Source organism: Desulfotomaculum sp. 1211_IL3151 (assembly GCF_036763075.1).
GTDB lineage: Bacteria > Bacillota > Desulfotomaculia > Desulfotomaculales > Desulfotomaculaceae > Desulfotomaculum.
Window position 1 is genome coordinate 1 of the sequence record NZ_JBAIYV010000012.1, and the last position, 57671, is coordinate 57671.

The 57671-nt window shown below is 45.1% G+C and carries 59 protein-coding genes and 2 rRNA genes (1 of these 61 running past the window's edge); 57 read left to right on the forward strand and 4 right to left on the reverse strand.

Annotated features, from left to right (window positions below):
- From V6C11_RS01995 to V6C11_RS02080, 18 genes are all read left to right on the forward strand, one after another.
- Positions 1-125: ribosomal RNA gene (locus V6C11_RS01995) — 23S ribosomal RNA — on the forward strand; the annotation flags it as partial.
- 73 nt (positions 126-198) lie between these two features.
- A 5S ribosomal RNA gene (gene rrf / locus V6C11_RS02000) occupies positions 199-315 on the forward strand.
- Positions 316-457: 142 nt separating this feature from the next.
- Positions 458-1222, forward strand: a complete 765-nt coding sequence (locus V6C11_RS02005; RefSeq protein WP_333529405.1) for an acyl-[acyl-carrier-protein] thioesterase — start codon at positions 458-460, stop codon at positions 1220-1222.
- 136 nt (positions 1223-1358) lie between these two features.
- Complete coding sequence (locus V6C11_RS02010) at positions 1359-1721, forward strand: hypothetical protein (RefSeq protein ID WP_333529406.1); 363 nt, start codon at positions 1359-1361, stop codon at positions 1719-1721.
- Between the two features lie 152 nt (positions 1722-1873).
- Positions 1874-2608 carry a YczE/YyaS/YitT family protein gene (locus V6C11_RS02015; RefSeq protein WP_333529407.1) on the forward strand — a complete coding sequence of 245 codons (735 nt, stop codon included), beginning with the start codon at positions 1874-1876 and terminating at the stop codon, positions 2606-2608.
- 82 nt (positions 2609-2690) lie between these two features.
- Positions 2691-3461 (forward strand): SDR family NAD(P)-dependent oxidoreductase, encoded by a 771-nt coding sequence (locus V6C11_RS02020; RefSeq protein WP_333529408.1) that lies wholly within the window; start codon positions 2691-2693, stop codon positions 3459-3461.
- A gap of 21 nt (positions 3462-3482) precedes the next feature.
- Positions 3483-4502, forward strand: a complete 1020-nt coding sequence (locus V6C11_RS02025) for a zinc-dependent alcohol dehydrogenase (RefSeq protein WP_333529409.1) — start codon at positions 3483-3485, stop codon at positions 4500-4502.
- 275 nt (positions 4503-4777) lie between these two features.
- A complete protein-coding gene (locus V6C11_RS02030; RefSeq protein ID WP_333529410.1) occupies positions 4778-5818 on the forward strand; it encodes a TRAP transporter substrate-binding protein in 1041 nt (346 codons plus the stop codon).
- A gap of 61 nt (positions 5819-5879) precedes the next feature.
- Positions 5880-6371, forward strand: coding sequence for a TRAP transporter small permease (locus tag V6C11_RS02035; protein ID WP_333529411.1), 492 nt, complete (start codon positions 5880-5882; stop codon positions 6369-6371).
- Complete coding sequence (locus V6C11_RS02040) at positions 6362-7642, forward strand: TRAP transporter large permease (protein WP_333529412.1); 1281 nt, start codon at positions 6362-6364, stop codon at positions 7640-7642. Before V6C11_RS02035 ends, V6C11_RS02040 begins: the two co-directional genes overlap by 10 nt.
- A gap of 14 nt (positions 7643-7656) precedes the next feature.
- On the forward strand, positions 7657-8949 hold the full coding sequence (locus V6C11_RS02045; RefSeq protein ID WP_333529413.1) for a lactate racemase domain-containing protein: 1293 nt from the start codon (positions 7657-7659) through the stop codon (positions 8947-8949).
- 136 nt (positions 8950-9085) lie between these two features.
- Positions 9086-9868: an IclR family transcriptional regulator gene (locus V6C11_RS02050; RefSeq protein ID WP_333529414.1), complete on the forward strand. Its 783-nt coding sequence runs from the start codon at positions 9086-9088 to the stop codon at positions 9866-9868.
- A gap of 84 nt (positions 9869-9952) precedes the next feature.
- Positions 9953-10585, forward strand: coding sequence for a bifunctional 4-hydroxy-2-oxoglutarate aldolase/2-dehydro-3-deoxy-phosphogluconate aldolase (locus V6C11_RS02055; protein ID WP_333529415.1), 633 nt, complete (start codon positions 9953-9955; stop codon positions 10583-10585).
- A gap of 106 nt (positions 10586-10691) precedes the next feature.
- Positions 10692-11642, forward strand: a complete 951-nt coding sequence (locus V6C11_RS02060) for a sugar kinase (protein WP_333529416.1) — start codon at positions 10692-10694, stop codon at positions 11640-11642.
- Entirely contained in the window at positions 11642-12277 is a 636-nt protein-coding gene (locus V6C11_RS02065) for a bifunctional 4-hydroxy-2-oxoglutarate aldolase/2-dehydro-3-deoxy-phosphogluconate aldolase (RefSeq protein ID WP_333529417.1), read from the forward strand. The genes V6C11_RS02060 and V6C11_RS02065 overlap by 1 nt, the downstream gene beginning before the upstream one ends.
- Positions 12278-12298: 21 nt before the next feature.
- Positions 12299-13294 carry a C-terminal binding protein gene (locus V6C11_RS02070; protein ID WP_333529418.1) on the forward strand — a complete coding sequence of 332 codons (996 nt, stop codon included), beginning with the start codon at positions 12299-12301 and terminating at the stop codon, positions 13292-13294.
- Between the two features lie 24 nt (positions 13295-13318).
- Entirely contained in the window at positions 13319-14980 is a 1662-nt protein-coding gene (gene ilvD, locus V6C11_RS02075) for a dihydroxy-acid dehydratase (RefSeq protein ID WP_333529419.1), read from the forward strand.
- A 190-nt stretch (positions 14981-15170) separates the two neighbouring features.
- Positions 15171-16601 (forward strand): TrkH family potassium uptake protein, encoded by a 1431-nt coding sequence (locus V6C11_RS02080; protein WP_333529420.1) that lies wholly within the window; start codon positions 15171-15173, stop codon positions 16599-16601.
- 5 nt (positions 16602-16606) lie between these two features.
- Here the strand turns inward: V6C11_RS02080 and V6C11_RS02085 are convergent, their stop codons facing one another.
- On the reverse strand, positions 16607-17575 hold the full coding sequence (locus tag V6C11_RS02085) for a bile acid:sodium symporter family protein (protein ID WP_333529421.1): 969 nt from the start codon (positions 17573-17575) through the stop codon (positions 16607-16609).
- 334 nt (positions 17576-17909) lie between these two features.
- Positions 17910-18896, reverse strand: a complete 987-nt coding sequence (locus V6C11_RS02090) for a sodium:calcium antiporter (RefSeq protein ID WP_333529422.1) — start codon at positions 18894-18896, stop codon at positions 17910-17912.
- 170 nt (positions 18897-19066) lie between these two features.
- On the opposite strand from V6C11_RS02090, the gene V6C11_RS02095 reads away from it, so the two are divergent.
- The 11 genes from V6C11_RS02095 (at position 19067) to V6C11_RS02145 (ending at position 30297) form a co-directional block, all read left to right on the forward strand.
- Positions 19067-19573 carry an HIT family protein gene (locus V6C11_RS02095; protein WP_333529423.1) on the forward strand — a complete coding sequence of 169 codons (507 nt, stop codon included), beginning with the start codon at positions 19067-19069 and terminating at the stop codon, positions 19571-19573.
- A gap of 141 nt (positions 19574-19714) precedes the next feature.
- On the forward strand, positions 19715-20323 hold the full coding sequence (gene nadD / locus V6C11_RS02100) for a nicotinate-nucleotide adenylyltransferase (protein ID WP_333529424.1): 609 nt from the start codon (positions 19715-19717) through the stop codon (positions 20321-20323).
- Positions 20324-20450: 127 nt separating this feature from the next.
- Positions 20451-20708: an RNA recognition motif domain-containing protein gene (locus tag V6C11_RS02105; RefSeq protein WP_333529425.1), complete on the forward strand. Its 258-nt coding sequence runs from the start codon at positions 20451-20453 to the stop codon at positions 20706-20708.
- A gap of 255 nt (positions 20709-20963) precedes the next feature.
- Complete coding sequence (yqeK, locus tag V6C11_RS02110; RefSeq protein ID WP_333529426.1) at positions 20964-21545, forward strand: bis(5'-nucleosyl)-tetraphosphatase (symmetrical) YqeK; 582 nt, start codon at positions 20964-20966, stop codon at positions 21543-21545.
- Positions 21546-21591: 46 nt separating this feature from the next.
- Complete coding sequence (gene rsfS, locus V6C11_RS02115; RefSeq protein ID WP_333529427.1) at positions 21592-21948, forward strand: ribosome silencing factor; 357 nt, start codon at positions 21592-21594, stop codon at positions 21946-21948.
- A gap of 271 nt (positions 21949-22219) precedes the next feature.
- Positions 22220-24703: a leucine--tRNA ligase gene (gene leuS, locus V6C11_RS02120; RefSeq protein WP_333529428.1), complete on the forward strand. Its 2484-nt coding sequence runs from the start codon at positions 22220-22222 to the stop codon at positions 24701-24703.
- A 189-nt stretch (positions 24704-24892) separates the two neighbouring features.
- Entirely contained in the window at positions 24893-25447 is a 555-nt protein-coding gene (locus tag V6C11_RS02125) for a DUF2179 domain-containing protein (RefSeq protein WP_333529429.1), read from the forward strand.
- 64 nt (positions 25448-25511) lie between these two features.
- Complete coding sequence (locus tag V6C11_RS02130) at positions 25512-26216, forward strand: DUF421 domain-containing protein (RefSeq protein WP_333529430.1); 705 nt, start codon at positions 25512-25514, stop codon at positions 26214-26216.
- Between the two features lie 192 nt (positions 26217-26408).
- Complete coding sequence (locus tag V6C11_RS02135; protein WP_333529431.1) at positions 26409-27059, forward strand: ComEA family DNA-binding protein; 651 nt, start codon at positions 26409-26411, stop codon at positions 27057-27059.
- 192 nt (positions 27060-27251) lie between these two features.
- Positions 27252-27914 (forward strand): lytic transglycosylase domain-containing protein, encoded by a 663-nt coding sequence (locus V6C11_RS02140; RefSeq protein WP_333529432.1) that lies wholly within the window; start codon positions 27252-27254, stop codon positions 27912-27914.
- A gap of 4 nt (positions 27915-27918) precedes the next feature.
- Entirely contained in the window at positions 27919-30297 is a 2379-nt protein-coding gene (locus tag V6C11_RS02145) for a DNA internalization-related competence protein ComEC/Rec2 (protein WP_333529433.1), read from the forward strand.
- Between the two features lie 13 nt (positions 30298-30310).
- Here the strand turns inward: V6C11_RS02145 and V6C11_RS02150 are convergent, their stop codons facing one another.
- Positions 30311-31087 carry a DUF1444 family protein gene (locus V6C11_RS02150; protein ID WP_333529434.1) on the reverse strand — a complete coding sequence of 259 codons (777 nt, stop codon included), beginning with the start codon at positions 31085-31087 and terminating at the stop codon, positions 30311-30313.
- Between the two features lie 118 nt (positions 31088-31205).
- On the opposite strand from V6C11_RS02150, the gene holA reads away from it, so the two are divergent.
- Positions 31206-32276, forward strand: coding sequence for a DNA polymerase III subunit delta (gene holA / locus V6C11_RS02155; protein ID WP_333529435.1), 1071 nt, complete (start codon positions 31206-31208; stop codon positions 32274-32276).
- 178 nt (positions 32277-32454) lie between these two features.
- Here the strand turns inward: holA and rpsT are convergent, their stop codons facing one another.
- On the reverse strand, positions 32455-32721 hold the full coding sequence (gene rpsT / locus V6C11_RS02160) for a 30S ribosomal protein S20 (protein WP_333529436.1): 267 nt from the start codon (positions 32719-32721) through the stop codon (positions 32455-32457).
- A 135-nt stretch (positions 32722-32856) separates the two neighbouring features.
- Between rpsT and V6C11_RS02165 the strand changes: the two genes are divergently transcribed.
- The 27 genes from V6C11_RS02165 to era form a co-directional block, all read left to right on the forward strand.
- Positions 32857-33180 (forward strand): phage holin family protein, encoded by a 324-nt coding sequence (locus V6C11_RS02165; RefSeq protein WP_333529474.1) that lies wholly within the window; start codon positions 32857-32859, stop codon positions 33178-33180.
- A 222-nt stretch (positions 33181-33402) separates the two neighbouring features.
- The gene (spoIIP, locus tag V6C11_RS02170; protein WP_333529438.1) at positions 33403-34410 is read left to right on the forward strand and encodes a stage II sporulation protein P; all 1008 of its coding nucleotides are present in this window, start codon (positions 33403-33405) and stop codon (positions 34408-34410) included.
- A gap of 73 nt (positions 34411-34483) precedes the next feature.
- Positions 34484-34867 carry a hypothetical protein gene (locus V6C11_RS02175; protein WP_333529439.1) on the forward strand — a complete coding sequence of 128 codons (384 nt, stop codon included), beginning with the start codon at positions 34484-34486 and terminating at the stop codon, positions 34865-34867.
- Between the two features lie 181 nt (positions 34868-35048).
- On the forward strand, positions 35049-36854 hold the full coding sequence (gene lepA / locus V6C11_RS02180) for a translation elongation factor 4 (RefSeq protein WP_333529440.1): 1806 nt from the start codon (positions 35049-35051) through the stop codon (positions 36852-36854).
- 16 nt (positions 36855-36870) lie between these two features.
- The gene (locus V6C11_RS02185; protein ID WP_333529441.1) at positions 36871-37098 is read left to right on the forward strand and encodes a hypothetical protein; all 228 of its coding nucleotides are present in this window, start codon (positions 36871-36873) and stop codon (positions 37096-37098) included.
- On the forward strand, positions 37089-38225 hold the full coding sequence (hemW, locus tag V6C11_RS02190; protein WP_333529442.1) for a radical SAM family heme chaperone HemW: 1137 nt from the start codon (positions 37089-37091) through the stop codon (positions 38223-38225). Before V6C11_RS02185 ends, hemW begins: the two co-directional genes overlap by 10 nt.
- 234 nt (positions 38226-38459) lie before the next feature.
- Complete coding sequence (gene hrcA / locus V6C11_RS02195) at positions 38460-39503, forward strand: heat-inducible transcriptional repressor HrcA (RefSeq protein ID WP_333529443.1); 1044 nt, start codon at positions 38460-38462, stop codon at positions 39501-39503.
- A 24-nt stretch (positions 39504-39527) separates the two neighbouring features.
- On the forward strand, positions 39528-41096 hold the full coding sequence (locus V6C11_RS02200) for a TCP-1/cpn60 chaperonin family protein (protein ID WP_333529444.1): 1569 nt from the start codon (positions 39528-39530) through the stop codon (positions 41094-41096).
- A 16-nt stretch (positions 41097-41112) separates the two neighbouring features.
- The gene (grpE, locus tag V6C11_RS02205; protein ID WP_333529445.1) at positions 41113-41688 is read left to right on the forward strand and encodes a nucleotide exchange factor GrpE; all 576 of its coding nucleotides are present in this window, start codon (positions 41113-41115) and stop codon (positions 41686-41688) included.
- A 55-nt stretch (positions 41689-41743) separates the two neighbouring features.
- Positions 41744-43594 carry a molecular chaperone DnaK gene (gene dnaK / locus V6C11_RS02210; protein ID WP_333529446.1) on the forward strand — a complete coding sequence of 617 codons (1851 nt, stop codon included), beginning with the start codon at positions 41744-41746 and terminating at the stop codon, positions 43592-43594.
- Positions 43595-43670: 76 nt separating this feature from the next.
- Complete coding sequence (gene dnaJ, locus V6C11_RS02215) at positions 43671-44786, forward strand: molecular chaperone DnaJ (RefSeq protein WP_333529447.1); 1116 nt, start codon at positions 43671-43673, stop codon at positions 44784-44786.
- A 260-nt stretch (positions 44787-45046) separates the two neighbouring features.
- Entirely contained in the window at positions 45047-45973 is a 927-nt protein-coding gene (gene prmA, locus V6C11_RS02220; RefSeq protein ID WP_333529448.1) for a 50S ribosomal protein L11 methyltransferase, read from the forward strand.
- Between the two features lie 2 nt (positions 45974-45975).
- Positions 45976-46719 (forward strand): 16S rRNA (uracil(1498)-N(3))-methyltransferase, encoded by a 744-nt coding sequence (locus tag V6C11_RS02225; protein WP_333529449.1) that lies wholly within the window; start codon positions 45976-45978, stop codon positions 46717-46719.
- A 13-nt stretch (positions 46720-46732) separates the two neighbouring features.
- Entirely contained in the window at positions 46733-48043 is a 1311-nt protein-coding gene (gene mtaB, locus V6C11_RS02230; protein ID WP_333529450.1) for a tRNA (N(6)-L-threonylcarbamoyladenosine(37)-C(2))-methylthiotransferase MtaB, read from the forward strand.
- A gap of 97 nt (positions 48044-48140) precedes the next feature.
- Positions 48141-48482: a histidine triad nucleotide-binding protein gene (locus V6C11_RS02235; RefSeq protein ID WP_333529451.1), complete on the forward strand. Its 342-nt coding sequence runs from the start codon at positions 48141-48143 to the stop codon at positions 48480-48482.
- Between the two features lie 127 nt (positions 48483-48609).
- Complete coding sequence (rpsU, locus tag V6C11_RS02240) at positions 48610-48789, forward strand: 30S ribosomal protein S21 (RefSeq protein ID WP_333529452.1); 180 nt, start codon at positions 48610-48612, stop codon at positions 48787-48789.
- A gap of 242 nt (positions 48790-49031) precedes the next feature.
- Positions 49032-49535 carry an NfeD family protein gene (locus V6C11_RS02245; RefSeq protein ID WP_333529453.1) on the forward strand — a complete coding sequence of 168 codons (504 nt, stop codon included), beginning with the start codon at positions 49032-49034 and terminating at the stop codon, positions 49533-49535.
- A 344-nt stretch (positions 49536-49879) separates the two neighbouring features.
- Positions 49880-50845 (forward strand): flotillin-like protein FloA, encoded by a 966-nt coding sequence (gene floA, locus V6C11_RS02250; protein ID WP_442886017.1) that lies wholly within the window; start codon positions 49880-49882, stop codon positions 50843-50845.
- A 16-nt stretch (positions 50846-50861) separates the two neighbouring features.
- Positions 50862-51302 (forward strand): hypothetical protein, encoded by a 441-nt coding sequence (locus V6C11_RS02255; RefSeq protein ID WP_333529455.1) that lies wholly within the window; start codon positions 50862-50864, stop codon positions 51300-51302.
- Between the two features lie 57 nt (positions 51303-51359).
- On the forward strand, positions 51360-51659 hold the full coding sequence (gene yqfC, locus V6C11_RS02260; RefSeq protein ID WP_333529456.1) for a sporulation protein YqfC: 300 nt from the start codon (positions 51360-51362) through the stop codon (positions 51657-51659).
- Positions 51659-52945 carry a sporulation protein YqfD gene (gene yqfD / locus V6C11_RS02265; RefSeq protein WP_333529457.1) on the forward strand — a complete coding sequence of 429 codons (1287 nt, stop codon included), beginning with the start codon at positions 51659-51661 and terminating at the stop codon, positions 52943-52945. The genes yqfC and yqfD overlap by 1 nt, the downstream gene beginning before the upstream one ends.
- Positions 52924-53883, forward strand: a complete 960-nt coding sequence (locus V6C11_RS02270; RefSeq protein ID WP_333529458.1) for a PhoH family protein — start codon at positions 52924-52926, stop codon at positions 53881-53883. Before yqfD ends, V6C11_RS02270 begins: the two co-directional genes overlap by 22 nt.
- Before the next feature lie 39 nt (positions 53884-53922).
- Positions 53923-56079: an HD family phosphohydrolase gene (locus V6C11_RS02275; protein ID WP_333529459.1), complete on the forward strand. Its 2157-nt coding sequence runs from the start codon at positions 53923-53925 to the stop codon at positions 56077-56079.
- A complete protein-coding gene (ybeY, locus tag V6C11_RS02280; protein ID WP_333529460.1) occupies positions 56060-56521 on the forward strand; it encodes an rRNA maturation RNase YbeY in 462 nt (153 codons plus the stop codon). The genes V6C11_RS02275 and ybeY overlap by 20 nt, the downstream gene beginning before the upstream one ends.
- 109 nt (positions 56522-56630) lie before the next feature.
- Complete coding sequence (locus V6C11_RS02285) at positions 56631-56984, forward strand: diacylglycerol kinase (RefSeq protein ID WP_333529461.1); 354 nt, start codon at positions 56631-56633, stop codon at positions 56982-56984.
- An 87-nt stretch (positions 56985-57071) separates the two neighbouring features.
- The gene (locus tag V6C11_RS02290; RefSeq protein ID WP_333529462.1) at positions 57072-57473 is read left to right on the forward strand and encodes a cytidine deaminase; all 402 of its coding nucleotides are present in this window, start codon (positions 57072-57074) and stop codon (positions 57471-57473) included.
- Positions 57474-57486: 13 nt separating this feature from the next.
- A protein-coding gene (era, locus tag V6C11_RS02295) for a GTPase Era (protein WP_333529463.1) crosses the window boundary here: on the forward strand, positions 57487-57671 show its start. 724 nt of this gene lie beyond the right edge of the window; 185 of the gene's 909 nt are visible here — the first part of the coding sequence; it begins with the start codon at positions 57487-57489; its stop codon lies beyond the right edge, outside the window.

Genomic DNA, 57671 nt, shown 5'->3' on the forward strand with positions numbered 1-57671 from the left:
AAGATGAGATTTCCCACTACGGAAGTAGATAAGATCCCATGGAGACAACATGGTAGATAGGCCGGGAGTGTAAGAGCAGCAATGTTTTCAGCTGACCGGTACTAATCGATCGAGTTCTTGACCAAAGAAGAAGACGCAATACGAAGTAGCTGTTTAGTTTTGAGAGAACAGATAAAACTAGTCAAAAGTATATAAGTTTCTGGTGGCGATACCGGAGGGGGTACACCTGTTCCCATCCCGAACACAGCAGTTAAGCCCTTCAGGGCCGATGGTACTTGGAGCTCACGCTCCTGGGAGAGTAGGTCGCCGCCAGAGTATTTTTAAAACCCTACAGTTATGATGACTGTAGGGTTTTCTTATATTGAAGGTGCCGGGTGTTGAGTTAATGATTTGTTGAATTGTAACCCATGGCAAATTAGGTATAATTAGGGTACCAGTTTATCTAGGGGGGCGTAAGATGCAGGAAAAACACCATCAAAAAGAGTTTGAAGTTCATTATTATGAGGTTAACCAGTACCAGGAGGCTACTCCGGTATCTGTTCTTAATTACTTAGAGGAAACGGCCATTGCACATTCAGAGGCAGTGGGGTTGGGCTTAAATAGACTGAAGTCCGAGGGGATTGCCTGGGTGTTGAATCGTTGGCGTGTACAGATGGAAAGATACCCCCAGTGGAATGAGAAAATAATTGTGGAAACATGGCCATCTCATTTTGAACGTTTTTACGCCACAAGGCAGTTTTATATTAAGGACATAAAAGGGAAAATTCTAGGACGGGCCACAAGCCTATGGATCTTTCTAAACATTGAAAAGAAAAGGCCTTTAAGAATACCAGCCGAGTATATGCTTACCTATGGGCTGGAGTCACAAGGTGTGTTCGAGGACCCCTTTAGTGAGCTATATAATTTAGAGAATCCTGAGGTGTTCAAAGAGTTCTATGTTAGGCGCAGCGATATTGATACCAATGAGCATGTTAACAATACCAAATATATGGAATGGGTACTGGAAACGGTTCCCGCCGAAATATATAAGAACCATATACTCCAATCCTTTGAGGTCATCTACAAAAAAGAAGTTGGCTTGGGTTCAATAATTTCAGCTGCTAGCCAGCCCATAGAGGAGTTGGGAAAGCCTACCTTTGCCCATACCATTAAAGAGAAGAACCAGGATTATCATTTAGCGCTGGCTGAGACACGTTGGGTAAAAAGAATAAAAGAAAGATAAAGAAATAATTGTCAACATTGGAAAACTTAATATGTATTACATAAAATAGTTCAATTACAAAACGAATATATTCTGCTATAATAAAGGCATGTCCCGCATTATTACTATAATCTTGATTACAGAAAGGGGATCATGCATGAAAAAAAGACTTGTTGGGGTGTTAATGGCTGGGGTTTTTATGTTTTCCTTTAATTCCGCTGCCCTTGCCCATGAGGCACCAGTAGCTCATAAAACCTATTACTTTAATTATGGTGATCATGAATATTTTAAGGACTATGTGCATTATAAAGACTACAAACATTACAAGCATTATAAGCATTACAAACATGTAGATTCTAAAGACTATAAAATGTTCTTAAAGTATATGAAAGATCAAGGTGTTAAAAATTTTGATTACAAGGATTATCTAAAGTGGTTAGAACAATTTAAAGAAAAAAACCATAGTTTTGGAGTCGTTCACTTACAAGGTTATAAAAATGGAGTAGCCCAATATAAATAAGTTGTTACAAACCGAATAAACAACTAGCCAATTTTCACTGTCTAAGTGGAACTTGGCTTTTTCTTTTAATTAAAGGTTTATTCTTAGTGCTATTACTGTTAAAATATGTTGTATCATCATAGGGTAACAATCCTAGTGGGGGAGCTTCTATCATGATCAATAACATTGTAATAAAGAAAGCAGTCCTTTTTCTACTACAGTTGTTCTGGTTTTCCTTAGGATTATTTATTTGCGCCTTTTCAGTTGTACTAATTTTAGAATCAAATCTAGGTTTAGGTCCCTGGGATGTTTTTCATATTAGTATGACGAATTACATACCCTTAACCTTTGGTCAAGTGAATATTGCGACCGGACTGCTTTGTGTTATCATAGCTTACCCAATGGGCATAAAGCCAAATTTTGGTACAATTCTGAATATGCTCATGGGTGGTATATTTATCGATTTCATCATGAAGGCTAACCTTATCCCACCTACTATTACATACTTACAACAGTATTCCTACCTTTTCGTTGGCATCTTTTGTTTTGGTCTAGGAACAGGGACCTATATCTCAGCAAACATGGGAACCGGGCCAAGGGATAGTTTAATGATGGGTCTTCACCGATCAACCGGCCGGAGCATTGGTTTAGTACGAACGATCCTGGAAGTGCTTGTAGTTACGTTAGGCTTTTTGTTAGGTGGGAAAATTGGCCTGGGAACATTAATATTTTCCTTTACCATTGGCTGGTTCACTCAAATGTTTTTAGCGTTGTATTATTGGATTGGCAGACAAAGCTGGTTTACTAAATGGTTGCATTTATTAACTAGTGAAGAGGTCAATGTTAAAGTCAAAAAACAAAATCTTACGAGGGTGTTTTTCAAAAAATGCAGGAGAATGAAAAGATAGATCGAATTATTTTTTTAATAATATTATGAAACTTAGTTTTACATTATGAAACATCAAAGCTTTGGCAGATAGGAGTGATTTTGTGGGTTTAGAAGCTTTTGATTTGACAGGTAAAGTTGCTATTTTCGTAGGGGGTGGTGGTGGTCTCGGTAAAACGATAAGTTTAGGTTTGGCCAAAGCGGGGGCCAATGTCATACCGGTTAGCCGGAGCAAACAACGTAACGAAGAAGTTGTAAAAGAGATCGAAACGCTAGGAGCGCAATCTTTATTAACTACAGTGGATGTGACCAAGGAGGAAGAGGTTCAACACTTAGTAGAAGAAGTAATGACTAAGTTTGGCCGCATTGATATTTTGATTAACGCAGCAGGAATAAACTATAAAAAGCCTGTTACAGAATTAACTGCGGCAGAATGGGATCATGTGATTGCTGTAAACCTAAGGGGAACTTTTCTTTGTTGTAAGCTGGTGGGAGAAAAGATGTTGGCCCAGAATTATGGGAAAATTGTTAATATCGCCTCCCTTGGCTCCCATTTAGGAATTACCCGCTCCGCTGCCTATTGTGCCAGCAAGGGTGCAGTATTACAGCTAACCAAGGTGCTGGCGGCTGAATGGGCCACCCATGGCATCAATGTAAACTGCATCTCACCGGGTTACTTCAAGACAGCACTTAACGAGAAAATGCTATCAGAAAAAGAAACCTACGAAAAGATTATGAATCGTACGCCAATGCAAAGGTTAGGAGTGCCGGAGGATTTGGTAGGTGCAACTGTGTTCCTTTGCTCCGATGCGGCAAAATTTATTACCGGGACGACCATAGAGGTAGATGGCGGTTTTCTATCGATGGCTTTATAACGTGACCGGAGGGATAGAAAAATGAAAACCATGCAAGCTATTGTTTGGCAAGGTAAAGAACAACTGAACTTTCAAGAGGTGCCGAGACCAGTATTAAATTGTGGTGAGGTTCTGATCAAGGTTCATTATGCTGGGATTTGTGGCTCTGACCTGGGAATCTACTTGGGTAAACACCCACGGGCCAAAGCCCCTTTAATCATGGGTCATGAATTTACCGGCGAGGTGGCGGAAACATGTTTACCGCCAGACAGTACGATTCAAGTGGGGGATAAAGTGACCGTAAATCCACTAATATCCTGTGGCCACTGTCAACCCTGTCGAACTGGCAACGCCCATGTTTGTAGAAGCTTGGCCCTGGTAGGGATAGATATTGATGGTGGTTTTGCAGAGTATGTTAAGGTGGATGCTGCTAAGATCGTAAAAATACCAGTTAATCTACCGCTGGATCTGGCCTGTTTGGTCGAACCTGTGGCAGTTACAGCCCATGCTATCAGAAAGTCTGCCCTGAAGGCAGGAGATACTGTGGCAGTGCTGGGTGGTGGACCCATTGGGTTACTAACTGCAATTACTGCCAGATTTGCCGGTGCTTCAGAGGTTATAGTTTGCGAGATTAGCGAAAGCAGACGAGAACTGGCTAAAAACCTGGGTTTTAAAGTGTTGGATTCAGCCAATAACCCAGAAGGGGAAATAATTAAGCTTACTGGTGGAAATGGTGTCGATATCGTCTATGAGGCAGCAGGTGCTCCTGCAACAGCCTTACTTGCTACCCGATTAGTGAAAATTACCGGCCAAATTGTAGTGGTTAGTGTCTTTAAAGAGCCTAGCAAAATTGATTTACGGGCAGTGAATTTTAATGAACTTTCCATCATTGGTGTCAGAGTATATGAGCCAAGGGATTATGAAGTGGCATTACACATGTTGCAGCAACGAAAGGAAATAGAGCAAGTGATATCTCATCGTTTCCCCTTGGAAAAAGCCCAAGATGGCTTCGAATTGATGCTAAGTACGGGAAACTCGATGAAGATATTATTTACTCCCTAAATTAAGACAAAAATAAAACAATGTTTTGAAGAATGAAACAAGTCTGAAGGAATTTTGAAAAGTCTGTCGAATAATTATGATACACAGCGTGCGATTATTTTTTACTAAACAATGCAAAACAAGGTTTCATAATATGAAACAAAGGTCATATCAAAGTAATAATCGCAAATACCCATTGTGAGTCCGGAGTTATCCTATTTCCTGGGGGGTGATCCGTTAATTAAGTAATTGATATGGGTGGTTATAAAAATACGAATGTTTATAGGAGGTCAAACATGAAAAAACTGTCTAAAATTGCCTTAAGTGTTCTGAGTATTATGTTATTCAGTATTTTCTTAACCGGTTGCGGTGGTGGCGGTGAAGAGAAAAAAGATGCTGCTTCCCCTGAACAAGGTAAAACCATCACCCTTAAGGTAGCTCACTACTTTGCCGATGAACACCCACAGAATATTGCCTTAAAAGAAAAATTTAAGCCCATGGTTGAAGCAGAGTCCAACGGACAAATTAAAGTAGAAATTTACCCCAATGCTACCCTTGGCTCTGAGGAACAGTTTATTGATGGAACAAAAAACGGTAGTGTAGAAATGTGTGTCACCGGTGGACTGATTGCTAAAGACCTGCCAATGGTTGGTTTGACAGAAATGCCCTTATTATTCCGTGATTATGCCCATGCAGAAAAGGTACTTAATGGTGAAATTGGTAAAGAAATCGTTAAAGGCATGGAAGAAAAAATGGGTACCCGCACCTTAGCCTGGACTGCCAATGGTTTCCGGGTTGTGTCTTCCGGTAAACCCTTTGAGAAGTTTGAGGATTTTAAAGGTTTTCGATTAAGAATTCCCAACAACCCCATCTATGTGGAAATGGTTAAAGGCCTTGGTGCTAACGCTATGCCCATGCCGATCTCTGAGACATTTACGGCCCTGGAGCAAAAAGTAATTGATGGTCAGGAAAACCCCTATGCAACCTTAAAGGCTTCCGGTATGTATGAGGTGCAAAAATATGTGGTAGATACTCGTCACCTATTCTCCCCTAACCTCTACATGATTAACGAGAAGTTCTGGCAAGGTTTAGATCCTAAACTGCAAGAAGTTCTTCAAAAGGCAGCTAACGAATCAGCAGCTTACGAGTGGAAGCTATTAGAAGAAAGCGAACAAAAGGACATTGAGTTCTTGAAGGAAAAGGGTCTGACTGTTGTCTTCCCGGATGAAACCTTCAAGCAAAAACTGATTGAATCTCAAAAACCTGTACAAGAATGGTTCTACAAAACCTATCCTGGTACCAAAGAAATGGCTGATAAGATCATGGCTGTGCAGTAAAACTGGCTAAATACTGCCTCCCCTATGGGAGGCAGTATTATTCAAAGACGGAGGTGACAAAATGTCTGAATCCATTTCTAAAATAACTCGTGGTGTATACAAGTTACTAGATTATTTGATGTTTTTATCGTTAGCCGGCATGGTATTGTTAGTGTTTGTAAATGCTGTCCTCCGCTATCTTTTCCAAGAAGCAATTGTTTCTAGTGAGGAGTTATCCCGTTATTTATTTGTTTGGACTATCTTTTTAGGAACCATTACTGCCTATAAGGATAATCAACATATTGGTGTGGATCTTATTACCTCCAAATTAAAGGGTGTACCAAGGAAAGCTGTTGACTTTGTAGGTTATTTTTTGATTCTTATTGCAGTAGGAGTTATGCTTTCCGGAGGTCTGGGTTTTACTAAAATTGCTATGTCTACCCTAGGACCAGCTACCGGAATCCCTTTCTCTTTTATCTCCGTTTCCTACGTATTAGCTGCGGTAATGATTGGCTTTATCACGATTGGTAAAATTATCAGCCTTTGTAAAGGGGAGAAGAAAGTATGGCATTAGGTGTATTTTTTGGCAGCCTCTTTCTCTTGTTGACCCTGGGAATTCCCATTGCATTGGTATTGGTGCTGTGTGGAATTATTCTAATGCTCTTTCTGGGTAATTTTGATGCTCAAATTATTGCCCAAAACATGGTTTATGGTGCCAACAGCTTTCCCCTGATGGCCATTCCTTTCTTTATGCTGGCGGGAGAAATCATGGGACATGGCTCCCTTTCAAAGAAGATTGTGGAATTTGCGATGGTTTTAGTTGGACGCATTAAAGGCGGCTTAGGTTATGTGGTGGTTTTGGCCAGCATTTTGTTTGCAGGCCTTTCCGGCAGTGCGGTGGCTGATACAGCTGCCTTAGGCAGTATCTTAATTCCCCTCATGGTACGTGAAGGTTATAGAAGGGATACATCAACGGCCCTGGTGGCAAGTTCAGGCTTGATTGCGCCCATTATTCCGCCGAGTATTCCAATGATTGTTTTTGGCGTTACGGCTGGGGTTTCAATTACAAAATTGTTTATGGCAGGTATCGTTCCAGGTTTGATCCTGGCCACGTCGCTTATGATTACCTGGACAATTATTGCTAGGAAAAATAACTATGCAAAGGGTAAGGCATACACGACGGCTGAGGCTATCCAAGTTTTTAAGGAGTCCATCTGGGCTTTATTAATGCCTATCATCATCGTGGGCGGTATCCGGTTTGGTATCTTTACACCCACCGAGGCGGGAGCTGTAGCGGTAGTTTATGCTTTGCTGGTGTCTATGTTGGTTTACAAAGATGTAAAATTCCAACATTTGCCACCAATCTTTGTGGCCGCTGCCAAAGGGACTGCTGTGGTAATGTTTGTAGCTTCTGCTGCGATGGCTGTGGCCTGGCTTTTGACCGTTGCCCAAATTCCTACTCAGGTGGCAGAACTTTTTGGCTCCCTTGCCGCCAGTCCCATTATGTTATTGATCGCCATTAACATATTCCTGTTCATACTAGGCATGGTAATGGACTTAACCCCTGCCATATTGATTTTTGCTCCTGTATTAATGCCCCTCATTTTGAAGGCAGGTATAGATCCTGTTTATTTCGGAGTAATTATGATTCTGAACTTAGTTATTGGGTTAATTACACCGCCCATCGGCACAGTTCTTTATGTGGGCTGTGGTGTAGGTCATGTTACGCTGGTAGAATTGGTGAAGAAAATCTGGCCCTTCCTGTTGGCAGAGTTAGCAGTATTAGCACTCCTTATTGCTTACCCTGAGATCGTTATGACACCACTTGGCTGGTTTACTAAGTAGGAGGTTGAATGTAGATGCCAATTCCTGGCGATTTTTCAGAAATTGAGAGAATTTTAGATGAAGTCTTAGTTCCCAGGTTTGTTAAAGTACGCCAACTTTTTCATGCCCCTAAAATAGAGAAGGTAGATGCCGCTGTATTTGAGGGGTTAAATAAAGAGAAGATTAAGAGGTTGCTTCATCCGGGTATGAAGGTGGCAGTGGCAGTGGGCAGCCGCGGCATTACTAATATTGCTCAAATTACCAAAACCACACTGGAATTTCTAACAACCCAGGGTGTAGAGCCCTTTATTATCCCGGCTATGGGCAGCCATGGCGGAGCCACTGCCGAAGGACAGAAAGAAGTATTGGAGACCTTGGGTATTACCGAAGAGTCTATGGGAGTGCCCATCCTTTCCTCCATGGGGGTAGAGCAGGTGGGTGAGGCCAATGGCCTGCCGGTCTTTGTGGACAAGCATGTGCTGGCAGCCGATGGGGTTATCATTATCAACCGCATTAAGCCCCACACTGCTTTCCGTGGTGTCATTGAAAGCGGCATTGTAAAGATGAGTGTAATAGGATTGGGCAAACAAAAGGGTGCCGATTCCTGCCACCAGTTAGGAATGAATCACTTTGATCAAAAACTGATTCCTGCCAGTAAAATAACCTTTGAAAAGGCAAATTTACTCTTTGGAATTGCTATTTTAGAAAATGCCTATGATCAAACCTCAGAAATTCATGCTGTTCCAGTGGATGAAATTTTGGAAGTGGAACCCAAGCTCCTGGAAAAGGCCAAGGAACGAATGCCCAGGATTCTATTTAACCCGCTGGATGTTTTGGTTGTAGATGAGATAGGCAAAGATATCAGCGGTGATGGTATGGACCCCAATGTAACTGGTCGATTTTCCACTACCTTTGCCAAAGGTGAACTTATAACAGAGCGCATTGTGGTACTGGGTTTAACTGAAAAAACCGAGGGAAATGGTAACGGCGTGGCACCCGCAGATATTACAACCATGCGGCTCTATAATAGCTTTAATATGGCCAAAACCTATATTAACGCCCTTACAGCAGCTTTTCCTCCCACCGTACGCATTCCTATGGTGATGCGCAGTGATGACTATGCCATCCGGTGTGCTATCAAAACCTCCTATTGTTTACAACCAGAGAAGCTTAGGATCGTACGCATCAAAAATACCCTGCATCTGGAGGAAATCTATATTTCAGAGGGATTGCTTGCCGAGGCAATGGCCAATCCGCAAATCGAGATATTAGGTGAACCGGAACCCTTTCAATATGACGAATTCGGCAATTTACTAACAAACTATTAATTAAGAGGGGCTATTTATAGTGGTGGAGGAGGAATTTTCCTGTCTACTGTAAAATTAAAAGGAGTAACCCCCTTGTTACGGTTTTTAAAGATGTCTCCTTTGAAATTCAGATGACGAATCAATTTGGTGAAAGTGGGTGGTTCCTTTGACCACACGTGTTGGACAGACTGTTCAGTCCCTAGAGCGGGCCTTGAAAATTTTAGAGGTTTTAGGAAATCATCAAAAGGGTTTGGGGGTTACTGAACTGGCCCATGAAGTGGACCTGCATAAAAGCACTGTTCACCGCCTCCTCGGTACCTTAGCCCAGAGGGGATTTGTGGAGCAAGATTCTGAGACAGAAAGATATAAGCTTGGACTAAAAATAATTGAGCTAAGCAATAAGATGTTAACGAATATGGAAGTGCGCCAGGAGGCCAGGCCTTACCTGGAGGAACTCATGCAATTTGCCAATGAGGTCGTACATCTATGTGTGTTAAGACAGGGAGAGATAGTCTACATCGACAAGGTTGAGTGTCCCAGTACCATACGTATGTACTCGCAAATAGGCCGTCGGGGTCCGGTACACAGTTCAGGTGTTGGTAAGGCCATTTTGGCTTTTCTGCCCCAGGAAGAAGTGGTAAGAATTCTCCAGGACAAGGGCATGCCACGCAAAACACCGAATACAATTACAGATATAGATGAGATGCTCAACCATTTGGCAGAAATCAGGCTTCAGGGTTACTCAGTTGATGAAGTAGAAAACGAATTAGGTATTCGTTGCGTTGCTGCACCGATTTGGGACCATGCAGGACAGGTTGTTGCCTCCATCAGTGTTGCAGGACCAGAATCCCGGGTAACAAGGGAAAGAGTTCCTGAATTAGCGTCCAAGATCAAAGAGACGGGCTTAATGATTTCTCACCGTCTGGGGTATTGCCCTTAGGGCTTACTTTTTTCACTATTTGGAACGATGTTTTACATGATGAGATACCCTGGGACGGTAACGGAAGATATGAGGTGAGCTTAGGTGAATTTTGAATGTGTAAAGGAAACCGGAGTTGTTTCCATTGTTCGTGGTGTTAAAAAAGAAGAATTGATTCCTTTGGTAAGTGCCCTACAGGAAGGGGGCATAAAAGCGGTGGAAGTAACCTGTAATACCCCCGGGGCCATTGACATGATTAACCAGCTCAGGACCCACTTTGACAAGGAAATGTTTGTGGGGGCAGGTACCGTTTTGGATAAAGAAACAGCCTCCCTGGTAATTGCCGCGGGTGCTCAGTTTATTCTTAGTCCGCATCTTTCGCAGGAAGTTATAGAGGTGGGAAATCTTTATGGCAAGCCAGTGGTACCGGGAGCAATGACCCCCACGGAAGTTATTCAGGCCATCCGCTGGGGAGCTAAGATGGTAAAAATATTTCCGGCCGGAGTGCTGGGAACCCAATATTTTAAAAATATTTTAGGACCTTACCCCCATGCTCAGATGATGGTGGTAGGCGGGGTAAATATAAACAATGCTGCTGACTTTTTAAGGGCTGGGGCGACTTCCCTAGGAACCACGGATTTGTTCAAAGCCATGGCCGAAGGAGGAACGAAGGAAGTGATAGCTAGGTCTAAGGCATATCTTGAAATCGTTCAAAGGGTTAGACAGGAGAGTGCCTAGTTAGCTATTAGCCATTAGTCGTTAGCCAACTATCTAAAAAAACTTCTAAAGGCTAAAAGCTAGCTATAGTAATGGGCACATTTACGAAACAGGTAGGTGAGATTTTATGCCAGAGGTTGTTACATTAGGAGAAACAATGGTTTTGATGAATCCCGAAAGCTCAGGACCGTTAAAATATATTAGTCAGTTTACTAAACAAATTGGGGGCGCGGAATCCAATTTTGCCATTGGGGTGGTTCGATTGGGTCATAGTGCTGGCTGGATAAGCAGACTCGGTACGGATGAGTTTGGTAAATATGTACTTTCCTTTATTCAGGGTGAGGGGGTGGATACATCCCAGGTAAAATTTGATGCCTCAGCCCCCACTGGCTTGTACTTTAAAGAGCGGCGGGAATACGGAGAAAGTAAGGTTTATTATTACCGCAAAGGTTCAGCAGCCAGTTGGATGTCACCGGAAGATCTTAATGCCGATTATATTGGCTCGGCTAAAATACTGCACATCAGCGGCATTACTCCAGCACTGAGTGAGTCTTGCCACCAGACTATCAAAGAGGCTGTGGCAATGGCTAAAAGACGGGGTGTAACCGTATGTTTAGATCCAAATATTCGCCTGAAGCTATGGGAGAAAGATAGGGCACGTCAAGTGATAATGGAATTAGCTGCCCAGTCAGATATTATTTTGCCTGGAGTCAACGAAGGTGAGATGCTTTTAGGTGAATCTGATCCAGAAAAAATTGCTGCTCAGTTTTTGGCATTAGGGGTGCAAACGGTTGTTGTCAAGCTTGGTAAGAAGGGTGCCTATTATGCAACTGCCACAGAGCATAAATTGGTTCCGGGCTATCCCATTGACAAGGTAGTCGATCCCATTGGTGCAGGTGATGGTTTCGCAGCGGGCTTTGTTGCAGGTCTGTTAAAAGATTACTCCATGGAGGAAGCCGTAAAGCTGGCCAATGCAGTGGGTGCCATGGCTACCACAGTAATTGGTGATGTAGAAGGACTGCCTACGATGGATGAGGTAGCTGTATTTAGGGGCCATAAAGAAGGGATTGATCGATAATGAATGGTTTTGCTGGATTAACAAAAGTTGGTGTTATACCCGTGGTTCGAGGGAGCCAACCGGAGACAATCATTCATTTGGCTAAGGCTTTGCAAGCTGGCGGAATTAACAGCATGGAGATTACCATCGAAACACCGGGGGCATTGGAAGTAATCAAGAAGGTTACCTCAGAAATGGCTGAAAATTTTATTGTCGGGGCAGGTACTGTGCTGGATGGTGAAACTGCTCGCTTAGCTATTTTGTCCGGAGCACAGTTTATTGTTTCGCCCAGCCTGCATCCAGACGTTATTACTGTGGCCAAGCGTTACGGCAAACCAGTTGCCCCAGGGGCAATGACTCCCACAGAAATTGTTCGGGCTTACGAACTAGGGGCTGACCTAGTGAAGGTCTTTCCTGCCAGCACCCTAGGGGCAAAATATATTAAAGATATCCGTGGACCATTGGGTCACATTCCGATCATGGCCACCGGCGGTATTAATGTAAATAACGCAGCCGAGTTCATTAAGGCTGGCTGCCTGGCCTTAGGTGTTGGTGGATCCTTGGTTTCCCAACAGGTCATTGCGGAAGGTAATTGGAGCTATATTACGGAGCAAGCCAGTCAATTAGTGGAAGCAGTTTGCAGTGCCAGATTATAAAAACCGATCGAGGTGACTAAAATGTCAAATCTAAAAGTTGTGGTAACTGATTACGAATATTCAACCCTTAAGTATGAGGAAGAAGTGTTGGCACAAATAGGAGTTAGCCTGGTACCCGCCCAATGCAAAACAGAGGAAGAACTGATAGAAGCTTGCAAAGATGCAGATGGTCTGCTGAATCAATATGCACAACTGACACCAAGGGTTATTCAAGCTTTGGAAAAGTGCAAAGTTATTGGACGTTATGGTGTGGGAATAAATACAGTGGATCTGGCTGCTGCCACAGAGAAGGGTATCTGTGTGGTAAACGTACCTGACTACTGCATGGATGAAGTTTCTGATCATGCCATGGCCCTGCTTTTAGCCTGTGCTCGTAAAATAGTACGAATGAACAATGAAGTGAAAAAGGGCAATTGGGACTATAAGGTATCTGTACCTGTTTACCGTCTCAGGGGCAAAAACCTGGGCTTAATTAGTTTTGGCAGAATTGCCCAAACTCTGGCCCAAAAGGCCCAAGCCTTTGGTTTAAATCTATTGGTTTTTGATCCCTATATTCCAGATGCTGTGGCGGATAAATTTGGTGTAAAAAAAGTAAGTTTGGAGGAATTGTTACAAACCTCGGACTTTATTTCCGTACACGCCCCTTTGAATGCAGAGACGGAACATCTGATTAGTGAAAAAGAGTTAAAAAGGATGAAAAGATCAGCCTTTATTATTAACACCGGGCGGGGACCTGTTATTGATGAGGAGGCACTGGTTAAAGCCTTGCAGGAGGGATGGCTTGCGGGTGCTGGTTTAGATGTCCTAGAGATTGAACCAGTACGTTCAGACAGCCCCCTGTTGGAGATGGATAATGTCATTCTAAATCCTCACGTGGCCTGGTATTCGGAAGAAGCAGGCACTGATTTGCAAACTAAAGCAGCCCAGGGGGTGGCCGAAGTTTTACAAGGTTACTATCCCAGGAATCTCGTAAACAAAGAAGTTAAAGGAAAAGTAAACTTAAAAGAGCGTCTATAAGTTGAAATAAAGGGGGTCGCAGCATTGTTTCATCGTAGTAAAGAAATTCTTCATTTCCCTGACTGGGCCCTAAACCGTTCCCTCTACAAGTCAATGGGTTATACCGATGAGGATTTGGATAAACCACTGGTGGCAGTGGTTAACTCCTGGAATAACGTGGTTCCCGGCCATTATAACTTACGGGAAGTAAGTGAAGCAGTTAAAGCGGGTATTCGGGCGGCAGGCGGCACCCCTGTGGAGTTTGGTACCATCGCTGCCTGTGATGGAATTGCCCAGGGACATGAAGGGATGAGATATATCTTACCGACCAGGGACCTAATTGCTAATGATATTGAAATGATGATTCAGGCCCATCGGTTTGATGGCATGGTTTTATTAGGTTCTTGTGATAAGATTGTCCCGGGTATGCTGATGGCTGCCGCAAGGTTAGATATACCAGCTATCTTTGTTAATGGTGGGCCCATGCTGCCCGGTCACTTTCAGGGCAAAGACACCGACAGTTCCATCGTGCAGGAGAGTTTGGGCACTTTAAAGGCAGGGGAAATGACCATGGCAGAGTACAAGGAGTTAGAAAACTGTGCCTGTCCGGGACCTGGTTCCTGTGCTATGTTAGGTACCGCCAATACAATGTGCTGTCTGGCCGAGGCAATGGGTATGGCCTTACCGGGTAGTTCTACCATCCCTGCCGTGGATGCCAGTAGGTTCAGAGCTGCCCAGCAAAGTGGTCGTGTCATTGTGGATTTAATTAAACGGGGTATTACAACTGGTCAGATCATTACCAAAGAATCTTTGGCCAATGCGGTACGGGTAAGTTCTGCCATCGGTGGGTCAACCAATGTGGCACTACATATACCGGCCATTGCCTATGAGGCGAAGGTGGATTATGACCTGGAATGGTTTCATGAATTAAGTCAGGGAACGCCTCATATAGCGGGAATTATGCCAGCCACCGAATATGATCTTGCAGATTTCCATGTTGCCGGTGGTGTCCCCGCAGTGATGAAGGAACTGGCGTCCGTGTTAAATACAAATTGTTTAACTGTCACAGGGAAAACCGTTTTGGAAAATGTGCAAACTGCCGTTATTAAAGACAGTCGGGTTATCAAGACCATGACAGAGCCCTTCCACCAAAACGGTGGTCTGGCGGTAATTAAGGGCAATTTGGCCCCCAATGGGGCAGTAACCAAACCTGCAGCCATAGCTTCGGAACTTTTGAAATTTTGCGGTTCAGCCAGGGTCTTTGACAGTGAACAACTGGCCATCGAGGCAATTGAAGCAGGAAAGATTCAACCAGGTGATGTTGTTGTCATTCGCTATGAAGGTCCCAAGGGTGGTCCGGGAATGCCGGAAATGTTTAAGCCTATGAAACTGCTGGTTGGTATGGGGTTAGCTAAGAAAGTAGCCTTAATCACCGATGGACGTTTCTCCGGTTCGAACAATGGTTGTTTTGTTGGTCATATTTCACCCGAGGCTATGGAAGGTGGCCCATTGGCACTGGTTCAGGAAGGGGATTCAATTGATATTGATATCCCCAATCGCCTGCTAAATATTAAAGTTTCCCCGGCAGAGCTTGCAGCAAGGCAGGAAAAATGGCAAGCACCTGCTCCCAGGGTAACCCGAGGCTACCTTGCCCTATATGCACGCATTACGGAATCGGCTGATAAAGGAGCTATTATTAAGGTTTGACAGGTTAGGTCATAATAAGGAGTGTCGCAAGACTACTTTTATTTAGTAGGCAAGCGACACTCCTTTTTATTCAAAGGTCTCAGGTTATGTTATATACAATATTTTTAGTAGAATCATCTTGTAGAAATCGCTAAAGAGTGTATAGTATGGAGAGGAACATTTACATAGACTAGCACCGGGGGATATAGTCATGAATATTAAGCTCATATCACGGGCTTTAGGTGTCGTGTTATGTTGTGAGGCAGTGGCTATGCTACCCTCCCTTGGGCTATCCTGGGCTGAGCAGGGTAGTGATAAAACGGCTTTCATGGCCAGTATAGCCATAACATCCATGGCGGGATCAGCACTGCTTTTAACCAAACCACGAACCATGCAGGTTGGTTATAAAGAAGGATTTATCGTTGCAACTTTAGCTTGGTTAATATTGTCCGTCTTTGGTGCCCTACCCTTTTATCTAAGCGGCGCAACACCCCATCTGGTGGATGCCTTATTTGAATCAATTTCTGGCTTTACAACCACAGGTGCTTCGGTGATTGTAGATGTGGAAACCCTGCCCCAGGGCATACTCTTTTGGCGCAGCTTTACTCACTGGTTGGGGGGCATGGGGATCATTGTATTGACCCTTGCTCTGATGCCCTCTTTGAATGTTGCTGGCTTTCGCATGTTTAAGGCTGAAGTACCTGGCCCAACAAAAAGCAAGGTATTACCCAAGGTTGCCCAAACTGCCAGAGAACTCTACAAGGTTTATCTAATTTTCACTTTGGCCCAAATAGTATTGCTTAAGCTTGCTGGCATGTCCTGGTTTGACTCTTTCATTCATACATTTGGCACAGTAGGTACAGGCGGTTTTTCCTCAAGGAACGCCAGTATTGCTGCTTATGATAGTGTAGCAGTTGAGCTAATCATCGTTTTTTTCATGATTCTTTGTGGGATTAGCTTTACGATCCACTTTAGTTTGTTAAGGGGAAAATTTCGAACATTTTATAAAGATCCTGAAACCAAAGTGTATTTAAGCATCATTGCAGCTTCAGTCGGTTTTGTAACCATAAATCTAATGAATGATGCTGGTTATGACCTGGCAAAGGCCTTGCGACAGGCCTTGTTTCATGTGTCAGCTGTGATCAGCAGTACAGGTTTTTTGGCAGAGGATATTCACCAGTGGCCGGATTTCAGTCGGTATTTGCTGGTATTACTGATGCTCACAGGGGCATGTTCAGGCTCGACGGCCTGTGGGATAAAGGTTATTCGGATCATTATAATTTTTAAATCCCTGTCAAACCAAATGGCCAGACTGACCCACCCCCAGGCTGTAATACCTGTCAGACTGGGCAATACGGTAATTCCCCAAGAAGTGGTAACAACCGTCCAAAATTTCTTTGTTTTGTTCATTGCGAGCATGGTTTTTGCAATTGGACTCTTAGTTGCCATGGGTGTTGAGGGAAACACGGCTATCGCAGTAGTCGCATCCTCCATAAGCTGCCTCGGGGTGGTGGACTCATCGACAACCCTTGTAAACCTACCCGCAGCAGCCAAGTTGGTCTTGACCTTTTGTATGTTTATTGGCCGTTTAGAGTTATTTACTGTTCTGGTCGTATTAAATATTAAGTTTTGGAGGAAATAAAAAGCTTAACAGCCTTGCTCCTTGGGAGCTGGCTGTTTTTGTTTTAACAAACTAGCGATTAAAGCCGCCAAGGGCTGTTGATAGAGCATGGAAAGGGTTACGGGCATTGCCACGGCGGGGGGGAAATAGGTTAGGGCTAAAATTAACCCAAGGCTGTTATTTCTCATGCCAACGCCATAGATCATGGTGATCATTCTGTCCCTTTGGTGCCCCTTAAGGATAAAGGAACCAAGAAAACCAAGGGTGTACCCACTAACGGAAACAATCAAGATAACCAGCAAAAGTTTGATGATGGCATGATCCCATTTTATTTCCGGGGCAATGGCACTGGCGTTAATGAAGACCACCAGAAAGATAGCAATCTTTGAGAAGAAGCCACCAATGGAGGTGGCATACTTATCAACGGCTCCCTTGGTAAAATCATGGACCACCATACCAAGTAGACTGGGTATGGTAATCATCCAGAAAAGACCCACCAGCAGTTGCATCGTATCGATCTGGATGGACTTTCCGGCTACTAAGGCGATAAAGGCCGGTAATAAAAGTGGACTAATCAGTGTGTCCAGGGTTACGGCAACCATCGATAATGGAACATCTCCCCCCAACATGGATGACCAGATTAGGGAGGTCACGCCGATAGGAATGGAAGCCCCAATCACAAACCCTAGGCGGATGTACTCATTGTCAGGATAAAAGATTAGGCCAATTAAATAAGCAATTAACGGCATTACACCGTGAATCAATAGCAGCATCCAAATATTAATCCAGGGTCTTGAGAGGGTGCGAAAGAAATCCTTCAAACTAGTTTCCAGGGATGAAACAAAGGTCATATAGGTGAAAGAAAGGGTTGCCACGAGACTCCAAAATTTTGTGGTCTCCACAGGCGTTATAAAACCAAAAAACAATGCAGACAACACTACATAAAACATGTGTTTTGCCAGCCAACTGTTCCAGTTGCTAAAGAAAGTTAACATTTAGATTCATCCTTCATCTGGCCATAGGCCATGAGCCATGGGCCTTGTTTTTTTGTGCAAGCTATTCTTACGGGTATTTAGTGATTGCGGCAAATCGTTTCATACATAATAATAGCACTTTGTTGTGTCTTTGAATAAAAAAGTTTGCCTAAGAAATAAAAGGGGGTGTTGCAAACTACGTCCCAGTAGCTTGCAACACCCCCTGTCTTTTAATCGCTATACCCAAAATACCCTTAAGCAATACAGGCACAAAAAGCCCATGGCTCATGGCCCTTTCCCAAGAGACAGAAAGCTGACAACTAGTGGCTACAGGCTGAAAGCGGATGGCCGACGACTAATATATTGCAATGACGGCCCCGATAAAAATTAGATAAAATACACTGTTAAAGGCCAGGGTCAGGGGTTTGATTTCACCCTTCAGCTTAAGCAGTATAAAAATTGTGCCGGCAGCGGCCAGGGCAAGGATGGCACAGATAATACCTAATTGGGACAATTTCCAAGGGGTGAGCAGAATACCGAGGGCCGGAATAATGGAGCTTTGAAAGACCATGGCGCCGGTAATATTCCCCAGGGCCAAGGTATCTTTGCCCTGCCGTACCCAGATAACACTGTTGAATTTTTCCGGTAGTTCGGTGGCAATTGGGGCGATGATTAACGATAAAATAAAGGCAGGAATACCCCAAATGGAAGCTAGGTTTTCAATCTCCTGAACAAACAAATGAGCACCAATGACAATACCGGCTAAAGCCAAAGTTACTTGCAGTACGACAATTGGTGTGGCAGGGTCAGGTTCTTTCTTGGCCAGATATAAAGGATTTAAGTTCTCACACCGGCCACCCTCACAGCCAAGGGTTTTGTACACATAGTAGACATAGGCTAAAACTAGAAAAACTGCCACCAGGGGTTTAAAGCCATTGCCAAAGATGCCAGCCAATACTGCCACACTGTAAACAATTAAAAAGAATTTTAAATCTCGGCTCATGACATCCCGGTCAATAAACATATTTTCCCGGCTCTTACCCTTGACTTTATAGATCATGGCGGCAATGCCAGTGATGGCCAAAGCTAAGGTGGACAGCATAAAGGGTGCACCTAAAATTGCACCAATACCAACTTCTTCAGCCATATCACCGGAGCCAAATAAGATGGCAATGACGGGGATCATGGTTTCTGGTAGGGCTGTGCCCACAGCTGCAAGTACACTGCCCACAGCCCCTTCGGAAAGATTAAATTTTTTCCCCAACCACTCAACACCGTTGGTAAAAACCTCAGCACTAAGTAAAATAATACCGAGGCTTGCCAGTAAAAGGAAGTAGGTCATTTGTTGGATCCTTTCTATTCTTTCAATATTTTTATTAATATTTCCCGCAAAGCAAGGTGGGTAGTACAGTAGATTAAAGGTTAAGCTACGGGAATCATATTGTAGTTAGAAGGGATTTAGTAAAAAACAAAGAAAATATGTCCTAAAGATAACATGGGAGATGATTCAAAATGGAGAATTTATGGGCACCATGGCGATCGGTGTACATCGGTAAACCCCAAACGGATTGTATTTTCTGTGAAAAATTAAATTCCGATCAGGACGAAGAAAACCTGGTTATTTACCGCGGGAATAAAACCTTTGTTATTATGAATTTATACCCCTACAACAATGGGCACCTTCTGATTGCTCCACATCGACATGTCGGTGATATCACAGAGCTTACGGATGGAGAACTGTTAGAACTGAACAAAATGACCCAATTTATGGTCCAAGCCATTAGGCGGGCCTTTGGCAATCCCCATGGTTTTAATATTGGTATCAATCTTGGCAAAGTTGCCGGTGCGGGGATTCCTGGTCACCTACATGTGCATATTGTTCCTCGTTGGGATGGAGATGCCAATTTTATGGCTGTCATCGGTGATACCCGAGTAATTTCAGAGGGATTGCAGAGGACCTATGAAAAAATAACCAATGCCATTACAGCATTAAAAGAGGAAGCGGATAGGGCGGAATAAGGACATTTGTTGCCGACAGCTCTTGCTTTTTGCTGGAATTACCATTAGTATGAGAATAAATTTAGTCAGCCCGATGGCCATTAGCTTTTAGCCATTGGTAGTTATTAAAAGCTAAAGGCTAAAATCGAAAGGAACAGCTTGATGAAAGAAATCTGTCTTATGGGAGGAACCTTTGACCCTGTTCATTTTGGACATTTAGTGGTTGCTGAGGAAGTAAGACAAAGATTCCATTTAGATAAGGTTGTTTTTATACCTGCAGGCAAACCACCGCACAAAACCGATAAGGTAATCTTAGATGCACAGCATCGGGTAAATATGATTCGCTTGGCCATAGCCAGTAACCCCTATTTTGAAATATCCACGATAGAGGTTGAGAGACGAGGTCTATCTTATACGGTGGATACCATCGAGCAACTAAGACGATCCTTTCAGGTTGAAAGCATTTACTTTATTACCGGTGCCGATGCAATTCTGGAAATATTAACATGGAAAGATGTCGAAAGGCTGTTGAGCATGGCTTACTTGATAGCTGCCACCCGACCCGGGTATGATTTAAATAATTTAGAGGAAACCCTTAAATCCTTACCCACCCCTTTTATGAAAAGGATTTTGCCCTTAGAGGTCCCAGCCTTAGCCATTTCCTCCAGTGATATTAGGAAAAGGGTCAGGGAGGGTAAAAGTATTAAATATCTGTTACCTGAGTCTGTTGAAGGATATATTTATCATAATAATATTTATGTAGCGAAATAGTAAAAGTTTTCTTTACCTTAAATGGAAATATCTTTGCATTTCTTTACTGCATTTAGTCCAGGGCTAGTGCAAATAATACTTGTAACGGCAACAAGTATCAACAGAACCATTGAAAGAGGTGACTTATGTGGCAACTTTATATGTTGGAAACTTACCCTGGGCTACTAAGGCAGAGGATCTCACCAGAGCATTTGAAGCACATGGTGAAGTTCTGAGCAGCAGGGTTATTACAGACCGAGAAACTGGTCGTTCCAGGGGTTTTGGTTTCGTTGAGGTAAACGATGCTGATGCTGAAAGAATGGTAGAGGCTCTAAACGGAACAGACCTGGGTGGTCGGGTTATCACTGTAAACGAAGCAAAAAGCCGCGAAGCCGGTCAGGTTTAAACGAATTACAAAACCTCCTTTCCTCCGGAATAGGGGGTTTTTTTAAGCCATCAGCCATCAGCTTAGTGACTGGTTGCCCTAATTTGGGATATGAATCTTAAACCACCTGTGTATCTTTCTTAGCGGAATTTAAAAAGCCCAGGACTATGGTATATTCCTTGGGAAGGAATGTACCATAGGAGACGAAATAATAACTAAAAAGGTTGACGCCGGATGGCTAATTATGGGTTATTATAAAAAATACGGGGGGTTATCATGATTACCGAGGAATACCTGATGCAAAAACTTAGTCGAACTATGTCGGAAAAACTATTGCGGCATGCCCGGGGCGTGGCAGATACTGCAGAAAAATTGGCCAAAAAATACGGGACAGATCCCTTTAAGGCTAGGATTGCTGGATTACTACATGATATAGCCAGGGACTTTGATGACAATGAAATGCTGCAGCGGGCTAAAAAGTATAACTTAACAGTCAGTGAGTATGGCTTCGCTATGCCCCTGTTGCTCCATGGCCCGGTGGCTGCGGTAATGGCCAGGGAGGACTATGGTATTAATGATCAGGAAATTTTAAACGCCATTGCCTTACATACTGTTGGCTCAGAGTATATGAGTCAACTGGATAAAATCATTTTTGTGGCTGATAAAATAGAGCCAAATCGAAAACATGCCGGTGTTGAGGGAATAAGGAGACAGGCTAATGTAAATTTAGAGGCCGCCCTACTTAGTTGTTTTGACGAAAGTATTCGCTATGTTTTAAAAATGGGTTTTTTATTACACCCTACCAGCGTCAAGGCAAGAAATTCATTATTAGTTGACCAAGGTTCCTTTAGAAAATAGTGGAATAGGATATAATAGATATAATTAACTAAGAGGAGGGGTTTTTTTGGCACTTAGCCCAAAGGAAATCGTTGATCTAGCCCATCAAGCAGCCGATGATAAAAAGGCAATGGATATTACAGTCTTAGACATCCGTAATATTTCTATTATTTGCGACTACTTTTTAATATGCACGGGTCGTTCCAGCACCCAGGTACAAGCAGTATCTGACCATATTGTAGAAAAGCTAAAAGATGCAGGCGTTAAACCCTTACGGGTTGAGGGTTTTCGTGAGGGTAGTTGGATCTTACTGGATTATGGCGATGTGGTGGTTCATATATTCCAAGAAATGGAAAGGGGTTTCTACAACCTAGAAAGGCTTTGGGGAGATGCGAGTGTGGTGGAAATGAGTCTTAAGGGATAGCCTTCAGGGTCAGCCATGAGCCATGGGTCATGAGTAAATACCTTTAAAACATTCCATGCAAAAAAAGTTCAAGGCCCAAAGCTCACGGCTGATAGAACCCAAAGAAACAGCTAAAGCTGAAGGCTAAAAGAAACCTCTCCTAATTTAGAGAGGTTTCTTTTAGCTTCTTTTCAGATTGTTGAAATATTGCACTAATCGTGGTAAAATTTGCGAGGAATGCAACTTTTAATAAATATTACGAAAATAGCAAGCATGGCTAGGAGGAAGTACTTTGCAAGAGCATTATGACTTCAAGGAAATAGAGAACAAATGGCAGGAAGAATGGGATAATCAGAATACTTACCAAGTTCAAAATTTTTCCGATCGCCCTAAATACTACTGTTTAGAAATGTTTCCCTACCCATCTGGAAAATTACATATGGGTCATGTGAGAAACTACTCCATCGGTGACGTAGTGGCCAGATTTAAAACCATGCAGGGTTTTGATGTGCTTCATCCAATGGGTTGGGATGCCTTTGGGTTACCAGCAGAAAATGCTGCCATTAAAAATGGTATTGCTCCTGCCACTTGGACCTGGGATAACATTGATCATATGAAAAGCCAATTAAAACAGCTTGGTCTAAGTTATGACTGGGACCGTGAAGTTGCCACCTGCCATCCCGGATATTATAAGTGGGGACAATGGTTGTTCCTGCAGCTTTATAAAAAGGGCCTGTGCTATAAAAAACATGCACGGGTCAACTGGTGCCCTGATTGTGCAACCGTTCTGGCTAATGAGCAAGTAGTAGAAGGTTCCTGTGAAAGATGCAGTGCCGTCGTAGAACAAAAGCAATTAGACCAGTGGTTTTTCCGGATCACAGAATATGCACAGCGTTTACTGGATGATTTAAAACAATTAAAGGGTTGGCCTGATAAAGTTAAAATTATGCAGGAAAACTGGATTGGCCGCAGTCAAGGCTCGGAGCTTATCTTCCAGGTGGACGGCAGCAACGAAAGCATTCCGGTCTTTACCACCCGCCCGGATACCGTATATGGTGTATCCTATATGGTTCTGGCTGCAGAACACCCGCTGGTGGCCAAGCTTTCCGCTGGTACCCCCCAAGAGGCGGCGGTGTCGGAATTTGTCAACCGGGTTAGCAAGCTAACTGAATTGGCTCGAACCAGCAATGAAAAAGAGGGTATTTTCATCGGGGCATATTGTATCAACCCCTTTAATGGTGAAAAGGTCCCCATCTTGGCTGCTAACTATGTTTTATACCACTATGGTACGGGTGCGGTCATGGGTGTACCAGCCCATGATGAGCGGGACTTTGAATTTGCCCGCAAGTATGATTTACCAATAAAGGTTGTAATTTATCCTACGAAGGACCAGGAACTGCGGGCTGAAGAGATGACCGCAGCCTATACAGAAGATGGGTTTATGGCTAACTCAGGCCCCTTTAATGGAATCCCAAACCGTCAGGGTATTAAAAAAGTTATCCAATATGCCGAAGAAACAGGAATTGGTACGGGTGTTGTAAACTTCCGTTTGCGGGATTGGCTAATTTCTAGACAACGTTATTGGGGAACTCCCATCCCTATTGTTTACTGTGAAAAGTGCGGGGCTGTGCCGGTACCAGATGAGCAATTACCGGTGTTGCTTCCTACCGATGTAGCCTTTAAGCCAACCGGTGAGTCCCCCTTAAAGGGCAGACCGGACTTTGTTCATACCACTTGTCCCCAGTGTGGCGGTGCAGCGCAAAGGGAAACGGATACGATGGATACCTTTGTGGACTCTTCCTGGTACTATTTGCGTTATACCAGTGCTAGAGATAACGATCAGGCCTGGGATAAAAACAAAGCGGATCGTTGGATGAATGTGGATCAGTACATTGGCGGTGTCGAGCATGCTATTTTACACCTGCTGTACTCCAGATTTTTCACGAAAGTTTTTTATGACCTGGGTTTAATAAATGCCCAAGAGCCCTTTGAAAACCTATTGACCCAAGGGATGGTTTTAAAAGATGGTGCCAAAATGTCTAAATCTAAAGGCAACGTCGTAAGTCCCGAGGAGATAATTGCACGTTATGGTGCTGATACGGCAAGAATGTTTATCCTTTTTGCTGCTCCCCCTGAAAGGGATCTGGAATGGAGCGACAGAGGTGTGGAAGGAAGTCACCGTTTCCTCAACCGGGTATGGCGGTTGATTTACTCCCTCAAGGATGATGTAGCAGGTGCACCTGCCATTCCGGCAGGGACCAATTATGTGGGTGTACACAAAGAAATGCGCCGCTTAACCCACTATGCCATCAAGAAAGTAACAGAGGATATCAGTGGTCGATTTAACTTCAATACTGCCATTAGCACCATTATGGAACTGGTTAATGGTTTGTACACCTACCGGGATAAAGTGGCTGAAGTAGAAAGGGATGCAGCTGTGCTGGCAGAAGCCATTGACACAACCATAATCCTACTGGCTCCCTTTGCCCCCCATATCACAGAGGAGCTTTGGGCCGCCACGGGCCATCAGGGAAGTGTCCACAAACAGCCCTGGCCTACCTTTGATCCAGCCGCATTGGTGGAAGATGAAGTTGAGATTGCTGTTCAAATTAACGGTAAGGTTCGGGAACGCCTGAATATACCTGCTAATATGAAACCAGCAGATATGCAGCAATATCTATTGGAAATGGAACTTGTCAAAGCCCTAATTGGGAATAAACAAATTGTTAAAGTGATTCCCGTACCGGGAAAACTATTGAATATTGTGGTAAAATAGAGCCGAAAAATTAAAGGCACCCTCACAGGTGTCTTTAGTTTTTGTCATTCACCAGTAAAGAATAGAATTAAAATGTCATCCTGAGCGACAGCGAAGGATCTTAAGGCTAGCCTTTCAATGTTAGAAGATCCTTCGTTATTGCTCGGGATGACAAAGGTATGCTAATGATGAATATAGGAGATGAACATCATGGAAATTCTCTCTACTCACCTGGGTGCTTATCTTTTTATCTTTTTTGCCCGGGTGGCTGATATGTCTCTGGATGTTTTGCGACTGCTGATGCTTATGCGGGGACGCAAGGTGGTTGCTAGTTTGATTGGTTTTGTGGAGGTCAGTATTTTTATTGTTGCCCTGGGCCAAGCCTTAAGTGGTGGTATGGATGACCCATTCAAAATCATTGCTTATGCCGGAGGCTTTGCCACAGGTAATTTTCTTGGTTCGTTAATTGAAGAGTGGTTGGCAGTGGGACATCTATCCATGCAGGTATACCCTTCTTCAGAAAAGGTAGAAGAACTATGCATTCGTTTCCGTGATCAGGGCTTTGGGGTAACCACAGTTTGTGGTTGCGGCAGAAGTGGTGAGCGCACCATTCTATTTGTATTGTTGAAAAGAAGCAATTTAAAAATAGCCACAGGCATCCTGGACGATGTACAGCCGGGGATTTTCTTTAATATTTCCGATGCACGGGCTGTTCGCGGCGGAGTTTTTCCGGGTCCCAAAAGTAGGTTTCTCAAATCAAAATAGGAATAGAACCAGAACTGCGGCGTCATACTAGAATGACTATTGCCTGTAGGAAGGTGACAGTTCTATGGAAAGTATTCATGGTGTATTTCCTCATATCTGGCGAACCATTGTTATCTATTTTGCCGTCTTAGTTATTGTTCGGCTAATGGGAAAAAGGGAGATTGGTCAGCTTTCTACCCTGGATTTTGTTGTGGCCATTATTTTAGCTGAGTTGGCGGCCATACCCATGGGCTCAGTTAACATTCCAATCTGGCATGGCATTGTACCCCTGGTTACATTAGGCGTTTTAGAAATGTTTTTTTCTTATTTAGCCCTGCTCAATCGTCCACTAAGAAAAATGTTTTATGGCTCCCCCCAAATTATTATTGAAAACGGCCATCTGCTAAAGCACGAAATGCGTGCCTCACGCTATAACCTTGATGATTTACTGAGCCAACTAAGGGAAAAGGGATTTTACAACATAGAAGATGTGGAGTATGCCATCTTGGAAACCTCGGGCAGATTAAGTGTTATACCCAAATCCCAAAAGAGGCCGGTTACCCCAGAGGATTTAGGCATTAGCACTGGCTATGAAGGCTTACCCACTGTGTTGGTGATGGATGGAGATGTCATAAAGGAAAATTTACACAGCATTAATCTGGATGAAAATTGGTTAAGGGAAACCTTAGCGGAAAAGGGTATACATCCTAAGAAAGTTCTCTTAGCCACCCTAAACACTCGGGGACAGATATTGATTGATTGCCAAAACGACGATCACGCCAGTAAATAAATTATGCCATCAGCCTTGAGACATCAGCTTTTTGGCTAGGGGGTATTCCATTAGGGTAATATGTTGTTCCTTAGCCTTGGGATTTTTGTGCATGTTTGTTTTCGGTTTTTTAAAAAAATAAAAGGAAATGATCAGAGTAAGTAGAAGTTACCATAAAATTGTTGGTCTTAACCCGCTTGGGGGATCGTTTTTATGATAAATTTGGGCCGTAAGGAACAAATCATGATTCTGGTAATAATGGCCGTTATTCTCTTTTCTGCTGGTTATCAATTTGCTGCTCGGTCTGATAAACAACCAATGGAACTAGTCACTTCCCAGCCCGGTGAGGACCTGGAAAGTACCCAAGAAAACCAGGGTGTGGTGGTGCATGTGGCTGGGGCAGTGGAAAAGCCTGGTGTCTACCAACTGTCTGTGGACAGTCGTGTGAATGATGCACTAAAGCTGGCAGTACCTACGGCGGACGCGGATCTTAATCTGCTTAATTTAGCGGCACCCTTAAAAGATGGTCAAAAACTTCAAATTCCTAACCTAGTGGAACCAACCATACAGGGACAATCCCCAGCTCAAATGCCTACCGTGTCAGTACCGGTGCAGGGGGCAGCCCCTGTCGTAAATAATCCTATCGTTCCCTCCGTTACCCCAGGCAATGGCTTAATCAATATTAATACTGCGAGCCTTGCAGAGTTAGATACACTACCCGGCATTGGACCTGCCTTAGCGGATCGCATCATTCAACACAGGGAGGCCAACGGCCCTTTCCAAACCATCGAAGATTTGAAAAGTGTCTCCGGTATCGGTGATAAAAAGTTTGGGGATTTACAGCAACGGGTTACTGTTCAGTAGCCAACTAGCTTGCAAAAGGCAGCGGACAACCCCGTGTGGTTCCCTACAATCCGTAGATAAGAGATTTCCCTGCCGTTAACGGTACTTTCAAGGAATGAAAATTTAATGTCATCCTTCGCGATCGTTCAGGATGACAAAGGTAGTTAATGCTGTTTTCAGGGTTCTAACAGCTAAGAAGAAGGATGTGTGCAAATGGATGTAAGCCTAGTGGCCCAGTTAATTCGCCTGCAAACAATGGAGATGGGTCTCAGTGGGTTACAAGAAAATACAGGGGATCAAGCGAGAGAGTTTTCTCTTTTGCTGGCCCAGCTGCTTGCTGCTGAGGTTGGAGTGAAGGGAGAGCAGTTAGCCCTCAAAACTGAGCCCAAGCTGATAGAACTACCCCAACTGCCCATAGGGCAAGTCCGGGCCTCCGCCGCCGCTGCGGCCGCTGCGGCCGCTTCCTTCCAGGCTGCGGCTGGTTTAGGTAAGGAGCATGAGGCTGTTGTTGAAAAAGCTGCCTTACGACACGGTCTTGACCCAGCCCTTTGTAAAGCAGTGGCCAAAGCGGAGTCCGATTTTAAGCCTGGGGCAACCTCTAGTGCGGGGGCAATGGGGTTAATGCAGCTCATGCCCGCCACTGCCCGCAGCCTAGGGGTAGCAAATCCCTACGATCCCGAACAAAATGCGGACGGTGGCGTGCGTTACTTAAAGTCTCTGCTGAAACGTTATCAAGGAAATGTTAAATTGGCACTGGCCGCCTATAATGCCGGGCCGGGCAATGTTGACCGTCACCAAGGGGTTCCTCCCTTTAAGGAAACCACTGGCTATATTGACAAGGTGATGAACTACCAACAAAAGTATTTGAGGGGTTAGAATCATGCAACGCCCCCTGGTTATCTTGCTGCTGGCCTTTATGCTAGGCATCATTGGCAGTACAACCATTCAAATTCAGCCAACCACTTCTTTAGGTGCAGTGGTTGTCGCCTGCATTATTGCGGGAATTGGCATCATTAGGACCTGGCGTTTTAATACCTGGGTCCTTTTTGTTGCCTCTTTTTGTTTGGGCTTAGCCCTAACCAGCCTTGAATTGTCTAAGGTGGCTTCGCCCCTCACGGATTTAGAAGGAAAGGTTGTTCAGGTAAGCGGTATCGTCAGCAACCAACCGGATCACAGACCAGGGGGTAGTTTCTATCAGCTTAAAGTACATCAAATCATTGAAAGTGGTCAGAGAAAGGAAACCTCAGGTGTCCTCCGAGTCAAGATGCTAGAAAATAAAAAGAAATACCGCTATGGCGATCTCTTGAGTTGTACTGGTTATGTATCTGTACCAGAGCCGCCAGGAAATCCCGGGGCCTTTGATTACCGTGCCTGGCTGAACAGACAGGGTATTGCCGCTACCTTGACCGTGCAGCAAGAGGGAGATGTCAAAGTTCTTGGGAGAGCAGGTCTTGGCCTCGTCAGAATCGCCTTGGACCTACGAAATTACCTGGAAAAAATTTATGATCAAACCCTGGCCAAGGAAAGGGCAGCTATACTAAAGGGCCTTATTTTTGGTACCAGGGGTGACATTCCTGAGGACGTTGTCTTAGCCTTTAACACCACCGGGTTGGTCCACATCCTTAGCGTTTCAGGCTATCACGTCGCTTTGGTAGCGGGAATGCTATTGGTACTACTTAGGCTGCTTCAGATACCTACCCGTTTTATCGCACCCATAACCATCCCCTTATTACTCTTTTATGCAGTAATGACGGGGTTAGGGCCCGCTGTTTTACGCTCTACCTTAATGGCCATTTTACTTCTATTGGCCCAACACCTTGGGCGACAGCAAGATTGGCCGACTACCCTGGCGGTGGCTGCGGGCGTAATATTATTAATTAACCCACTGAATTTATATGATATTGGCTTTCAACTTTCCTTTGCCGCAACCTGGGGGTTGTTTTATATTACACCGGTATTAAATAATCGGTGGCAGCAAATACCCAAGGCTTTTTTACTTTTAATAACCGTACCCCTGGCAGCGCAGCTGGCAACCCTACCCCTGGTACTTTTCTACTTTAATCTTGTCTCACCGGTTTCCATTCTGGCCAATTTACTAACGGTACATCTGGTGGGTATCATCATGTTATTGGGTGGCCTGGCCCTTTTGGGTGGTGTACTTTACCTGCCCTTAGGCAGTTTTCTGAATATCAGTACTGGCTTATTGATTGATTTGTTTATCCGGTTAGTAAAGTTTTGCCATGCTTTACCCGGGGCCTCCTTTTATCTGGCAACACCGCCCCTGTGGTCGATGATCCTTTACTATGTTTTACTCGTTTCATTATGCCACTTGATAAAGTTTCCGGAGGACAGGGAAAGGTTTATTCCGTTATTACCAAATGGGAAATATAAGTTCTTTGCTTGGATAGCAGCTATCGTTATCATCCTATGCTTAATCCACCCCGCGGCCAAGCCCCTAAAACTTCATTTTATTGATGTGGGGCAAGGTGACAGCACGTTAATCATCACACCGGGTCAAAGGGTGGTTCTGGTTGATGCCGGGGGTTGGCAGGACGAGCTTTTGACCGGCCGGGGAGTAGGGAGAAATATTATTCTTCCCTACCTGCACAGACTAGGTATTAATCAATTGGATGTGCTGGTGCTAACTCATCCCCATGCGGATCATGTGGCTGGTGCCAGGGCTGTGATCCAGGCCATGCCAGTGGCGATGGTGCTTATCTCACCCTATGGGCTGCAGCCGGGGGATCAAGTTGATCAAGGTTATCAGGAATTGCTGCAAGAAATAAGAAAGAAGCAAATACCCATTTACGCCACCAAGGGAGGGGAGCAGCTAAGGCTTGACTCCCAGGTAACCATGAAATGTCTGGCTCCGGTGCAAAAAATAAAAGGCACCCGTTCCGATGCCAATAACAATAGCCTGGTATTTTTAATACAATATTTGGAACGCACGGTGCTTTTGACCGGGGATATTGAGGTTGAGGCTGAAAGGATACTGACTGAAAATGATGAGTTGGCAAAACTAGAAATACTTAAAGTACCGCATCATGGCAGCGGCTATTTTGATCAGGGTTTCTTTAATCAAATAAACCCGATGGCTGCTGTTATTTCTGTAGGTGCAGGCAACCGATTTAATCATCCGGCACCCAAAACAATTGAGGCCTTACAAGAGCTAAATAGTATCATTTTTCGGACAGACCAGCACGGAGCGATTATCTTAACCACCGATGGCTCAAAATGGCTGGTTCAAACAGGAAAATAGCCCCTTCATTGCATTAAAAGAGAGAACTTTTTTGGATAACCCCACTTCGCACCTGAAATAGCTGTCCACTGACGGGGTAGGGATTATTAAGAAAACTGCTGCGGCCAATCATAATGGATTGACGCAGATCACATTCTTCTTTTGAATAAAGTAATAGCATCACATCCCGGTTTGGCACCATCACATATACCTTGCGATCCGGGGGAATGCCATGGTTTTCGGGCTTATAGAGGATGGAAAGCAACCGGCTGGAATCGTAGGAATCACCATAATTAAAGCCATAAAGGTTTCTTTTTTTATCAAAGACTTGTAAGGGCTTGGCCTGATCCCGAAAGAAATTTCTCATAGCCAACTTCATTAGTTGATGCAGGGAAAGGTCTAAAGCCTCAATGGTGGGGTCATCCAAGAAGAAAATGCGCATGCCCTGGTCCAAGATATAAGCGATATAAAGGTTATCCGTCAGTGGGGTTGTGGCAATCCCCTTGGCATCCTGGGGTCCCACAATCAAAGGAAAGACTTGATCCAGATTCTCCTTAACATCCAGATGATTGACACCGCTTCCCCGCAGCAGATCTTTAATAAAGGGTGCCAGTACCTCGGAAATATAAACCTGACGCAGGGAAACCTTCTGTCGGCAATAGCCTTTGTAAAAGTTCTCTAAGGCCAGGTCAATCCAATATTCCCCTTTTTTCATTCGAATACTAAAATTATCTAGGTTATAAATTAAGGACTTAGGAACGGCGTCCAAAATAAATTCCGACACAATTTTGCGAAAGGTTTGTCTATCCACCTACAATCCTCCCCTTTAGGAACTTCTGCTGTTTGTGATCTGTATGTTACTGTAATATAATAACTTTAGAACAAATATATGCGATGATTTTTTAAAGAGGTCGGTGGTACAGACTAAAATGGAGTATTACAAAGGTTTGATTAACAGCCTGCAAAGAGGTGTGGTTGCCCCGGTTTATCTGTTTTCTGGGGAAGAAGAGTACCTTAAAGAAAGGGCTGTGGAGAAATTTAAGGAGTATTTGTTACCCCAGGCAGCGGATTTTAATTTAGACCTCTTGGATGGGGAAGAAACAGAAATTAGCACCGTGATCTCTTTGGCAGAAAATCTACCCTTTATGGCGGAACGAAGGTTAGTCATTGTTAAAAATGCCCCGTGGTTTTCCGGCGGTAAAGGGAAAGGCAAAGAGGAAGCGGCAGAGCCAGGGGAAGCCAAAGTGACTGGCAAGGATGCGGTTCTATTGGAGTATTTGAATAACCCTGCTCCCACCACCTGTCTAATCTTTGTGGCACGGGATGCAGTGGATCGCCGCAAAAAGGCCTATAAAGCCATTGCTGCTAAGGGTCAGGTTATCGACTTTAAAATGTTAAAGACCACGGAAATGATTGCGTGGGTTAACCAGGCTGTTAAGGCCTCTGACAAAAGGATTGATGCTCCGGCTGCCCGGGCCCTGGTGGAAGCCAATGGCAAGCTGGGACTGTTGAATTTGGCCAACGAAATTAAAAAGGTCATTAGCTATCTGGGTAGCGAACAAGTAATCACAGCCACAGCAGTCCATGAGGTTGGAACGATTAATATAGAACAAAATATTTTCACGGTGGTAGATGAAGCCGTGTCGGGTCATACGTCGAAGGCTCTCAGTGGTATTCGCGAACTCCTTTCATTAAAGGAGCAACCGCCTAAAATTTTGGCTCTTTTGGCCAGGCAATTACGAATCGCCTTGCAGGCCAACGCATTACTTCAGTCAGGTTGCCCGGAAAGAGAGATTGCCGGAAAAATGGGCCTGCCTGATTTTGTTATAAAAAAATCCCTGTCCCAGGTTCGCCGGGAAGGTTCCCCGAGAATAGAATGGGCATTGGAGCAGATCGCCGCCATTGATGCAGATATAAAAAAAGGCCAGAGGGATTTCCTGCCAGCCATTGAAATGATGTTGATAGAATTTAGCCGTCAGTCTTCCGTCACTAGCCGTTAGCTTATGGGGTAGTTGTTAGCCATGGTTACGGTATTTTCATGACTTTAGGGGAGCAAAAGTCCCCTAGGCTAAGCGTGCACAAAAGCTGAAGGCGGAGGGCAGACGGCGAATCGGGTATTTCACGATTCGCCGTCTGATAATAAATAAAGTAAAAAACCACCCTTAGGGTGGTTAATTATTAGCCAGCAATTTTATTGAACCGCTTGGTTAGGCGAGATTTTCTTCTAGCTGCGGTATTTTTATGCAAAACACCTTTGGTTACAGCCTTATCAACAGCCACTAAAGCTTTACGTAAAGCGGTCAAAGCCACTTCTTTGTCAGCCTCGGCTAATGCTTTCTCGTATCTGCGGATTGCAGTTTTAACAGCGGATTTAATGCTAGCATTACGAATAGTGCGCTTTTGAGCAATTTCTACCCGCTTAATAGCAGACTTAATATTAGGCAAAATTTCTCACCTCCCCAACCAAAAGTAATTTTACCACGCATAATCCTAAAATGCAAGTAACTTTAGTATATCATTTCCCTTTTTAGTGAATCATAAATGCATAACGAATAACAGGGGGTGAATATTTTGTTAGGAATGATTGTTCGCTTTATCGTTTCCGCTTTGGTATTAATGTTAGTGAGTTGGCTTTCCCCAGGATTTGTGGTTAAGGGTGGGTTCATCGGTGCCTTAATTGCAGCTGTGGTTATTGCTGTCCTTGGCTACATAGCAGAAAGCTTGTTGGGCGACCGCATATCCCCACAAAGAAGGGGCCTGGTTGGATTTATTACCGCAGCAGTGGTTATTTACCTTGCTCAATTTATCATTCCCAACTTGCTAAGCGTTAGTATCTTTGGCGCACTAATTTCTGCCTTTATTATCGGTCTTATTGATGCCTTTGTTCCGACTGCTGTAAGATAGTTTCGAGAAAATTCTGCTTCATACCCACTCCCCTCTGAGCATACTTATAAACATAGGTATGCCCTGAGGGGGGTGGTTTTTATATTCGGGCGTTATCATCATAACCTAAGGCATTGGCCAAAGAAAACAGTACCCTTTGTTTCTCTTTTTATGATTATAGTATTTTGGTTAGCCTTTTTTATCAATTCCGTGTCATTTAGTAAGGCGGACCCCCAAAGGGTCTTGGCAGATTCAGTCGACTTGCTAACCTCGGCAATTTTTCAAAACCCCCGGGGCATGATCCTAACATCCATGCCTGCTTTAGCCTGGCAGGATACCCCGGAGGAGATGGAAAGCCCCGGTAGAGCCGCCTGGTACTGGCTGGCGGGTGTGACAGGTTTTGATCTGGCACCACTGGCGATTTTGAAGACCCAAATCCCGATGCTGGCCCAGATCGAACTGCAAGAGACGGTGGTTATGAATGTACAGCCAACGATTAAGGAGCCAGAGGAATCAGCAACAACGCTCAGTAAAGAAATATTGGTTGGTATCTATACCACACACACAGGAGAAACCTATACCTTGACCGATGGCACCGATCGCCTTACAGGTAGGGGCGGGGTTGTGCTGGTTGCCAAGGAGTTACAAAAGCAATTAACCGAAAAACATAAAATTAAAGTAGATTTATCGGATAAGATTCACGACGCACGCTATGCCACTTCCTATTTAGAGTCGGAGAAAACCGTCAGGCAAATGGTAGAACAAAACACTTCTCTCATTACCCTGCTGGATATTCACCGGGATGCCGGGCGCAGCCGCAAGGATTGCCTGGTAGAAGTTAAGGGGGAACAGGTGGCACCATTATTATTTATCATTGGTTCCGATGCCAGATTACCCTTTCCCAACTGGAAACAGAACTATCAGTTCGCCTGTAAGTTAGCTGAAAAATTAGACCAGCTATACCCGGGGCTTTGTCTGGGGGTAAGGGTTAAGGAAGGTCGTTACAACCAGTTTTTACACCCGGGAGCCATTTTGGTCGAGGTAGGCTCGGACAATAACTCTCTGGAAGAGGCAAAGGCCAGTGTGGTCATGCTATCGAATGCCCTGGCAGAAATCATTAAGATGGAACTGGAGCAGAAGGAAAAAGCAGCACGAAAAGAGCAACCAGTAATGGAAGGTTCCCAAGAAGCTGAGTCTGACATAAAACAAGAAAAAGACCAAACAGAAGATCCCAAAATCCAAAACACATAAAAAAATTTAACATGGAAGAAAATGTATAGCAGTACACAAAGCGGCACATCCTTATAGTGGGGAGGTGCCTTTTGTGTTAAGGAATGCTTTGTATTTTATGCTGGTAGGTGCCTTTATAGTTGTGGTAGGGTTTGGTGTTTACATTGTCAACGATTATTTTAACCGTCTTGTTTTGCCTGAACAACCAGTCCTAGTATATGCCCTTTCCAGGGAAGGACCGGGGAAATATGAAATTGAGTTTTTAGGTGAAACCCTGAAGGTAAATACCGAAGTCATACAGAACCATGCCAATAATATTTTGACAACAGGCGAAAACAAGTTGTTAAGCCTAAAAAATGACCCTCTAATGAATGAGAAAGTTCTTTGGCTCAAAGAAACTGTACAGGAACAATGGCAGGTGCTTTTGGCAACGGATGGAGTAAGGGCAGTCAGGCAGTGGATAGAAGAAAGAATTTAGCTATCAGCCACAAGTAACACAGGGGGACGGTTCTTTTGTGTCGTTGAAAACGACACAAAAGAACCGTCCCCCTGTGTTGTCGATAAAAATACCAAGCTGAGAAACAGACAAGTTGATGCAGGACATAACCAGTGCTATAATATATATCGTATGTCGTTTTCCGGAAGTGGAGGAATATAGAATGTCAACCCCCCAAAACCGTATAAGAAATTTTTGCATCATTGCACATATTGATCACGGTAAATCAACACTGGCGGATAGAATTTTAGAAGAAACCGGTGCACTTAGTCAAAGGGAAATGACTGAACAGGTGCTGGACAAGATGGATTTGGAAAGGGAACGGGGCATTACCATTAAATTGAAGGCCGTTCGATTGTATTATACTGCAGCGGATGGGCTGGAGTATCAGCTTAATCTGATTGACACTCCTGGCCACGTTGACTTTACCTATGAAGTGTCCCGCAGTTTGGCTGCTTGTGAAGGTGCTTTGTTAGTTGTGGATTCGTCCCAGGGTATTGAAGCCCAGACCTTGGCCAATGTATATCTGGCCCTGGAGAATAATCTGGAGATCATCCCAGTTATAAATAAGATTGACCTGCCCAGCGCAGAACCGGCACGGGTTAAACAGGAAATCGAAGATGTTATCGGTTTGGACACCTCAGATGCAATTCTGGCCTCGGCCAAAACCGGAGCGGGGATTAAGGAAATTCTGGAACAGGTTGTAAACAAAATTGCCCCCCCGCAGGGTGATGCCGAAGATCCCCTGCAGGCTCTGATCTTTGATTCTCATTATGATGCTTACCGGGGTGTCGTTGCCTATATCAGGGTGGTTCAGGGAAGCCTGAAGCCTGGCATGCGTATTCGCATGATGGCAACTAAAAAGGACTTTGAAGTCACGGAAGTGGGCGTGTTTAACCCGAACATGACCTTCGTGGATGAATTAAAACCAGGTGAGGTTGGCTTAGTGGTGGCCAGCATGAAGAATGTCCAGGATGTTCGGGTGGGTGATACCATTACCTCAGCACAAAATCCCGCGTCGCAGCCGCTGCCCGGCTACCGTAAGGTTACACCCATGGTCTTCTGCGGTCTCTACCCTGTGGATACAGTGGACTATGAAGATTTAAGGGATGCCCTGGACAAGCTAAAGCTGAATGATGCTTCCCTGATCTATGAGCCGGAAACCTCCGATGCCCTGGGCTTTGGTTTCCGCTGCGGTTTTCTGGGTTTGCTGCACATGGAAATTGTGCAGGAGCGTTTAGAGAGGGAATATGGCCTAAGCCTCATTACCACTGCCCCCAGCGTAGTCTACCGGGTGACCACCACCAAGGGTGAGGTTACTGAAATTGATAACCCTGCTAATCTGCCTCCGGTTAACAATCTTGAAATGATTGAAGAACCCTTTGTCAAAGCAACGATTATGGTACCGAAGGATTTTGTCGGCACCGTCATGGAACTTTGCCAGGGCAAACGTGGTATTTTCAGTAATATGGAGTATATGGGTGTTACCCGTGTGATGGTGACCTACGAAATTCCTCTCTCAGAAATTATCTATGACTTTTTCGATCAGTTGAAATCTCGGACCAAGGGCTATGCTTCCTTAGATTACGAAATGATTGGCTACCGACAGTCTGACTTGGTCAAAATGGATATTATGTTAAACGGTGAAGTACTGGATGCCCTCTCTTGTATTGTTCACCATGAAAGAGCTTACGCCAGGGGTAGATCACTGGTGGTAAAACTACGTTCTCTCATTCCTCGTCAGATGTTTGAGATTCCCGTGCAGGCTGCCATTGGCAATAAAATTATTGCCAGAGAAACGGTCAAGGCTATGCGCAAGGACGTTTTAGCCAAATGCTACGGCGGTGATATTAGCCGCAAGAGGAAATTGCTCGAAAAGCAAAAAGAGGGTAAAAGGCGCATGAAACAGGTGGGTAATGTTGAAATACCCCAGGAAGCCTTTATGGCAGTACTCAGCATCGAAGACTAATCGTGAGGTAGGGCAAATGACCTGTTATTTAAACAAGTTAAAACCAGTGTTAGAAAAGGCTGGTCACGACACGCTAACGAAGAATCAACGTAAGATTGTCGATCAAACAGTTCGTGCTGTAACCGGAGCCAAGGGTCGCTGCCCCCAGGTATGGCCGGTGGTGGAGGAATGGATCAAGGACCCGGCCCAGGAACAACGTTTAATTAAGGAAATTCAAGATAAGCTGGTGGAACCATGTCCCTAGGTCTCTACATTCATGTACCCTTTTGTATGCGAAAATGTCTTTACTGTGATTTTACATCCTATCCCATAAACCAGGCACAGGTGGCAAATTATCTCCGGGGACTGGAAATGGAAATAGAACTTTATTTAGAAGTACTTGGTTTAGAGAACACGTCAATAGAAAGTATTTTTGTGGGTGGTGGTACGCCCACTTCTCTTATGTCCGAGCAATTGGCAAGGATTTTGGAACGGCTGGACCGTTCCTTTTCTATTACCAAGGATGCAGAGATAACCACCGAGGCTAATCCAGGCACGGTAAATCTTAGCGAGCTTAAAGAATTAAGGGCTGCCGGTTTTAATCGCCTCAGCCTGGGGGTACAGTCCACCCATCAGGAACTTCTTTCCCTGATGGGTCGGATACACGACTTTGGTCAGGCCAGGGAAGCCCTTGATCAAGCAAGGCAAGCTGGCTTTACCAATATAAATCTAGACCTCATCTTTGGCCTGCCGCAGCAAACCCTGGGCCAGTGGCAGCAGACCCTGGCAGATATCATCATGCTCAAACCGGAACATATCTCCTGCTATGGACTGCAATTGGAAGAGGGAACACCCTTAACCTGCTCCATCGAACAGGGGAAATTACCAGCCTGTTCCGAAGAAGATGATTTAGCCATGTTTCAGTCAGCCAGTGCTATTTTACGGGCAGAGGGCTATGAGCACTACGAGATATCCAACTTTGCCCGGGCAGGCTATCAATGCAGGCACAATTTACTTTACTGGCATAACGGCGAATACCTGGGCTTTGGACCAGGGGCACATTCCCATCATAATCAAGCACGTTGGGGCAATGTGGAGAATATTGATAATTATGTCTCTCTGCTGCAAAGCGGACAGCAACCCCTGGCAGAAAAAACGACCCTAACCATGAAAGAGCAAATGGAAGAAACCGTTTTCCTGGGATTAAGAATGTTAAAGGGATTAAATAGGATTGATTTTCAAAACCGTTTTGGCGTAGCCATAGACCAAATTTTTGCCCGGGAAATTGCCCGGTTGGTACGTTTAGGTTTAGTAAAAACAGAGGATGGGTATCTTAAGTTAACAGAGAAGGGTTTACCCATTGCAAATCAGGTTTTTTTAGAATTTGTGTAAAAAAGTGAATACCCATATTCGTTTCCTATGACCTGGTCGCATACCGCGAATGGCTGACGATCTAAAATCTCCCTTTTCAGGGGAAAAAATCGATTGGTTATTCATTAACCTACCTTTGATACACGCTACTGTCCTTGACAAATATTTTTTCATTTGCTAAATTTTTATTTAGATTAGCACTCATCGTCGTCGAGTGCTAACACCTATATGGGTAGGCTGGGAGGGTGAGCCGACGTGAAAATGGATGAACGAAAACAACAGATTCTGTTGGCCATCATTAAAGACTATGTCAACACAGCAGAGCCAGTAGGATCAAGAACGATATCCCGTAAATACAAGTTAGGCGTTAGCCCTGCCACCATTCGCAATGAGATGTCAGACCTAGAGGAGATGGGCTATATCGAACAACCCCATACCTCAGCTGGTCGCATACCATCCAACCTGGGTTATCGCTACTATGTGGACTGCTTAATGCAACGGGAACAGCTTAGTGAAGAAGAAGAAGGAACCATTCGGCGTGGCTATCAAAATAAAGTGCGGGAAGTGGGGGAAATCCTCAATCGTACCGGTAGAATGGTAGCGCAGCTGACCCATTATACAGCCTTGGTTCAGATGCCGAACTTTGGCAGAAGTGCCTATAGGCATGTGCAAATCGTACTAATGGCACCGACTCAGGCAATCTTAATTGTGGTGATGGATACCGGTGCTGTGCATCATCAAATGATGACAGTATCCGAAAACATTACCCAGCAAGATCTTGACCAAATTTCCAGTGTTCTCAACGCGAAGCTACAGGGCAAGACGATGGACAGTATTCGACTGAATCTGATTAAGGAAATTTACTTTGAACTGTCTAAACATCGTAGTATTTTAGACCTGGCCATCGAACTAATGCAGGACGGGATTACCCCTGTCAAAGAGGATAAAATCTACCTTGAAGGGGTATTCAATATTCTAAATCAACCGGAATTCCATAATGTTGAGAGGGTAAAGGTACTTCTTTCCTTACTGGAACAGGAAAATTTGCTAAAGGACATCCTTGACTACCCTAAGGACAGTCAAGGAATCACCATTAAGATTGGCAAAGAAAATAATCGCCAAGAAATTCAGGATTGCAGCATGGTAACTGCCACTTATCAAGTGGGGGATAAAATACTAGGAACCATCGGTGTACTGGGACCCACCAGGATGGACTATGCCAGGGTGGTCACAGTGGTTGACTGTATGTCCCGTAATTTATCCAAAACACTGGATCGTATTCTGAAGGGACAGGGTTGATGAAGTTAAGGAGGAACCGTTTCTGTGAGTCTTAAACAACAGGCAAGCCAAGGTGCCGAAGTCAATGAAAAATTGGCCGCTCTTATGACCAATGCCAATGCTGTGAGAGCCATTGCCGCAGCTGTAGAAGGAACCCTGGGACCAAAGGGGTTAGACACGATGTTGGTGGATAAATTTGGCGAAGTGGTCATTACCAACGATGGCGTTACCATTTTAACCATGATGGAGGCCAATCATCCTGCTGCCCGGATGGTGATTAATATTGCTAAATCCCAGCAGGAAGAGATAGGGGATGGCACCACCACTGCCACAGTGATGGCAGGGGCCCTAGTCAGTGTTGGGGTCGATCAGGTGATCAAGGGAGTTCCGGTGTCCCGGGTTATCGAGGGTATCCGCTCGGGTGTTCGCCGGGCCTTGGAGGCGATGCAGCAACAGGCAGTGCCCTTGGAGGATGTTCATCATCCCTGGCTCAAACAAGTAGCCCTGGTGGCGGGTAGGGAGCACCAAGACATTGCAGATCTGGTGGTGCAGGCTGCCCGTTTAATTGGTAAAGAAAAACTAATTGATAGAAACTTTAAGCTTTCGGATACGATTATATCCCAGGAAGGGGCCAATAATCAGGTTTTCATGGGTGTCATTATCAATAAAGAAACCATGAGCAAACAAATGCCCCGCCAATTAAAGGAACTTAAAATCCTGGTCATTGATGATGCACTGGAACCGGAGGGAATTGAGGATGAGGCCCTCAGTACCGAGTCGGGTTTTGCTCGTTATTTGGCGTTGCAAGAAGAATTCCGTGCCAATCTGCAAAAGATTATTGACCTTGGCGTGGGTCTGGTGTTGGTGGACCGTGGCGTAGATGATAACGTCGAAGAGGTGTTTACCGATGCCGGGGTGATGGTGGTACAAAGGGTTCTCAACAAGGAACTGCGTCGGGCAGCGGAACATACCGGGGCCCGCATTATCAAAAAAACCAGTCTTAAAAAAGATATTACGGAGTTGGCTAAATATCTAGGCCGGGCCGACGAAGTTTTGGTAGATGAAAAATTAGAACAGGTCTGGATTTTAGAAGGCAAAGGCAAACCAATGGCCACGGTTTTAGTGGGAGCTGCCACGGAGGAAGTGGTGGGTGAAAGGGAACGAATTGCTAAGGATGCTGCCAGCTCCGTACAAGCCGCCATTAAAGGTGGCGTGGTTCCTGGAGGCGGAGCTTTGGAATTGGCTGTCTCCCGGGAAGTAGAAAAAACCCGGGAAAGTACCAGGGGCATGACTGCCTATGGCATCAGTTGTGTGGCCGAAACCCTGCGCCGTCCCATGACTCAAATTGTAGCGAATGCCGGTTTCAACCCCCTGGAGAAACTGGGGGATGTCCTGGCAGCCCAGGCAGAGCAAGGTAAGATTTCCCTGGGGGTAGATTGCGACAGCGGGGAGCTTGCAGATATGTATGACTTGGGTGTCATCGACCCGGCCCTGGTAAAAATCCATGCCCTTAAAGCTGCCGGCGAGATAGCCGAAGCCATCCTGCGTATTGATACAATTATAAAAATGAAGGATTATAAACCTGCCACAGAGATTGGCGGGCAGGGAACATAATAAAGAAGGTGATACAGTGACCGAGGAGCAAATGATGAACGGTCAAGAAACGGCAACAGAGGCTGAGGCATACCAAAGCAATAAAACGGGAGAGTCCACCACCGGTGCTGCTGCAGTTAATCTGCCTAATGATCCAGAGGAGTTAAAAAAATTGCTGCTGGAAAAGACGGAGGAAGCTGAACAAAGCTACAACAGAGCCCTCCGGCTGCAGGCAGATTATGAAAACCTGCGCCGTCGCACTCGCCAGGAGCGGGAAGAACTAATAAAATTTGGTTCTGAACAACTTATTACCGGATTACTGCCAGTCCTGGATAACTTTGAAAGGGCGATGGCATCTGCCGGTGATGGCGGTGAGGGCTTTGTCAGTGGTGTGGAAATGATCTTCCGTCAACTCAATGAAGTTCTGGCTGGGGAGGGCTTAGCAGCAATTCCGGCCCAGGGTGAGCAATTTGACCCGAATATTCACGAAGCCATGCTGCAGGCGGAGGATACCGGGGAACCGGAAAACACCGTAGTGGAAGAACTCCGCAAAGGCTATTATCTAAAGGGAAAGGTTATTCGTCCTTCGATGGTTAAGGTGGCGAAATCATAGCCAGGTATTCTCAATACTTACTTTGATATAAATTTTTTCTCAGGAGGTAAAAACAATGGGAAAAGTAATTGGTATTGACTTAGGAACAACAAACTCTTGTGTTGCCGTGATGGAAGGCGGCGAAGCAGTTGTTATTCCAAACGCGGAGGGTGCTAGAACCACCCCCTCAGTGGTAGGTTTCTCCAAAACCGGAGAAAGATTGGTGGGTCAGGTTGCCAAACGTCAGGCTGTCAGCAACACCGATCGCACCATTCAATCCATTAAACGCCACATGGGTACCAATCACAAGGTAACGGTGGATGGTAAAGAATATTCACCCCAGGAAATTTCTGCCATGGTCCTTGGTAAACTCAAGGCCGATGCCGAAGCTTATTTAGGTGAGTCAGTGGCTCAGGCTGTTATTACTGTACCGGCTTATTTCAGTGACGCCCAGCGTCAAGCAACCAAAGACGCTGGTAAAATTGCCGGTCTGGAAGTTCTGCGTATTATTAACGAACCCACCGCAGCAGCCTTAGCCTATGGTTTGGATAAAGAAGAAGACCAAACCATCCTGGTTTTTGACCTTGGCGGCGGTACCTTTGACGTATCTATTTTGGAATTAGGCGACGGAGTCTTTGAAGTAAAGGCCACCAGCGGTAATAACCGTTTGGGTGGTGATGACTTTGACCAACGTGTTATTGATTATTTAGTGGCTGAGTTCAAGAAAGAAACGGCTGTTGATTTAGCCAAAGATAAAATGGCGCTGCAGCGTTTAAAAGAAGCTGCTGAAAAGGCTAAGATTGAGCTGTCCGGTGTGGTTAACACCAATGTCAACCTGCCCTTTATCTCCGTTGGTGCCGAGGGTCCTTTGCACCTGGATGTTAATATCAGCAGAGCAAAGTTTGATGAATTAACCGCAGACCTGGTGGAAAAAACAATGGGACCCACCCGTCAGGCTTTAGCTGATTCTGGTTTGCAGCCAAATGAAATTAATAAAATTTTGTTAGTGGGCGGTTCCTCCCGTATTCCCGCTGTACAGGAAGCCATCCGTAAATTCCTGGGTAAAGAACCTCACAAGGGGATCAACCCGGATGAGTGTGTGGCCCTAGGTGCTGCCATCCAGGCCGGAGTTTTGTCCGGTGAAGTGAAGGATGTTCTGCTGCTGGATGTAACGCCTCTGTCCTTGGGTATTGAAACACTGGGTGGTGTATTCACTAAACTTATTGACCGCAATACCACCATCCCAACGTCCAAGAGCCAGATCTTCTCCACGGCAGCGGATAACCAGCCTTCTGTAGAAATTCATGTATTGCAGGGTGAACGTCAGATGGCTGCAGACAACAAGACCTTGGGTAGGTTCCAACTAACCGGCATTCCTCCAGCACCCCGTGGTGTACCACAAATTGAAGTTAGATTTGATATTGACGTGAATGGCATTGTTTCTGTATCGGCCAAGGATATGGGGACCGGCACAGTCCAGAGCATTTCTATCACCGGCGGTACGGGTGGATTATCTGACGATGAAATTAACAGAATGGTCAATGACGCCGAAAAATTTGCTGAAGAGGATAAAAAACGTAAAGAAGCAGTGGAAGTTAAAAACCAGGCAGACAGCATGATTTACCAGGCAGAAAAGACCATTAAAGATCTGGGAGATAAGGCAGAAAAAGATAAGGTAGAGGCACTGCAAAAAGCCATTGAGGAACTACGCACAGCGATGACTGGTAATGACACGGATTTAATCAAGAATAAGCTGGAAGAACTAACCAAACCTCTGCACGAGTTAACGGCTGCCATGTACCAGCAACAGCAGGCCCAGCAAGACCCTGCCCAGGGTGGTTGTGCTGACGGAGGCTGTGGCACCCAGGCTGAAAAGGATCATGTTGTGGATGCCGACTATGAAGTAAAGGATGACAATAAGCAGTAAGATAACATATACTATAGAGTGTTAATTACAGGGGAATCTCGATTCCCCTGTAATTATGAATGTAAGGTGGTGAATCATGGCTAAGCGAGATTATTACGAGGTGCTGGGCGTTAACAAGGGTGCCTCTGCGGAAGAAATAAAGAAATCTTACCGTAAGCTGGCCCGGCAGTACCACCCAGATGCCTACCAGGGCGATAAAGCAGAGGCTGAAGCAAAGTTTAAAGAGATTGCGGAGGCCTATGCCGTACTAAGCGATAATGAAAAACGAGCGGCCTATGACCAATTTGGTCATGCTGCCACCGATGGTCAAGGCTTTGGGGCCGGTGGTTTTGGCGATTTCGGTGGAATTAATGATATCTTTGATATGTTTTTTGGCGGCATGGGCAGGCAGCGTAATGGCCCACAAAAGGGCAGTGATTTACGCTTTAACATGGAAATTTCCTTTAAAGAAGCTGCCTTTGGCATAGAAAGGGATATTCAGATTCCCCGTACCGAAAACTGCGATACCTGTGACGGTTCCGGTGCTGCACCGGGAAGCAATCCCAAAACCTGTGGGACCTGCCATGGCTCAGGACAAGTACAATATGCCTCCAACACTCCCTTCGGTCGGATTGTTCAGAGCCGAACCTGTGATCGGTGTCACGGTTCTGGAAAAATAGTTGAAAAACCCTGCCCCACTTGCCGGGGTGCCGGTCAAATCAGAAGGACCAAAAATATTCATGTGAAAATTCCTGCGGGTGTTGATGAAGGTTCCCGTCTGCGGCTTGCCGGCGAGGGTGAGTCAGGACTCAGGGGTGGCCCACCGGGGGATCTTTACGTCTATATCATGGTGCGGCCTGATAAATTCTTTCGCCGGGAAGGCAACGAAGTTGTCTGCGATATGGAATTGACCTTTGCTCAGGCAGCACTGGGCGATACCATCGAAGTCCCCACCTTGGACGGCACCGCTGACTTAAAAATTCCTGAGGGGACACAAACAGGGACCATTTTCCGCATTAAAGGAAAGGGTATCCCCTACCTAAACGGCAGCGGTAGAGGCGACCAGCATGTCCGTGTCAGGATCGTTACCCCCACCAGGCTGAATGAAAAACAAAAGGAACTGCTCAGAGAATTTTCCCAAACAAGCGGTGAAAAAGCACTCAAAGGCACAGAAAAGAATATTTTTGAAAAAGTGAAGGATGTTTTTAAATAGCCGCCAGCCAGCCGCTTTTTGGTCTTTGCTGGCAGCAAGGAGTTTGCGACAGCGGGGACGGTTCCCGCTGTCGCATTCGCTGTTAGTTTTAGTTAGGGTGCATGGGCCTGGGGCTTTTTGTGTATTCCGGCCAGGATTCCTGGCTACCCTATAGAAATACCCTAGTCCAAAAGCGGAAGGCTGATGGCTAAATCCGGCGAATGCGGCTGCATCATTACATAGACTAAGCTACAATTCGTGTAAGGTAGGTGAAACCCCCATTGAACTGGTTGGAAATCTCTGTCCATGTGCCCCATGAGGGGATTGACATGGTAAGTAATATATTTGATGATTTGGGTGCTGGTGGGGTTGTTATTGAGGATCCCGCCTTAATTAACCAATACATTGAGGCCAATATATGGGACCATTATGAATTTGCCCCAGAGGTTCTTAACCGACCGATGCCTATTGTCAAGGCCTACCTGCCCGAAGGACCTGACTTAGAGAATAAACTGGCGCTTTTACAGGAGCTTTTAATTGCTCTGCCTTTACCCACAGTGCCTGTCTTCGAGAGCCATGAAGTGGCAGAAGAGGATTGGGCCACGGCCTGGATGAAATATTATAAACCAGTGGAAATTGGCAATAAATTAGCAGTTAAGCCCAGTTGGGAAGATTATACCCCAGAGCAACCAAGAATTGTTCTGGAAATGGACCCAGGCATGGCCTTTGGCTGCGGCAACCATCCCACCACCACCATGTGCATGGAATACCTGGAAGGAATTGTTCAGGGTGGAGAAACAGCGGCCGATGTGGGAACCGGTACAGGCATTCTTGCCATCACAGCGGCTAAGCTGGGAGCTGCCAAGGTTTTGGCAGTGGACCTGGATGAAGTGGCTGTTAAGGTGGCCAGAGAAAACATAGAAAGAAACAAAGTGGCTGATACAGTCGAAGTTTTCCATGGCAATTTACTGGACAAAATAAATAGTAAGGTTGATATTGTAATTGCCAATATCGTGGCCAATGTCATTATTTTGTTGGCACCCGATGTACTGCGCATCTTAAAGACGGGTGGTTATTTTATTACCTCCGGTATTATTCAGTTCCGTGCCGAGGAAGTTCGTGAGAAATTAGAACAAATCGGTTTTAGGATAATAGAACGGAAAGAAGACGGGGAATGGGTTGCCTATCTTTGTGTTTTGGAGGGATAATATTGCCCCGATTTTTTGTCCAACCGGAACAAATTAACAGCGACACAGCCCTGATCAAGGGACCCGATGTAAAACATATCAGCCGGGTTCTGCGCATGGCCGTGGGAGATTCCCTGACCCTTTTAGATGGCCGAGGGAATGTTTACCTGGCTGAGATTGTTGAGATTAACAAAGAAGAAGTCCAATGCAAAATCCTTGAGCAGCAGACTGCCAACTCTGAACCAAAGATTCAAGTAACACTGGTACAGGGTTTACCCAAAGGGGACAAAATGGAAACAATTATCCAAAAATGTACCGAATTGGGAGTAAGCCGGGTCATTCCCCTGGCCGCGGCACGTTCTGTTGTCAAATTAGATGCCAATAAAGCAGCAGATAGGCAGCAACGTTGGCAGAGGGTGGCCATGGAAGCAGCTAAACAATGCCGCCGGGCGGGTATACCAGAGGTACATAGAGTAAGTGACTGGGACACCATTTTAGCAAAGCTTCCCCCGGATGCACTGGTGTTAATGCCATGGGAGGCTGAAAAGAGTCAATCCCTGGGAGAGATTCTCCGGCAAAAAACAGTAGCCCCCCCGGAGGTGTATATTTTTATTGGTCCCGAAGGGGGCTTCGAGGATGACGAAGCCCAGCGGTTAAAAGACAAGGGGTATCATCTTGTTACCCTGGGCAACCGGATCTTGCGTACTGAAACAGCGGGCCCCGCAGCCCTAACAATGGTTCTGTACCAATATGGTGAGCTGGGCTAAGGAGGTTTCCGATATGGCTAAATCTGCTGCCATCTATACCCTTGGGTGTAAGGTAAATCAGTATGAATCCTCTGCCATTGCAGATTTATTTCGGCAAGGGGCTTACGAAATTGTTGATTTCGAAGAACAGGCGGATGTTTATGTGATCAATACCTGCACAGTGACCCATCTGGGGGATCGTAAATCCAGGCAAATTATCCGCCGGGCCGCCAAACAAAATCCGGAGGCCGTCATTGCCGTCACTGGTTGCTATGCCCAAACCTCCCCCGGAGAGGTATTGGAAATTCCCGGTGTTGACCTGGTGATCGGCACAAAGGATAAAAGCAAAATTGTGCACTTGGTGGAGGCCTACGCCAGGGGCAAAGGCCCTGTCAATGCCGTCGAGGATATCATGGGCACCGATTGTTTTGAGGAACTTCCTGTTCCCACAGAGCAGGGTAAAACCAGGGCCTTTTTGAAAATTCAAGAAGGCTGCAATAGCTTTTGTGCCTACTGTATTATTCCCTATGCCAGGGGGCCTGTGCGTAGTCGATTGCCGGAAAATGTTATAAGTTCTGCAGCAGCACTCATTGAGCAGGGCTTTAAAGAAATTGTTTTAACGGGTATTCACATTGGTGCCTATGGTCAAGATTTTGCAGACAAGCAGATCGATCTGGCCTGGTTGGTGGAACGTCTGGCAAAATTGCCCGGTCTCCTCCGGTTGCGTCTGGGTTCTGTGGAACCACACGATATAAATGATGCCCTGATCAACTCAGTGGCAGAGAACCCCAATGTTTGCCGGCACCTACATATACCGCTGCAAAGTGGTGATGACGAGGTTTTAGTCCGGATGAGAAGACGCTATAATTCGAAGCAATTTATGGACTTGATTGATAAAATTCACCAGAGAATGAAGGGTATCTCCATCACCAGCGATGTCATAGTTGGTTTTCCCGGAGAAACCGAAGGAAATTTTGCAAACACCTTGAAGACCGTTGAACAGTCAGGTTTTGCCGATATTCATGTCTTTAAATACTCCCCGCGCAAGGGGACTGTGGCTGCTGAAATGACGGATCAGGTTGAGCCACAGGAAAAAGAAGAACGCAGCAAAAGACTGATTGAATTGGGTAATCATTTGGCAAGTAAATTTGCCCAGGGCCAGGTGGGCAAAAAAATTACAGTGTTGGTGGAACAACCTCACGAAAAAAATCATAGTCTTTGGGAAGGTCATACCGATACTTATCTCAAGGTTATTTTCCCCGGTGATGAAAGTCTACGGGGGGAACTGATCGAGGTACAAATTGAAGCTGTTGAGGAATCTGTCTTAAAAGGCAGAATTATTTAAGACATTTGCAGGATATTATAATAGGTGTGTTGAATAATATTTTCGGTAAGACTATCAATGAATATTTTTATTATCTGTGGGGGGAGGTGCTTGCTCGTTGCAAGAGTGCATTTTCTGTAAAATTATAACCGGAGAAATACCCTCCCAGGTTGTGTATCAAGATGATAAGGTATTTGCCTTTAGAGATATTGCTCCTGCCACTCCTGTTCATGTCCTGGTTATTCCTAAAAAACATATATCCTCTCTGGATGATGTAGGTATGGAAGATGCAGACTTAATGGGACATATCCTATTAACCACCGCCAAATTAGCTAAAGAATTAGGATTAGCTAAGGGTTATCGACTGGTTGCCAATTGTGGCGAAGAGGGGGGCCAGACGGTACATCATCTTCATTTTCATCTCTTGGGTGGACGACAAATGCAATGGCCTCCGGGCTAAAATGATTGACTAGAGCTGGATGTCGCGTTATAATTAAGTGGTATTGTATTTTTTACATAGCCTTTTCCACACATAATTTGATTAGACTAGATTAAGGTTTATGGTTTGGCGGAGGGAGGGAAATTGAGTGGCGGAAATTAGAGTCGGCAAGAACGAGACACTGGACAGTGCCCTCCGGCGCTTTAAGCGGTCCTGTCAAAAGGCTGGCGTTTTGGCTGAGGCACGCAAACACGAGCATTACGAAAAACCCAGTGTGAAAAGAAAGAAAAAATCCGAAGCAGCTCGTAAACGTAAAAGCTTTAAATAATTAGCTTCAAAAAAATGCTTGGCATTCATCTATGCCAAGCATTTTTTTACAATATAGGCCTTGGGCCATTGGCCTTGAGCCATTTTATGGTTTACGACCCACGTAGTGCAAAATAAGTTTTTCCAATAGTATGGTATAATAATTTTAGTCGTAGTATTTTGACCATAAGCAGTGGGTCTTGGGCTTTTTATGGATGTATCTTAAGCACGTGGCCCACAGCCCAGTTTGAGAGGGGTGATAAAATGCTTTTTTATTTGGCAACGATGTCTGGTTGGTTAGCTGCCCTTGCTTTGGTTCTGGGAATTTTGGCTCTAATCATCGAAATATTTTTTGTGCCGGGTTTTGGTGTGGCTGGTGTGATCGGGGTTGTTTTGCTGGGATGGGGTGTACTGCTGCTTTCAGTGGATATCTTTCATGCCACCCAGGCACTAACCCTGGCTTTGATCGTCACAGCGTTGGTTCTTGTGGGGGGCATATGGCTGGCCACAAAGTTTAATTTTTGGCGTAAGGTTACCCTGGATAACCGCCAAAATCGGGAAGAGGGCTATCTGGCCCCCAACCTTGAGATGGAAAAACTATTGGGTCAGCGGGGGGTGGCTGCTACACCCTTACGTCCAGCCGGTTCAGCACTCATAGAAGGGCTGAAGGTAGATGTGGTAACCGAGGGCGAATTCATCCCGCCGGGGACACAAGTCATTGTCGTCAAGGTGGAAGGAACCAGGGTGGTTGTAAAGGCATTGGCTTAGGGCTTTTAGGGGATAGCCTTCTGGTTGGCCATGTGCATGTGCCATAGGCCTTTTGTGCATGTTATAAGTAAGGGCTTTAGCTTAGAGGACCATGCCATTTTTCAGGGTAGTTCCCCATGCCGTCGTTGGCGGCACCAGCGGGGGATGCTTCTGTCATCCTGAGCGATAGCAACGGATTTTGGCACAAGCCGGTCAGTGAAAGAAAAGATCCTTCGCTACCGCTCAGGATGACATAGAGGATGGTTTAAAGCCCCATGGCCCAAGGCTAGACCCAAGGCAATACAGTATAAGCACGAAGGAGGTATTTCATGTCGATTAGTCTAGGTGGTCTTTCTTTTTTAGTCATGGTTGTATTAATTGCTGTTATGGTTGTTGTGGTATTAAGTTTTATCCCGGTGGGCCTGTGGATTTCAGCATTGGCAGCGGGGGTAAAGGTGGGGATTTTCACCCTGGTGGGTATGAGATTACGCCGGGTGCCACCGGCTCAGATTGTCAATCCTTTGATTAAAGCAGATAAAGCAGGACTGGCTATCAGTGTAAACCAACTGGAGGCCCATTATTTGGCCGGCGGCAATGTGGATCGGGTTATTGATGCCTTGATTGCGGCAGAACGGGCCAATATCCCGCTGCTTTTTGAAAGGGCTGCGGCCATTGATTTGGCTGGTAGAAACGTGCTGGAAGCAGTACAAATGAGTGTTAACCCCAAAGTAATTGAAACACCTGTGATCAGTGCTGTGGCCAAGGATGGTATTGAGCTAAAGGCGATGGCCAGAGTAACTGTTAGGGCCAATATCGACCGGCTAGTGGGTGGTGCTGGTGAGGAAACCGTCATTGCCCGGGTTGGTGAGGGGGTTGTCACCAGTGTAGGTAGTTCGGAGACCCATAAAATTGTGCTGGAAAACCCAGACAGCATCTCCAAAACCGTTCTTTCCAAGGGTCTGGATGCCGGAACAGCCTTTGAAATTCTGTCTATTGATATTGCCGATGTGGATATTGGCAGAAACATTGGTGCCCAGCTGCAGACAGACCAGGCCGAAGCAGATAAAAACATTGCCCAGGCCAAGGCTGAGGAACGCCGGGCGATGGCTGTGGCCCAAGAGCAAGAAATGAAGGCCAGGGTACAAGAGATGAGAGCGAAGGTTGTGGAAGCCGAAGCCGAGGTGCCCAAGGCCATGGCAGATGCCTTCCGTTCAGGACGTTTAGGTGTTATGGATTACTACAACATGCAAAATATAATGGCTGATACGAAAATGAGAGATTCTATATCCGGCAATGGGCAGGACAAAGAGAAAGGGAAGAAGTTAGAGTAAGGGGTGTGAAGTTTCAATGAATTCATTAATACTCCTTTTCATTTTTTGGGTCATCATCAGTGTTCTTTCCGGCAATAAGAAGAAACAAAGGCACCTGCCCCCCGTGGAGCAAGAAACCTCAACCTACCGTTTGCCCCCGGACCTTAGGGGCAAATGGGGGCCTAGGTCTGAAGAAATAGAGCATTATGAATTACCCGTCGAAGAGATAAGAGAACCTCAGTGGGTAGAACCGGTGATCATGGACCAAAAAACCAATCCGCCGGAAATGCGCCAAAAAGTAAAACCTCTGGTGGAGAAAGCGGCTTCTAAAAAGCAATTGTCCTCTGCCCCTGCTCAAATGGAGGAGGATAACTTTTTGGAGGGGAATTTAACCCCTGCCATGGTGAAAAACGGCATCATCTTATCCGAAATTCTTGGTCCCCCTGTGGCCCGACGCAGGGGAAGATCTTACCAATAATTAGTAATGTTCCCCCTCTGGGCTGCATAAACATAAGCCAAGGAGGGGGGATTTTTTATGTCCTTTAAAGACTTTCAACGTAAATTTAAGAAACAATTCTCTGATTTTTTCGAAATACCCAGTGATGTCATGCTTGATTTACCGAAAATTGTTTTGGTAGGTCACTTACAAGTGTTTATTGAAAACCATAGGGGTATTGTGGAATACACCTCGGAAAAGGTTCGTATTATGGTGGGGGATGGCGAGGTTGGTATTGACGGCAAAAATCTAATGCTGCGCAACATTAAAACAGACGAAATATGCGTGGAAGGACAAATCAAAGGCCTAACCCTATTGGAACCAGGGGAGGTGTGGTAATGGTTCTGCTGCGCTTATTTTCTTTTTTAATGGGACATGTATCCCTTATCGTACGAGGAGAGTTTCTGGAGAAATTTGTTAACATGGCTGCCAGCAGGGGTATCTTTTTATGGGATATTACCCGTGTTGGTGAAAACAAGGTGCGGGTAAAGGTACGTATCTCTGATATTCGCCCCCTGAGACACATCGCCCGGGCTACCCAGAGTGGCTTTTCCATTATTGAGCGCCGGGGTTTTCCCTTTGTGCTAAATCGCCTCAAAAGACGGAAACTACTGGTTATCGGAGGCTTAGGATTTCTTGTAACCCTTTATTTTCTATCCTCCTTTGTTTGGTTTATCAATGTCACCGGCAACGAAAAGTTATCCGATGCAGAAATAAAAAAAATTGCTGCAGAGGTTGGTCTAACTCCCGGTACGGCCAAATGGGACTTGGATGCAAAACAAATTGAAAAGACCATTCGAGAAAAAAACCCGTCAGTGGCGTGGGCTGGTGTGTATGTCAGGGGGACCCGGGTGGTCATAGAGATTGCCGAAAGAAAACTAGTCACGGAGACGCCCAGCACAGGTCCGGCTCATATTGTGGCCGGGAAGGCAGGCTTAATTAGAGAAGTATTGGTTTTAAACGGCCAAGCCTTGGTTAAAGATGGTGATACCGTATTACCCGGCACCATCTTAATAAGCGGGGAAATTAAAGAGGAAATAAAACCAGAACCTTCCAACCAACCCTTGGCAGAGGGAGAGGAACCATTGGAACCCCGGTATATCAGCCGTTATATCCAGGCCAAGGGCTTTGTGCGGGCCAGGGTCTGGTATGAAGGATATGGGGAATGTCCCCTTAATGAAATAGTGGAAAAAATGTCAGGTAATCAAAAAACCTCAATTTGTATTAATTTCGGGACTAAGGAAATAATCATAGCAGGGCCCCATCGAGCACCTTACCAATACTATGAGATGCAGGAGTCTGTTAAAAGTCTTCCTAAATGGAGGAATATTAAATTTCCCGTCGAAATTAGAACTGTGCACTATTTGGAGAAAATAAAAGAAAGAATCATGCATGGTCAAGATGGTGCTAAAAAGATTGCAGAAGAAAAAGCTTTAGCGGACATTCAAAAAAAGCTACCCAAGGACCCCAAAATTGCTGAGCGCAGGCTCGAATTGGTTAATACTGGCAGATCTGAAGATATCATCCGCGTTAAAGCCTTTGTTGAAGCCATCGAAGAAATTGGAGTTTTGACACCCTTCAAAGCACCCGAGGAGGAAAAAGTTTGGCCGAACGTACAGAATTAAAGATTGTTATTGATGACAATGAAGCAGCGGTAGAAATTTTAGGGAAACAAGATGAAAATTTAAATCTAATTGAACAAAGCTTGGAAATCCGCGTAGTGGCCAGAGGAGAGGAAGTAACCCTCATTGGTCCGGCGACCCAGGTTGAACAAGGTAAAGAAGTCTTTGCACAGTTGTTGGATTATTATGGGGCTGGCAATCGTATTGGCAGGCACGAAGTAAATTATGCCTTAAGGGCAGTAAAAGCCGGGGTTAAAGATGCTTTAACCCATTTAGCCAGAGATGTCGTTTTAGTCACGGCCAGGGGTAAACAAGTAAAACCCAAGACCCTGGGGCAAAAGGATTACATCCAAAATATAAGAAAAAATGATATTGTCTTTGCCATCGGTCCTGCCGGAAGTGGTAAAACCTATTTGGCAGTGGCCATGGCTGTAAATGCCCTAAGGAAAAAGGAAGTAAATCGTCTAATTTTAACTCGACCAGCTGTAGAGGCCGGAGAGAAACTGGGCTTTTTACCAGGCGATTTACAGGAAAAGATCGATCCATACCTAAGACCGCTCTACGACAGCTTATATGATATTTTAGGCCTGGAGCATACACAAAAGTACCTTGAGCGAAATATCATTGAAATAGCACCTTTAGCCTACATGAGGGGTAGGACGCTGGAAGATGCCTTTATTATTTTGGATGAAGCGCAAAATACAACACCCGAGCAAATGAAAATGTTTTTAACCAGGATGGGTTTTGGCTCCAAGGCAATCATTACGGGAGATATAACCCAGGTGGACCTTCCCAAGGGACAGAGTTCCGGACTTGTGGATGCCAAAAACATATTGGAAGGAATCAAAGGTATCGCCTTTCAATGGATGACCGCTACCGATATTGTCCGCCATCCCTTGGTGATGGAAATAATCCGGGCTTACGAACAGCAGGCTGAGTAGTAAGACAGGCCTTTACCGTGGGCCAGGGAGTGATTGCACATGTTTTTATTAAAACGAATTGGGGGAGGCCTCATCAAAGGTCTTAAATATCTTTTCAAAAACAGTTCCTTTAAACGCTACATTGCAGCAGGTTTATTTTTTATTTTCTTTACCATGCTGGTTTCCTTTGAGTTTGTTCCTCAAAAGGTTAATTTACAAGTTGGACAAATATCTCCTTCTACAATATATGCACCGAGGGCTGTGGTCTACATTGATCAGCAAAAAACTGCCGAAGAACGCAGAAAAGCCATGGAAAAGGTGCCAAAGGTACCGGAAATTGATGAGGGTGTTACGGCAACCGTCCGTAAAGATATGAATGATGTACTAAAACAAGTTAAAGAGATTCAGGCGGATGGAAACATAGAGAAGGATGAAAAGATCTTACGACTTAAATCAGCAATACCCTTCACCCTATCTGAATCTGCACTTGAACAATTGGCTTTGGGTAATCCCACCAGTACCGATCAACTGACTGCCGGCATTACATCCATCCTTTCCGAAATGCTGAATCAGGGAGAGGGTATCACAGCGGCTCAATTGGCGGAGGCAAAGGAAAGTGCTGGGGAAAGACTAGCTGCCAAACAATTTGCCGAGCCTTATCGTTTACTGGGACAAGGCTTGTTTAAACAATTTCTACGGGCCAATGCCTATTTTGATGAAGAAAAATATCGGCTGCTCCAACAGGAAGCCGCCGAGAGTGTACCTCCTGTGAGAGTGAACATTCAGTATAAAGAAAGAATCCTTACCCAGGGAGACGTCGTAACCGAGGATCATATCGTAAAGCTGCAGGCATTAGGCTTATCCAGGCCACAGCACAGCTTTACCACCATCGTGGGCACTGGGTTACTGGTTGCTTTGCTGATGGTTCTGGTCCTGTGGTACACGTATATTCACAATAAAGATATTTTTAATAAAGGTTGTTTTTTAAACCTCATTGGCATTGTCGCCTTGCTCACGCTTGTGGTTTCAAGAGCCGTTATGTCTATTAACATCAATCAATGGCCAGAATTTAGTGCTTTATTTGGCTATCTAGCACCTATTGCTGCGGCTGGCATGTTAATCACCATTCTCCTAGATTCTCGTTTGGCAATGCTAGTGGTAATGTGCCTGGCTTTGCTGTTGGGCTTTATGTCCGGCAATCTGTCTCATTTTGCCTTGGTCAGCTTTGTCGGCGGTGTCACGGGTGTGTATAGTGTTTCCAAGCTAAGTCAAAGGGGAGACCTGGTGCGGGCGGGGATTTATGTTGGGGCAGCTAGTATTTTCGTTATTGCGGTGGTTGGTCTGATCTCTGGACTTCCCTGGTACCTGATAATTACCTCTGCCCTTTCTCTGGGTATTGCCAATGGTTTATTATCCTCCATTTTGACGAATGGAGCCTTGCCCTATCTGGAAACCAGCTTTGGCATTACCTCATCCGTTCGCTTGCTGGAGCTTGCCAATCCCAGTAACCCATTGCTGAAAAAGCTGATGTTAGAGGCCCCGGGAACCTATCACCACAGCATTCTGGTAGGCAATCTAGCCGAAGCTGCTGCGGAAAGTGTCGGGGCAGATCCTTTGGTTGTAAGGGTAGGTGCCTATTATCATGATATAGGTAAAGTTAAGAGACCTTATTTCTTTATTGAAAACCAGTTGGGTTGCGATAATCCACATGACAAAATAGCACCCACGTTAAGCACGTTAATCCTAACCTCACATGTCAAAGATGGGGCGGAAATGGCTCGGGAAAATAAATTACCACCGGTTATCACGGATATTGTTGAACAACATCATGGCAAAAGTTTGGTTAGTTTCTTTTACCACAAGGCCATGGAGGGAGATCGTGCAGAATCCATTAAAGAAGAGGATTTCCGCTACGAAGGACCAAAGCCAAGAACCAAAGAAGCTGCCATTGTCATGCTGGCAGATAATATTGAGGCTGCGGTTCGCTCCCTGCAAAATCCTACGGCTGGCAGGGTAGAGGGTCTTGTGCGGAAAATTATTAAGGATCGACTACTGGATGGGCAACTGGACGAATGCAATTTGACATTTAAGGATTTAGATGCCATTGCCAATACCTTCCTGCGGGTACTCTCAGGTATTTTCCATAACCGAATTGAGTATCCTGACATGAAACAGGAGATGGAAAGGAGAAAAACCCGTGGCGGTTCTCGTAAATAATTTACAGGAAGAAATAACCGTAGCAGACGAACTACTTCAGCTAGTAGAAGCCGTAGTGAAGGAAAGCCTGAAGTCTGAGGGATATGACACGGATGCAGAAGTTGGACTGATCTTTGTGGATGACAATTATATCCGTAGTTTAAATGCAGAATATAGAGGGATTGATAAACCCACAGATGTTTTATCCTTTGCCTTAAACGAAGGAGAGGACATGCCTGAGGACGAGGAAGCAGAAGACCTACTGGGGGATATCATCATTTCCCTTCCCACTGCCCAGCGTCAGGCCGAGGAATATGGTCATTCCTTTGCCCGGGAAGTGGCCTATTTAACAGCCCATGGCTCTTTACACCTATTGGGCTATGATCATATGACCGAGGAGGACAGGCAGGTCATGCGGCAGAAGGAAGAAGCCATCATGCATCGCCTGAACATCCCAAGGTAGTCTTTTTAGGCAGCGGCTTTTTTAGCTAGGCCGGAGGTCGGAATTTTCATCAATGGTTTGTGACTGGATTATTGGGTTTATATAATGTGTTGATTATGAAAGGTAAACTATGAGTTTCCTGAAAAATTTTGGTTATGCCCTGGCTGGTATCGGACATGCCATAAAGACCCAAAGAAATATGAAGGTTCATCTGGTTGCCACCATCTTGGTGGTAACAGTGGGCCTTTTTTTGCGTATATCCAAACAGGAATGGGTAGATATTTGCTTTGCCATTTTTTTAGTATTGGCAGCTGAATGTATCAACACAGCCATCGAAGCGGTCGTAAACCTAACCTCCCCCCAAAAGCACCCCCTAGCCAAAATAGCCAAAGACTGCGCCGCCGGAGCCGTGCTGTTGCTGGCCCTGAATTCGGTGGTCGTTGCCTACCTAATCCTATGGCCGAAGTTGTCTTACTGCTTTTAGCCATCAGTCATCAGCCGTCAGCCATCCGCTTTTAGGCTGAAGGCTAGACCCGAAAGTAGTGCAGTATAAGCAAGGAGGATTGTTTAAATGACCTTTACAGCGGAGAAACTGATAGATATAGCCAAAGAAGCCAGAGAAAAGGCCTATGTGCCCTATTCCAAATTCAAAGTCGGAGCGGCCCTGCTTACAAAAGAGGGAAAGATTTTTACCGGCTGCAACATTGAAAATGCATCCTACGGACTTACCTGCTGTGCCGAACGCACAGCCATTTTTAAAGCCGTATCAGAGGGCCACAAAGAATTTATCACCCTAGCAGTCATTGCCGATGTCCCCACCGTCTGCAGCCCCTGCGGAGCCTGCCGACAGGTTATGGCGGAATTTAATGGGGAGATGAAAGTACATCTGGCGAACTTGCAAGGGCAGTATAAGACGGTAACAGTAAGTGAATTGTTACCTGGATATTTTAGTGCAGAGGATATGGAAGCTTAAGGGAGGAAAAACAATGCTCAATACACCCGAAGGATATCGCTCGGGTTTTGTGGCCCTGGTGGGCCGGCCTAACGTGGGAAAATCTACGTTATTAAATAAACTGGTTGGTCAAAAGGTAGCCATCATGTCCGACAAGCCCCAGACCACCCGACATAAAATTCACTCCGTACTGAGTAGAAATGAGGCCCAGATTGTATT

Coding starts and splice junctions, on each gene's coding strand:
- V6C11_RS02005 (WP_333529405.1), top strand. CDS start 458: ATGCAGGAAAAACACCATCAAAAAGAGTTTGAAGTTCATTATTATGAG.
- V6C11_RS02245 (WP_333529453.1), top strand. CDS start 49,032: ATGCTTTTTTATTTGGCAACGATGTCTGGTTGGTTAGCTGCCCTTGCT.
- V6C11_RS02095 (WP_333529423.1), top strand. CDS start 19,067: ATGGAGAATTTATGGGCACCATGGCGATCGGTGTACATCGGTAAACCC.
- V6C11_RS02060 (WP_333529416.1), top strand. CDS start 10,692: ATGCCAGAGGTTGTTACATTAGGAGAAACAATGGTTTTGATGAATCCC.
- V6C11_RS02165 (WP_333529474.1), top strand. CDS start 32,857: ATGATTGTTCGCTTTATCGTTTCCGCTTTGGTATTAATGTTAGTGAGT.
- V6C11_RS02285 (WP_333529461.1), top strand. CDS start 56,631: ATGAGTTTCCTGAAAAATTTTGGTTATGCCCTGGCTGGTATCGGACAT.
- V6C11_RS02080 (WP_333529420.1), top strand. CDS start 15,171: ATGAATATTAAGCTCATATCACGGGCTTTAGGTGTCGTGTTATGTTGT.
- V6C11_RS02090 (WP_333529422.1), bottom strand. CDS start 18,896: ATGACCTACTTCCTTTTACTGGCAAGCCTCGGTATTATTTTACTTAGT.
- V6C11_RS02010 (WP_333529406.1), top strand. CDS start 1,359: ATGAAAAAAAGACTTGTTGGGGTGTTAATGGCTGGGGTTTTTATGTTT.
- V6C11_RS02275 (WP_333529459.1), top strand. CDS start 53,923: ATGTTTTTATTAAAACGAATTGGGGGAGGCCTCATCAAAGGTCTTAAA.
- V6C11_RS02035 (WP_333529411.1), top strand. CDS start 5,880: ATGTCTGAATCCATTTCTAAAATAACTCGTGGTGTATACAAGTTACTA.
- V6C11_RS02290 (WP_333529462.1), top strand. CDS start 57,072: ATGACCTTTACAGCGGAGAAACTGATAGATATAGCCAAAGAAGCCAGA.
- V6C11_RS02140 (WP_333529432.1), top strand. CDS start 27,252: ATGGATGTAAGCCTAGTGGCCCAGTTAATTCGCCTGCAAACAATGGAG.
- V6C11_RS02255 (WP_333529455.1), top strand. CDS start 50,862: ATGAATTCATTAATACTCCTTTTCATTTTTTGGGTCATCATCAGTGTT.
- V6C11_RS02045 (WP_333529413.1), top strand. CDS start 7,657: ATGCCAATTCCTGGCGATTTTTCAGAAATTGAGAGAATTTTAGATGAA.
- floA (WP_442886017.1), top strand. CDS start 49,880: ATGGTTGTATTAATTGCTGTTATGGTTGTTGTGGTATTAAGTTTTATC.
- V6C11_RS02030 (WP_333529410.1), top strand. CDS start 4,778: ATGAAAAAACTGTCTAAAATTGCCTTAAGTGTTCTGAGTATTATGTTA.
- holA (WP_333529435.1), top strand. CDS start 31,206: ATGGAGTATTACAAAGGTTTGATTAACAGCCTGCAAAGAGGTGTGGTT.
- yqfD (WP_333529457.1), top strand. CDS start 51,659: ATGGTTCTGCTGCGCTTATTTTCTTTTTTAATGGGACATGTATCCCTT.
- V6C11_RS02145 (WP_333529433.1), top strand. CDS start 27,919: ATGCAACGCCCCCTGGTTATCTTGCTGCTGGCCTTTATGCTAGGCATC.
- mtaB (WP_333529450.1), top strand. CDS start 46,733: ATGGCTAAATCTGCTGCCATCTATACCCTTGGGTGTAAGGTAAATCAG.
- nadD (WP_333529424.1), top strand. CDS start 19,715: ATGAAAGAAATCTGTCTTATGGGAGGAACCTTTGACCCTGTTCATTTT.
- dnaJ (WP_333529447.1), top strand. CDS start 43,671: ATGGCTAAGCGAGATTATTACGAGGTGCTGGGCGTTAACAAGGGTGCC.
- yqfC (WP_333529456.1), top strand. CDS start 51,360: ATGTCCTTTAAAGACTTTCAACGTAAATTTAAGAAACAATTCTCTGAT.
- V6C11_RS02015 (WP_333529407.1), top strand. CDS start 1,874: ATGATCAATAACATTGTAATAAAGAAAGCAGTCCTTTTTCTACTACAG.
- V6C11_RS02040 (WP_333529412.1), top strand. CDS start 6,362: ATGGCATTAGGTGTATTTTTTGGCAGCCTCTTTCTCTTGTTGACCCTG.
- lepA (WP_333529440.1), top strand. CDS start 35,049: ATGTCAACCCCCCAAAACCGTATAAGAAATTTTTGCATCATTGCACAT.
- V6C11_RS02085 (WP_333529421.1), bottom strand. CDS start 17,575: ATGTTAACTTTCTTTAGCAACTGGAACAGTTGGCTGGCAAAACACATG.
- V6C11_RS02130 (WP_333529430.1), top strand. CDS start 25,512: ATGGAAAGTATTCATGGTGTATTTCCTCATATCTGGCGAACCATTGTT.
- yqeK (WP_333529426.1), top strand. CDS start 20,964: ATGATTACCGAGGAATACCTGATGCAAAAACTTAGTCGAACTATGTCG.
- dnaK (WP_333529446.1), top strand. CDS start 41,744: ATGGGAAAAGTAATTGGTATTGACTTAGGAACAACAAACTCTTGTGTT.
- V6C11_RS02135 (WP_333529431.1), top strand. CDS start 26,409: ATGATAAATTTGGGCCGTAAGGAACAAATCATGATTCTGGTAATAATG.
- V6C11_RS02125 (WP_333529429.1), top strand. CDS start 24,893: ATGGAAATTCTCTCTACTCACCTGGGTGCTTATCTTTTTATCTTTTTT.
- V6C11_RS02185 (WP_333529441.1), top strand. CDS start 36,871: ATGACCTGTTATTTAAACAAGTTAAAACCAGTGTTAGAAAAGGCTGGT.
- V6C11_RS02025 (WP_333529409.1), top strand. CDS start 3,483: ATGAAAACCATGCAAGCTATTGTTTGGCAAGGTAAAGAACAACTGAAC.
- hemW (WP_333529442.1), top strand. CDS start 37,089: ATGTCCCTAGGTCTCTACATTCATGTACCCTTTTGTATGCGAAAATGT.
- V6C11_RS02065 (WP_333529417.1), top strand. CDS start 11,642: ATGAATGGTTTTGCTGGATTAACAAAAGTTGGTGTTATACCCGTGGTT.
- V6C11_RS02070 (WP_333529418.1), top strand. CDS start 12,299: ATGTCAAATCTAAAAGTTGTGGTAACTGATTACGAATATTCAACCCTT.